The organism is Paenibacillus curdlanolyticus YK9 (assembly GCF_000179615.1).
Taxonomy (GTDB): Bacteria; Bacillota; Bacilli; order Paenibacillales; family Paenibacillaceae; genus Paenibacillus_T; species Paenibacillus_T curdlanolyticus.
The window spans coordinates 345,740-403,410 of sequence record NZ_AEDD01000002.1 but is presented as its reverse complement, the minus strand read 5'-3'; the positions used below and the strand labels follow the sequence as shown (position 1 = coordinate 403,410).

At 49.9% G+C, this 57,671-nt stretch carries 52 protein-coding genes and 1 pseudogene (2 of these 53 running past the window's edge); 34 read left to right on the top strand and 19 right to left on the bottom strand.

All coding sequences use genetic code 11. The features are described from left to right. The 7 genes in view from PAECUDRAFT_RS05090 to PAECUDRAFT_RS05060 are tightly spaced (at most 22 nt apart) and all read left to right on the top strand, a layout consistent with a single transcriptional unit that may run on beyond the window. A protein-coding gene (locus PAECUDRAFT_RS05090) for an ABC transporter ATP-binding protein (RefSeq protein ID WP_006037044.1) crosses the window boundary here: on the top strand, positions 1-595 show its 3' portion. Its footprint begins 407 nt before the window's first position; the window shows 595 of its 1,002 coding nt (coding positions 408-1,002); its start codon lies beyond the left edge, outside the window; the stop codon is at positions 593-595. Continuing rightward, positions 573-1,373: an ABC transporter permease gene (locus PAECUDRAFT_RS05085; RefSeq protein WP_006037043.1), complete on the top strand. Its 801-nt coding sequence runs from the start codon at positions 573-575 to the stop codon at positions 1,371-1,373. The genes PAECUDRAFT_RS05090 and PAECUDRAFT_RS05085 overlap by 23 nt, the downstream gene beginning before the upstream one ends. 4 nt (positions 1,374-1,377) lie before the next feature. Next, a complete protein-coding gene (locus tag PAECUDRAFT_RS05080; RefSeq protein ID WP_006037042.1) occupies positions 1,378-2,190 on the top strand; it encodes an ABC transporter permease in 813 nt (270 codons plus the stop codon). A gap of 17 nt (positions 2,191-2,207) precedes the next feature. Continuing rightward, positions 2,208-3,488, top strand: coding sequence for a diaminopimelate decarboxylase (lysA, locus tag PAECUDRAFT_RS05075; protein WP_006037041.1), 1,281 nt, complete (start codon positions 2,208-2,210; stop codon positions 3,486-3,488). Then, a complete protein-coding gene (locus PAECUDRAFT_RS05070) occupies positions 3,485-4,846 on the top strand; it encodes a preATP grasp domain-containing protein (protein WP_006037040.1) in 1,362 nt (453 codons plus the stop codon). Before lysA ends, PAECUDRAFT_RS05070 begins: the two co-directional genes overlap by 4 nt. Before the next feature lie 22 nt (positions 4,847-4,868). Then, the gene (locus tag PAECUDRAFT_RS05065) at positions 4,869-5,126 is read left to right on the top strand and encodes an acyl carrier protein (RefSeq protein WP_006037039.1); all 258 of its coding nucleotides are present in this window, start codon (positions 4,869-4,871) and stop codon (positions 5,124-5,126) included. A gap of 11 nt (positions 5,127-5,137) precedes the next feature. Further along, positions 5,138-6,166, top strand: coding sequence for a BtrH N-terminal domain-containing protein (locus tag PAECUDRAFT_RS05060; RefSeq protein WP_006037038.1), 1,029 nt, complete (start codon positions 5,138-5,140; stop codon positions 6,164-6,166). A 50-nt stretch (positions 6,167-6,216) separates the two neighbouring features. Here PAECUDRAFT_RS05060 and PAECUDRAFT_RS05055 read toward each other — a convergent pair whose 3' ends face one another. Together PAECUDRAFT_RS05055 and PAECUDRAFT_RS05050 are read right to left on the bottom strand one after the other, a co-directional pair. After that, a complete protein-coding gene (locus tag PAECUDRAFT_RS05055; RefSeq protein ID WP_006037037.1) occupies positions 6,217-6,840 on the bottom strand; it encodes an NAD(P)-dependent oxidoreductase in 624 nt (207 codons plus the stop codon). Positions 6,841-6,999: 159 nt separating this feature from the next. Beyond that, entirely contained in the window at positions 7,000-7,263 is a 264-nt protein-coding gene (locus tag PAECUDRAFT_RS05050) for a hypothetical protein (protein WP_006037036.1), read from the bottom strand. Between the two features lie 347 nt (positions 7,264-7,610). On the opposite strand from PAECUDRAFT_RS05050, the gene PAECUDRAFT_RS05045 reads away from it, so the two are divergent. The 9 genes from PAECUDRAFT_RS05045 (at position 7,611) to PAECUDRAFT_RS05005 (ending at position 21,440) form a co-directional block, all read left to right on the top strand. Continuing rightward, positions 7,611-11,396 (top strand): discoidin domain-containing protein, encoded by a 3,786-nt coding sequence (locus PAECUDRAFT_RS05045; RefSeq protein WP_006037035.1) that lies wholly within the window; start codon positions 7,611-7,613, stop codon positions 11,394-11,396. An 82-nt stretch (positions 11,397-11,478) separates the two neighbouring features. Beyond that, complete coding sequence (locus PAECUDRAFT_RS05040) at positions 11,479-11,934, top strand: hypothetical protein (protein WP_006037034.1); 456 nt, start codon at positions 11,479-11,481, stop codon at positions 11,932-11,934. 155 nt (positions 11,935-12,089) lie between these two features. Continuing rightward, positions 12,090-12,821: a hypothetical protein gene (locus tag PAECUDRAFT_RS05035; protein WP_144266439.1), complete on the top strand. Its 732-nt coding sequence runs from the start codon at positions 12,090-12,092 to the stop codon at positions 12,819-12,821. 128 nt (positions 12,822-12,949) lie between these two features. Then, entirely contained in the window at positions 12,950-14,404 is a 1,455-nt protein-coding gene (locus tag PAECUDRAFT_RS05030) for an RCC1 domain-containing protein (RefSeq protein WP_006037032.1), read from the top strand. Positions 14,405-14,555: 151 nt separating this feature from the next. Further along, complete coding sequence (gene icmF, locus PAECUDRAFT_RS05025) at positions 14,556-17,828, top strand: fused isobutyryl-CoA mutase/GTPase IcmF (protein ID WP_006037031.1); 3,273 nt, start codon at positions 14,556-14,558, stop codon at positions 17,826-17,828. Between the two features lie 23 nt (positions 17,829-17,851). Beyond that, complete coding sequence (locus PAECUDRAFT_RS05020; RefSeq protein ID WP_006037030.1) at positions 17,852-18,403, top strand: cob(I)yrinic acid a,c-diamide adenosyltransferase; 552 nt, start codon at positions 17,852-17,854, stop codon at positions 18,401-18,403. A gap of 163 nt (positions 18,404-18,566) precedes the next feature. Beyond that, positions 18,567-19,307: an oxygen-insensitive NADPH nitroreductase gene (nfsA, locus tag PAECUDRAFT_RS05015; RefSeq protein ID WP_006037029.1), complete on the top strand. Its 741-nt coding sequence runs from the start codon at positions 18,567-18,569 to the stop codon at positions 19,305-19,307. A 228-nt stretch (positions 19,308-19,535) separates the two neighbouring features. Further along, positions 19,536-19,955 carry a MarR family winged helix-turn-helix transcriptional regulator gene (locus PAECUDRAFT_RS05010; protein WP_006037028.1) on the top strand — a complete coding sequence of 140 codons (420 nt, stop codon included), beginning with the start codon at positions 19,536-19,538 and terminating at the stop codon, positions 19,953-19,955. A 114-nt stretch (positions 19,956-20,069) separates the two neighbouring features. After that, the gene (locus tag PAECUDRAFT_RS05005) at positions 20,070-21,440 is read left to right on the top strand and encodes an outer membrane protein assembly factor BamB family protein (protein ID WP_006037027.1); all 1,371 of its coding nucleotides are present in this window, start codon (positions 20,070-20,072) and stop codon (positions 21,438-21,440) included. 87 nt (positions 21,441-21,527) lie between these two features. Here PAECUDRAFT_RS05005 and PAECUDRAFT_RS05000 read toward each other — a convergent pair whose 3' ends face one another. After that, positions 21,528-22,532 (bottom strand): LLM class flavin-dependent oxidoreductase, encoded by a 1,005-nt coding sequence (locus PAECUDRAFT_RS05000; protein WP_006037026.1) that lies wholly within the window; start codon positions 22,530-22,532, stop codon positions 21,528-21,530. Positions 22,533-22,686: 154 nt separating this feature from the next. Beyond that, positions 22,687-23,766, bottom strand: a complete 1,080-nt coding sequence (gene xerS / locus PAECUDRAFT_RS04995; RefSeq protein ID WP_006037025.1) for a tyrosine recombinase XerS — start codon at positions 23,764-23,766, stop codon at positions 22,687-22,689. A 206-nt stretch (positions 23,767-23,972) separates the two neighbouring features. On the opposite strand from xerS, the gene PAECUDRAFT_RS04990 reads away from it, so the two are divergent. The 8 genes from PAECUDRAFT_RS04990 to PAECUDRAFT_RS04955 all read left to right on the top strand — a co-directional run bounded on the left by PAECUDRAFT_RS04990 (position 23,973) and on the right by PAECUDRAFT_RS04955 (position 36,356). Continuing rightward, positions 23,973-28,493 (top strand): DEAD/DEAH box helicase, encoded by a 4,521-nt coding sequence (locus PAECUDRAFT_RS04990; protein WP_006037024.1) that lies wholly within the window; start codon positions 23,973-23,975, stop codon positions 28,491-28,493. Positions 28,494-28,536: 43 nt separating this feature from the next. After that, entirely contained in the window at positions 28,537-29,505 is a 969-nt protein-coding gene (locus tag PAECUDRAFT_RS04985) for an AAA family ATPase (protein WP_006037023.1), read from the top strand. Between the two features lie 12 nt (positions 29,506-29,517). Then, positions 29,518-30,621, top strand: a complete 1,104-nt coding sequence (locus tag PAECUDRAFT_RS04980) for a DUF58 domain-containing protein (RefSeq protein WP_006037022.1) — start codon at positions 29,518-29,520, stop codon at positions 30,619-30,621. Continuing rightward, positions 30,618-31,940, top strand: coding sequence for a DUF4129 domain-containing protein (locus PAECUDRAFT_RS04975; protein ID WP_006037021.1), 1,323 nt, complete (start codon positions 30,618-30,620; stop codon positions 31,938-31,940). Before PAECUDRAFT_RS04980 ends, PAECUDRAFT_RS04975 begins: the two co-directional genes overlap by 4 nt. 202 nt (positions 31,941-32,142) lie before the next feature. Next, entirely contained in the window at positions 32,143-33,720 is a 1,578-nt protein-coding gene (locus PAECUDRAFT_RS04970; RefSeq protein ID WP_006037020.1) for a spore germination protein, read from the top strand. Between the two features lie 6 nt (positions 33,721-33,726). Next, the gene (locus PAECUDRAFT_RS04965) at positions 33,727-34,959 is read left to right on the top strand and encodes a Ger(x)C family spore germination protein (protein WP_083814077.1); all 1,233 of its coding nucleotides are present in this window, start codon (positions 33,727-33,729) and stop codon (positions 34,957-34,959) included. Further along, complete coding sequence (locus PAECUDRAFT_RS04960; protein ID WP_040711527.1) at positions 34,956-35,207, top strand: hypothetical protein; 252 nt, start codon at positions 34,956-34,958, stop codon at positions 35,205-35,207. The genes PAECUDRAFT_RS04965 and PAECUDRAFT_RS04960 overlap by 4 nt, the downstream gene beginning before the upstream one ends. Next, on the top strand, positions 35,208-36,356 hold the full coding sequence (locus PAECUDRAFT_RS04955; RefSeq protein WP_050794267.1) for a GerAB/ArcD/ProY family transporter: 1,149 nt from the start codon (positions 35,208-35,210) through the stop codon (positions 36,354-36,356). It begins immediately after the preceding gene. A 60-nt stretch (positions 36,357-36,416) separates the two neighbouring features. Here the strand turns inward: PAECUDRAFT_RS04955 and PAECUDRAFT_RS04950 are convergent, their stop codons facing one another. Continuing rightward, entirely contained in the window at positions 36,417-37,010 is a 594-nt protein-coding gene (locus PAECUDRAFT_RS04950) for an AAA family ATPase (protein WP_006037016.1), read from the bottom strand. Between the two features lie 391 nt (positions 37,011-37,401). Between PAECUDRAFT_RS04950 and PAECUDRAFT_RS04945 the strand changes: the two genes are divergently transcribed. Then, on the top strand, positions 37,402-38,358 hold the full coding sequence (locus tag PAECUDRAFT_RS04945; RefSeq protein ID WP_006037015.1) for a Gfo/Idh/MocA family protein: 957 nt from the start codon (positions 37,402-37,404) through the stop codon (positions 38,356-38,358). A 220-nt stretch (positions 38,359-38,578) separates the two neighbouring features. Then, complete coding sequence (locus PAECUDRAFT_RS04940; RefSeq protein WP_006037014.1) at positions 38,579-39,001, top strand: hypothetical protein; 423 nt, start codon at positions 38,579-38,581, stop codon at positions 38,999-39,001. A 292-nt stretch (positions 39,002-39,293) separates the two neighbouring features. Here PAECUDRAFT_RS04940 and PAECUDRAFT_RS25865 read toward each other — a convergent pair whose 3' ends face one another. Together PAECUDRAFT_RS25865 and PAECUDRAFT_RS04935 are read right to left on the bottom strand one after the other, a co-directional pair. Further along, positions 39,294-39,443 (bottom strand): hypothetical protein, encoded by a 150-nt coding sequence (locus PAECUDRAFT_RS25865; RefSeq protein WP_006037013.1) that lies wholly within the window; start codon positions 39,441-39,443, stop codon positions 39,294-39,296. 618 nt (positions 39,444-40,061) lie between these two features. Beyond that, a complete protein-coding gene (locus PAECUDRAFT_RS04935; RefSeq protein WP_006037012.1) occupies positions 40,062-40,586 on the bottom strand; it encodes an SRPBCC domain-containing protein in 525 nt (174 codons plus the stop codon). A gap of 216 nt (positions 40,587-40,802) precedes the next feature. On the opposite strand from PAECUDRAFT_RS04935, the gene PAECUDRAFT_RS04930 reads away from it, so the two are divergent. The 4 genes from PAECUDRAFT_RS04930 to PAECUDRAFT_RS04915 all read left to right on the top strand — a co-directional run bounded on the left by PAECUDRAFT_RS04930 (position 40,803) and on the right by PAECUDRAFT_RS04915 (position 44,244). Then, a complete protein-coding gene (locus tag PAECUDRAFT_RS04930) occupies positions 40,803-41,459 on the top strand; it encodes a histidine phosphatase family protein (protein WP_006037011.1) in 657 nt (218 codons plus the stop codon). Between the two features lie 397 nt (positions 41,460-41,856). After that, positions 41,857-42,252, top strand: coding sequence for a MerR family transcriptional regulator (locus tag PAECUDRAFT_RS04925; protein ID WP_006037010.1), 396 nt, complete (start codon positions 41,857-41,859; stop codon positions 42,250-42,252). A 77-nt stretch (positions 42,253-42,329) separates the two neighbouring features. Continuing rightward, positions 42,330-42,779, top strand: a complete 450-nt coding sequence (locus PAECUDRAFT_RS04920) for a MarR family winged helix-turn-helix transcriptional regulator (protein WP_006037009.1) — start codon at positions 42,330-42,332, stop codon at positions 42,777-42,779. Positions 42,780-42,849: 70 nt separating this feature from the next. Further along, positions 42,850-44,244 (top strand): NAD(P)-binding domain-containing protein, encoded by a 1,395-nt coding sequence (locus tag PAECUDRAFT_RS04915; RefSeq protein ID WP_006037008.1) that lies wholly within the window; start codon positions 42,850-42,852, stop codon positions 44,242-44,244. A 53-nt stretch (positions 44,245-44,297) separates the two neighbouring features. Here PAECUDRAFT_RS04915 and arsC read toward each other — a convergent pair whose 3' ends face one another. From arsC to PAECUDRAFT_RS04890, 5 genes are all read right to left on the bottom strand, one after another. Continuing rightward, on the bottom strand, positions 44,298-44,723 hold the full coding sequence (gene arsC, locus PAECUDRAFT_RS04910) for an arsenate reductase (thioredoxin) (protein ID WP_006037007.1): 426 nt from the start codon (positions 44,721-44,723) through the stop codon (positions 44,298-44,300). A gap of 54 nt (positions 44,724-44,777) precedes the next feature. After that, complete coding sequence (locus tag PAECUDRAFT_RS04905; RefSeq protein WP_006037006.1) at positions 44,778-46,184, bottom strand: arsenic transporter; 1,407 nt, start codon at positions 46,182-46,184, stop codon at positions 44,778-44,780. A 13-nt stretch (positions 46,185-46,197) separates the two neighbouring features. Then, positions 46,198-46,512 carry an ArsR/SmtB family transcription factor gene (locus PAECUDRAFT_RS04900; RefSeq protein WP_006037005.1) on the bottom strand — a complete coding sequence of 105 codons (315 nt, stop codon included), beginning with the start codon at positions 46,510-46,512 and terminating at the stop codon, positions 46,198-46,200. Positions 46,513-46,534: 22 nt separating this feature from the next. Further along, entirely contained in the window at positions 46,535-46,975 is a 441-nt protein-coding gene (locus tag PAECUDRAFT_RS04895) for a protein-tyrosine phosphatase family protein (protein ID WP_006037004.1), read from the bottom strand. Positions 46,976-47,377: 402 nt separating this feature from the next. Beyond that, entirely contained in the window at positions 47,378-48,658 is a 1,281-nt protein-coding gene (locus tag PAECUDRAFT_RS04890; protein ID WP_006037003.1) for a hypothetical protein, read from the bottom strand. A gap of 116 nt (positions 48,659-48,774) precedes the next feature. Between PAECUDRAFT_RS04890 and PAECUDRAFT_RS26285 the strand changes: the two are divergent. Continuing rightward, positions 48,775-48,911: pseudogene (locus PAECUDRAFT_RS26285) on the top strand (alpha/beta fold hydrolase); the annotation flags it as partial. Between the two features lie 80 nt (positions 48,912-48,991). Here the strand turns inward: PAECUDRAFT_RS26285 and PAECUDRAFT_RS04885 are convergent. Then, positions 48,992-49,918 carry a LysR family transcriptional regulator gene (locus PAECUDRAFT_RS04885; protein ID WP_006037002.1) on the bottom strand — a complete coding sequence of 309 codons (927 nt, stop codon included), beginning with the start codon at positions 49,916-49,918 and terminating at the stop codon, positions 48,992-48,994. Positions 49,919-50,025: 107 nt separating this feature from the next. Here PAECUDRAFT_RS04885 and PAECUDRAFT_RS04880 point away from each other — a divergent pair, with 107 nt between their 5' ends. Together PAECUDRAFT_RS04880 and PAECUDRAFT_RS04875 are read left to right on the top strand one after the other, a co-directional pair. Next, a complete protein-coding gene (locus tag PAECUDRAFT_RS04880) occupies positions 50,026-50,904 on the top strand; it encodes an NAD(P)-dependent oxidoreductase (RefSeq protein ID WP_006037001.1) in 879 nt (292 codons plus the stop codon). Continuing rightward, the gene (locus tag PAECUDRAFT_RS04875) at positions 50,901-51,542 is read left to right on the top strand and encodes a peroxiredoxin-like family protein (RefSeq protein WP_006037000.1); all 642 of its coding nucleotides are present in this window, start codon (positions 50,901-50,903) and stop codon (positions 51,540-51,542) included. The genes PAECUDRAFT_RS04880 and PAECUDRAFT_RS04875 overlap by 4 nt, the downstream gene beginning before the upstream one ends. 70 nt (positions 51,543-51,612) lie before the next feature. Here PAECUDRAFT_RS04875 and PAECUDRAFT_RS04870 read toward each other — a convergent pair whose 3' ends face one another. The 3 genes from PAECUDRAFT_RS04870 to PAECUDRAFT_RS04860 all read right to left on the bottom strand — a co-directional run bounded on the left by PAECUDRAFT_RS04870 (position 51,613) and on the right by PAECUDRAFT_RS04860 (position 54,281). Then, positions 51,613-52,032: a MerR family transcriptional regulator gene (locus tag PAECUDRAFT_RS04870; RefSeq protein ID WP_006036999.1), complete on the bottom strand. Its 420-nt coding sequence runs from the start codon at positions 52,030-52,032 to the stop codon at positions 51,613-51,615. Between the two features lie 21 nt (positions 52,033-52,053). Further along, positions 52,054-52,788, bottom strand: a complete 735-nt coding sequence (locus PAECUDRAFT_RS04865; RefSeq protein WP_006036998.1) for an SDR family oxidoreductase — start codon at positions 52,786-52,788, stop codon at positions 52,054-52,056. Positions 52,789-53,111: 323 nt separating this feature from the next. Beyond that, positions 53,112-54,281 carry a phage tail tip lysozyme gene (locus tag PAECUDRAFT_RS04860; protein ID WP_006036997.1) on the bottom strand — a complete coding sequence of 390 codons (1,170 nt, stop codon included), beginning with the start codon at positions 54,279-54,281 and terminating at the stop codon, positions 53,112-53,114. A 439-nt stretch (positions 54,282-54,720) separates the two neighbouring features. On the opposite strand from PAECUDRAFT_RS04860, the gene PAECUDRAFT_RS04855 reads away from it, so the two are divergent. Beyond that, the gene (locus PAECUDRAFT_RS04855; protein ID WP_006036996.1) at positions 54,721-55,482 is read left to right on the top strand and encodes a phosphatase; all 762 of its coding nucleotides are present in this window, start codon (positions 54,721-54,723) and stop codon (positions 55,480-55,482) included. Between the two features lie 65 nt (positions 55,483-55,547). Here PAECUDRAFT_RS04855 and PAECUDRAFT_RS04850 read toward each other — a convergent pair whose 3' ends face one another. The 3 genes from PAECUDRAFT_RS04850 to PAECUDRAFT_RS04840 form a co-directional block, all read right to left on the bottom strand. Further along, a complete protein-coding gene (locus tag PAECUDRAFT_RS04850) occupies positions 55,548-56,489 on the bottom strand; it encodes an endonuclease/exonuclease/phosphatase family protein (RefSeq protein ID WP_006036995.1) in 942 nt (313 codons plus the stop codon). Between the two features lie 26 nt (positions 56,490-56,515). Next, positions 56,516-57,127, bottom strand: a complete 612-nt coding sequence (locus PAECUDRAFT_RS04845) for a hypothetical protein (protein WP_006036994.1) — start codon at positions 57,125-57,127, stop codon at positions 56,516-56,518. A gap of 143 nt (positions 57,128-57,270) precedes the next feature. Beyond that, a protein-coding gene (locus PAECUDRAFT_RS04840) for an LSm family protein (protein WP_006036993.1) crosses the window boundary here: on the bottom strand, positions 57,271-57,671 show its 3' portion. It continues 97 nt past the right edge of the window; the window shows 401 of its 498 coding nt (coding positions 98-498); its start codon lies off the right edge, out of view; the stop codon is at positions 57,271-57,273.

Sequence of the window (57,671 nt, the reverse complement as noted above, 5' to 3'; positions counted from 1 at the left end):
CGATGAGCTTACCGAGCTGCTTGACGTCAAGGAGCTGCTGAACGTGCAGGTTCGACGCCTTTCACTCGGCGAACGCATGAAGTTGGAGCTGATCGCCGCGCTGCTGCACAAGCCAGAAGTGATGTTCCTCGATGAACCGACGATCGGGCTGGACATACTCTCGCAACGTAAAATTCGGGAGTTTCTTAAATATTACAACCAGCAAAGCAAAACGACGATTATGCTCACGAGCCATTACATGAACGATATTGAGGATCTATGCAAACGCAGCATTATTATCAATGGCGGCAAAGTCGCCTACGATGGCGATCTTGCACAGGTCAACAACGTCCTCGGCCAGAAGAAGCTCATTAAGCTGAAGCTGGAGCAGCCTGTTTCGGATTTGCAATTGAATCGGTTCGGCTTCGTTCGCGAGAACAATGGGCTGGAAGCCGTGCTGGAGGTTGAGAAGGCGAACCTGAAAGACTGCGCGCAAGCCGTGCTGCAGCAGCTTCCTGTGCTCGATCTCACCATTGAAGACATCTCAATCGAGGAAGGCATCGCTTTGCTCTATCAGAAGGAGAATCGTGTCCATGAGCTGGAAAAAGTACTCTAAAACCTTCACGATGGGGCTGCAGAACGCCCTGGAGTATCGCACGAATTTTCTGCTGGGCTTGCTTAGCGCTGTCTTCCCGATTCTCATTCAAATCTTCCTGTGGAAAGCCATTTTCCACAGCCAAGAAGATTCGAGCGTATTCGGTTATTCAGAAGCGCAGGTCATTGCGTACGCCGTATTGGCCCCGTTATTCGCAAAGCTGGTATCTACGGGATTCGAATACGATATCGCGAATGATGTGAAGAACGGTCAGTTGAGCAAGTTCGTCGTTCAACCGATTCGTTATTTCGTATTCCGGCTGTGCAGCTTCCTCGGAGAAAAAAGCTTGCATATGTCAATTGTTGCAATCATAACGGCGATTGCAGCTGTTTTTGTCCGAAACGCTATTCCATGGGATATCTCTCGCATTCTCGTGTGTGTGCTTTCGCTGCTGCTCGCGGTCGCTGTCAATTTTTTGATTTCCTATAACTTAAGCATGATCTCTTTCTGGATGCTAGAGGTTTGGGGCGTTTTCTTGACGTTCGGCCTCGTTGCTAACATTGCGAGCGGAGGCATTTTCCCGCTTGATATGTTTGGAGAGACGGCGCAAGCTATTCTAAATGTGCTGCCGTTCAAATACATCGTGTTCTTTCCTGTCAGCGTGCTGCTCGGTAAGCTCTCTTCTAGCGAGATGCTATTCGGCCTCCTCATCCAAGTGGTCTGGATCGTCGTCTTAACGGGCGTATCCTCATTGCTGTGGACGAAAGGCATGAAAAAGTATGAATCGGTGGGGGGCTAGCAGCGTGCAGACAGTAATGAAGGAATGCCGTCGATACGGATTGATTTATTGGCTGTTCATCAAGAACAGCGTGATGACCATGCTCGAATATCGCGCCAACTTTATGTTTGGCATTTTGGTCGAATTAGGCTTTTTATGCATCAAGCTGTCTTATGTCTATGTGATCTATCGCATCGGCGTTGACATTAATGGCGTTTCGCCTGATCAGATCATGCTGTTTACCGGTGTGTACACGATCATGGCAGGCTTGTACTCGACGTTCTTCTATACCAATTTCATTCATTTGCCCGAGCATGTCCGTACCGGTACGCTTGACGTGATGATGACAAGGCCGATTTCGCTCCAATTCATGTCGACGATGCGTACGATCGATGTGGCTTACTCAATTCCGAACGTGGTCGGCGGCATCCTGATGATCATCTACGGCTGGCAGAGATCGAATATTCCGGTAACGGCTTGGACAATGGTGGCCTTCATTGGCTTTATTCTGCTGGGCGTTATTTTAACGTACGCGATATTCCTCATTCCACAGCTGATTTCCTTCTGGACGGTGAAGACCGGCGGCGTGAATGAGCTATCGAATGCGATGTTTGATTTTAACCAGATGCCAATGGCGATCTATAACAAATACATCCAACGCGCCGGCATGTTCGTTATCCCGATTTTCTTGATTACGAATCTATCGCCGTTAATCGTCCTTAAACAGGCGAGCACAACGCAATTCGTTTGGGGGCTGCTGGCTCCATTCGTGTTCTTGGGCGTGACGAGATTGATCTGGAAATTCGCGGTTCGCAATTATACGAGTGCAAGCAGTTAGGACGTAGGAGGGAAAACGTGACGAATAGCAATCAAACAGCGCTTAGCGATAAGGGTATCCAACAAGCCGTAGAACGGTTCGGAACCCCGTTGTATCTCTATGACGCCAGTGTTGTAGAGCAGAAGGTCAATGAGCTGCGCAGCTGTTTTCCCGAGCAGGCGGAGTTGTTCTATTCGTTCAAATGCAATCCGCTCGTTGGCATGGCTCAGCTGCTGCTTCGGCAAGGCTGCCGAGTCGAGGTCGCGTCCGGAGGGGAGCTAACCGCAGCGCTCCACGCCGGGTGCGATCCCCGCAACATCGTATTCACAAGTCCCGGCAAGACGGTGGAGGAGCTGCAGCTCGCGATTCGAAAGGGCATTTATTGTATTAACGTCGAAAATATGGCGGAAATCGGTTTAGTCGATCAAATCGCTGCCGAGCAAGGCTTGACGGTCGACATCGCTATCCGGATTAATCCAGACGAGCCTCAACAGCATGCAGCGAGTATCAAGATGTCTGGTGTTCCTTCCCAGTTCGGGATGGACCCGACCTACTTGCCGGAAGCAATTGAAACCGCACAACGCATGTCGAATGTTCGGTTGATCGGCTTCCATATCTATTTGGGAACCCAAATTTTGCAAGCGGATGCGATCATCCGGCATTTCGACCAATCGATTCGAACAGCCGTTGATTTGGCGGACCGATTCGGGCTGGAATTGCAATTTCTCGATATCGGCGGCGGCTTCGGCGTACCTTATTTCCCCAAAGAGACAGCGCTCGATCTGGCGTCATTACGAGAAGGCATCATGCAGGTTTGGCAAGAATGGGAGAGCAGGCTGGCGAATACGCGTCTTGCGATCGAGAGCGGCCGGTTTCTGATGGCGGAATCCGGCGTTTTTGTTTCCAAGGTGCTGTATACAAAGGAAAGCAAAGGCAGCCGCTATGTCATAGGCGATGGGGGCTCCCATCAGCATGCATCTTCAGCGTTTCTCGGACGCTACATTCGCAGCAACTTCCCAATGCGTGTCATTGGCGAAGGAGATGGCGAGCACGAAGTTACAGTAACAGGTCCGCTTTGCACCTCGACGGATGTCATTGGGAATAAAGTCAATCTGCCTATTGCAGCTCCAGGGGACCTCGTTGTCGTCGAGAAGTCGGGCGCATATGGTTTAACGCATAGTCCGACGATGTTCTTAAGCCATCCGATGCCAGCTGAGGTGCTTTTCGATCAAGACCGCTATTGGGTTCTGCGAGAAAGAGGTCAATTCAGCGATTGTCTTCATGGCCAGCATCCATTAACCGAAGAGGTGAACATATGACGGCAGCTTTCTCCCTGCTTCGTTTGCTTACGCAAGACCGTCACGAGGGGTCAATCGTTTGGCTTTGCAATATCGGAGCTGAGCAGTATTGGCATCCGCAATCGCGGGGCATCCCGGATCGGGAAGAAGATCGAATCGTTAACCGGATCGAAGAAATGAATGTGTTGCTATGCCGTCCGCAGGACGTGCTCATTCTTCGGGAGCAGCCGGACCCTGCCTATTTGGCAGAGCTGCGGCGGATCGGTTTCGATACACCGACCATCGTAACGGTATCAGAGCCCGACTACCAGACGCCGATCTCTGAGCTCGTATTGAAGGATGAATCGCTGCTGCAGCGTCTTAGGGAGCATGCGCAGGAGCATGATCAGGTTTACTTCATGCCATATGCCGTTACGAAATTAGAAGAGGCGATTGCTCAGAGGTGCGGAATGGCCTTAATTGGCCCGTCGTCTGAAACCGCTGCCATCGTAAACGATAAGATTTTGAACCGGCGGATGGCTGAAGAGCTGCAATTTCCGGTTAGTCCGGGTATCATCAGCGATTCCTTGGAAGAATTGAAGGATCAATATCCGAAGCTTAAGGGCGCCAGCGGCAAAATGATTTTGAAAGAGCCGTATGCCGCATCGGGCAAAGGACTCTACATCATTGAATCCGACGAGCAGTGCAGCGCATTATTCGCGCGACTGACGCGTCTGGCATCGCGGCGAACGCACAAGCATCCGTGGATGCTGGAGCAGTGGGTAGAAAAGCTAGCGGATATTAATGTCCAGCTTTTCGTTCATGCCGATGGGGCTGTCGATGTATTTTCGATTAAGCGCCAGATTCTCAATGGCACCGTATATATCGGTTCGCAAATGCCGGCTGACCTGGCACCGGACGTGACCGAGAGCTTCCATACTTATGGTAAAGCGATAGGCCGCTACCTGCACAAGCTCGGCTATCATGGCGTAGCGGGAATCGATTCGATGATCAGCAACGACGGTGTTGTCATCCCAATCATCGAGGTTAACGGACGGTTTACGTTGTCGACCTATTTATCGTTCATCCCCTATGTACTAGGCGATAAAAAGATGTTCACTCGATATTTTCGCGTGTTAACGAACGAGCCTGTGTTTTACGCAGATCTATGCAAGCAGCTGGAAACCGAGCAATTGCTTTACCAGCCGGAGACAGGCAAAGGCGTCATTCTCTATACGTCTGGCACGCTGCCAAATGTATCAATTAACGAGGATAATCGTTACATGGGGCGGGTATTTGCACTCATTGCAGCGGATGAATGGGACGAAGTCGAACAGTTATCAACGAAGCTGGAGCAATCGATTCAGCAATTGACAGATCGAATGGCAACACCAATCTAATCGTAAGCGGGGGCTGAACGTTATGGCAGTGGGAGTAGAACTTGAGGACTTGGTCCAAATCGTAACCAGCGTATTGAAAACGGAAGAGATGCCAATTGACGAGCTTCATGAGGACACTGACCTGCGCAACTATAATTTGAGTTCGATCACAGCGGTGGAGCTAATTGTCGCAGTCGAGGAACGTTACGACATTATCGTACCTGAAGACGATCTAATGATCGAAAACGTTAATACAATTCATAAGCTCAGACAGCTGATCTCCAAATATATGACCGATTAGGGAGGGACTTTATGTCTATCGTTATTCCACAAATGACGGTGCAGCCAGGTTCGCATTGTTTATTCGCAAGCATACGTACGATGCTGGCAGCCGGGTATGACGTTAATCTCTCGGAAGCGGAAATTTATTTTCGCTGTGATGGCATGAATGTGGAATATCATCCAACGACAAACCCGTACTGGCTCGGGCGTTCAGGCGACGAAATGCTTCGGCACATGAATTGGGATGGGCCTGCGCGGATGCAATACAGCTTTGAAGCCGGGGCGTGGTCAGATCAGGGACAGTTCATCGCGGATATAAAGGATGAATTGGCAGCAGGCAGACCTGTCATCTTGTTTGCGCTCAGCGGCTTCCTTACTTATCACGCCATTTATCGCGACAACCCTAGCCGCCCGCATGTCGTGGTGCTATACGGAATCGATGAAGCGAACGATACGGTCGAGCTTATCGACTCTTTCTTGCTTGAATATTCCGGCGAAGCGCACACGTATCAAGGATCCGCTTCATTAAGCGATGTCATGAAAGGGCTTTACGGCGTAGGGTTTCTTTCCGGCTTAAAATCATCCTTCTCTAGCGAAGAGCATGATTTTATGAGTGTGCTGCATGAGCGCATTAATCGATTCCTAACTGCTCAATCCAGTCCAGATGGGAGTTCGCGCCATGGACTTCAAGCCTACTACGGATTTGTGGAAGGGCTGGAGAAAGCTGCTGAGCTCGATGCTGATTCGTTCACGAACGTTTGCAAAGAAGCCTATTATTGCTTGCGAATTGGCAGCGTCATGCATCAGTGGTCTTATTTCATGGAGCTTGTACAGGAGTTTCCAGATGCTTTCCGGCTTGGGCCAGATGCATGGCTGAAGCGGTTTGAAGCGGAGCATCTGGATTGGAAAAAGCATTTGCTTAACATCTATAAATTCGGGCTTCGCAGCAATCGAAGCGGCTGGCCTGCGCTGCTGAACCAAACCAGGCAGCTGCTTGATCGTCAGCAGTCTCTGCTGGTGCAGTTTGTCGACGATATGATCGTACAGGTAAAGCAGTAATAGGAAAAGGCGATACAGCCATAAGCTGTATCGCCTTTTTTCACATTCGCTCAATATGCAATCCCAACCCGGGAACCGTTGTATTCAGCGCTGAATAACTGCTTGTACGCAAAAGCTGCCGTATCTTGCACTGAAATTTGTAAGCCATCTGCCGGGAGGTAGTCTCTCAGGACACGATAAATGCCGGTATGCTCCCCATCGGGGAGATAAGTCGGGCAGACGATCGTCCAGTCTAAGCCGGAATGGGCTATTTGCTTATAAAACTGGTGATGCTCCTCTGCAGCGCGTGTCAGCGTTCGACGTGACTCATTGGATTGATAACGAAGGAGCATCGGCTCGGTTCGGCTATTGAGAATGCCTGCCGTTCCAACCGTTACTAGCCGACGAATATGGTTTTGTCGCATAGCTTCGATTAGAAGTGGAGCGCATTGGCTCAAAACGGTGCCGCCATCCGTACTTAACGCGCTCAGTATCGCATCCGTTCGTTTCGCTGCATGAATCAGATCTTGCGGGTTCGTGACATCGCCTTGCAAAACAGTCAGCCGATCGCTCACAATTGTTAGTTTTCTTGGATCGCGCACGAGAACGATCGCTTCATGGCCGTCATCCAACGCTTGCGCTACCCATTGCTGGCCGACTCGGCCGGTCGCGCCCAAAATCAATATTCGCTTCATTCGGATTCCTTCCTTCGCCTAACTGGATGATACATAGGTTACAAGATTGATAGGTGCTTTGCAAATAACCCAGCGTTTCGCCTGCCATGGAATGGAGGTCGTTGCGCCGGGTTGTTTGATTGCGGGAAGTAGGATAGGAGGAGGGAATGGACGGAGAAGTTACGCGGCTTTACGCTGCACCATGTGATCGAGGAATGGATCCGCCTCGGAAGCGTTCATCTTCGCTGCTAGTTGGCGAAGCTCGTTGAGAATCTCGTCTAATTCTTGGCGAAGCTCCGTCAATTCGCTCTTGCAGCGAGCTTGCAGGTTGTCGAGATCGGTGTTGGAGAGGTGGTTGCTGCGAACCTGATAAATGAGTTTGTTGGCCATGGTTTCGCTATCGCTGATCCGGTTTGCATATACGATCGTCGGGCTGGCGTGCATGTCATAAGCTCCTTTGGTAGCTGAAATTACTGTCAGTATACCAATGGATTATTAATTAACATGCATGGAATTGTGAACGCAATGTAATTTCTACTATCTTAGAATCGCATACATTTTCCGTAACATCGCTTCTATAGCAACAACCAAACTATCTCTATAATATGGATGTACCATGAAGAGAGGAGGACAGACATCACAGAACACGCAGCAAAGTGAAATCGAACAGTTATTACTGAAAGCGCTTTAAAGGTAGTTGAAAACGGCTTGTGGCTGCTTCCTACATCCTAGAGTTTTCGTAACCTCGTTCCTATTCGCACACACAAGCACACATTTTGAGGAGGTTTATAATGCGCAACAAGTATGTCACATGGACGCTCGCCCTGACGATGCTATTTTCGAGCTTCTTCCTTGCAGTAGGTCCCAATAAGGTCGTTCACGCAGCAGGCGGAACGAATTTAGCGCTCGGCAAAAACGTAACGGCAAGCGGCCAATCGCAAACGTATAGTCCCAACAATGTAAAAGACAGCAATCAATCGACGTACTGGGAAAGCACGAACAATGCATTCCCGCAATGGATTCAAGTAGACTTAGGCGCAACGACGAGCATTGACCAAATCGTACTGAAGCTGCCCGCTGGATGGGGCGCGCGTACGCAAACGTTAGCTGTTCAAGGAAGCACGGACGGTTCTTCGTTCACGAATATCGTGGGCTCCGCAGGCTATGTATTTAATCCTGCTGTTGCCAATAACGCCGTTACGATTAACTTCTCTGCTGCAAGCACGCGTTATGTTCGTCTGAACGTAACAGCGAACACGGCTTGGCCAGCAGCGCAGCTGTCCGAATTCGAGATTTATGGCGCTGGCGGCACGACGACGCCTCCAACAACGCCAGCAGGCACATATGAAGCTGAATCCGCATCATTGTCCGGCGGTGCGAAAGTGAACACGGACCATGCCGGCTACACGGGTACGGGCTTTGTTGACGGCTACTGGACACAAGGCGCGACAACGACGTTCACGGCTAACGTGTCCGCAGCTGGCAACTATGACGTTACATTGAAATATGCCAACGCAAGCGGCGGTGCCAAGACGTTGAGCGTATACGTCAACGGCACGAAGATTCGCCAGACGACGCTGGCAAGCCTGGCAAACTGGGACACTTGGGGCACGAAGGTTGAGACGCTGAGCTTGAATGCCGGCAATAATACGATTGCATACAAGTATGAGGCTAGCGACTCGGGCAACGTGAATATCGACTCCATTGCCGTTGCGCCATCGACTTCGACCCCGGTGGATCCAGAACCTCCGGTGACGCCTCCAACGGGCAGCAACATCGCAATCGGCAAAGCGATCAGCGCTTCTTCGAATACGCAAGCATTCGTAGCTGCCAACGCGAACGATAACGATACGAACACGTACTGGGAAGGCGGAGCTGCATCGAGCACGCTGACGCTGGATCTTGGCGCGAACCAAAATGTAACCTCGATCGTGCTGAAGCTGAACCCTTCTTCGGCATGGAGCACGCGTACGCAAACGATCCAAGTGCTTGGCCACAACCAAAGCACGACGACGTTCAGCAATCTGGTATCTTCGCAATCGTATACATTCAACCCTGCAACGGGCAACTCCGTGACGATTCCGGTTACGGCAACAGTTAAGCGCTTGCAGCTGAGCATTACGGCAAACTCGGGCTCCGGCGCTGGGCAAATTGCGGAATTCCAAGTGTATGGAACGCCGGCACCAAACCCAGATCTGACGATCACAGGCATGTCCTGGACGCCTGCTTCGCCAATTGAAACGGATGCAGTTACGCTGAATGCAACGGTTAAAAACAACGGAAATGCAGACGCTCCTGCAACGACGGTAAACTTCTACCTGAACAATGAGCTCGTAGGCTCCTCGCCAGTTGGCGCACTTGCTGCAGGCGCTTCCTCGACGGTTTCGCTGAATGTTGGTACGAAAACGGCTGCAACTTATGCAGTTAGCGCGAAAGTCGATGAGAGCAATTCGATTATCGAGCAAAATGATGCGAACAACAGCTATACGAATGCATCCTCGCTCGTCGTCGCTCCTGTCGCAAGCTCTGACTTGGTTGGCGCGACGACGTGGACGCCTAGCACGCCGGTTGCCGGCAATGCAATTGGCTTCACGGTAAATCTTAAAAACCAAGGCACGATTGCATCTGCTAGCGGCGCACATGGCATTACGATTGCTGTGAAAAATGGCGCAGGTACTACGCTCCAATCGTTCAGCGGCACCTATAGCGGAGCAATCGCAGCTGGCGCATCCGTTAACGTAACCCTGCCAGGTACGTGGACGGCTGTAAATGGCAGCTACACGGTAACGACAACGGTTGCTGTCGATGCTAACGAGCTGACGAACAAACAAGGGAACAATGTAAGCACTTCGAACCTCGTTGTTTATGCACAACGTGGCGCAAGCATGCCTTATAGCCGTTATGACACGGAAGATGCTACACGTGGCGGCGGTGCAACACTGCAAACCGCACCAACCTTCAACCAAGCACAAATCGCTTCGGAAGCATCCGGCCAAAGCTATATCGCACTGCCTTCGAACGGCTCCTCCGCACAATGGACTGTCCGTCAAGGACAAGGCGGAGCTGGCGTTACGATGCGCTTCACGATGCCGGATTCGACTGACGGTATGGGTTTGAACGGTTCACTCGACGTTTATGTCAACGGCGTTAAAGTAAAAACGGTATCGCTCACGTCCTACTACAGCTGGCAGTACTTCTCCGGCGATATGCCTGGCGATGCACCGTCCGCTGGCCGTCCGTTGTTCCGCTTTGACGAAGTACACTGGAAGCTTGACACGCCTCTTCAACCAGGCGACACGATCAAAATTCAAAAAGGCAACGGAGATAGCCTGGAATACGGCGTTGACTTCCTCGAAATCGAGCCGGTTCCAACGACAATCGCTAAACCTGCCAACTCTCTTTCCGTTACGGAGTATGGCGCTGTAGCAAACGATGGCCAAGACGACCTTGCCGCATTCAAAGCAACGGTTACCGCTGCAGTTGCTGCTGGCAAATCCGTTTACATTCCTGCTGGCACGTTCAATCTGAGCAGCATGTGGGAAATCGGATCGGCTAACAACATGATCAACAACATTACGATTACAGGCGCAGGCTACTGGCATACGAACATTCAATTCACGAATCCGAATGCAGCAGGCGGCGGCATTTCGCTCCGGATTTCCGGGCAGCTTGATTTCAGCAATGTTTACATGAACTCCAATCTGCGTTCGCGTTATGGTCAAAATGCGATTTACAAAGGCTTCATGGACAACTTCGGCACGAACTCCAAAATTCATGACGTATGGGTTGAGCACTTCGAGTGCGGCATGTGGGTAGGCGACTACGCGCATACGCCAGCGATCTATGCGACGGGTCTCGTCGTTGAAAACAGCCGGATTCGCAATAACCTTGCAGACGGCATCAACTACTCGCAAGGCACGAGCAACTCGATTGTCCGCAACAGCAGCATCCGCAACAACGGCGATGACGGCTTGGCGGTATGGACGAGTAACACCAATGGCGCGCCAGCAGGCGTGAACAACACGTTCTCGTACAACACGATCGAGAATAACTGGCGTGCAGGCGGTATCGCATTCTTCGGCGGCGGCGGCCACAAGGCTGACCACAACCTGATCGTTGATACGGTTGGCGGCTCCGGCATCCGGATGAACACGGTATTCCCAGGCTACCACTTCCAAAACAACACGGGCATTACGTTCTCCGACAACACGCTGATCAACACAGGCACAAGCCAAGATTTGTACAACGGCGAGCGCGGTGCGATCGATCTCGAAGCATCGAACGATGCAATCAAGAACGTTACGTTCACGAACATCGACATCATCAACACCCAGCGCGATGCGGTACAATTCGGCTATGGCGGCGGATTCGAGAACATCGTATTTAACAACATTAACATTAACGGTACGGGGCTTGACGGCGTTACAACCTCACGGTTTGCTGGACCGCATAAAGGTGCTGCAATCTACACGTACACAGGCAATGGCTCTGCAACGTTCAATAACCTGACGACGAGCAACGTGGCTTATCCAGGCTTGAATTTCATTCAGCCAGGATTTAATCTGACGATTAACTAGTCTTGCGTTAGGTTTGGAGTGGGAAGGGGTTCCTCGGAACTCCTTCTTTTTTCAAATCAGCGCTTAAGCAAAGGAGAAACGAATGGACGCATCCCAATTGATCGAGTGGTCGGCTGAACACCGCATCGTCGAACGGACGGAAAGCGGATTCCTCCGTTATCTCCATGAATGGAAGAAAACCAACCGAGCAGATTACATCGATACGTTCATGGGGGAGCTAGATACTCAGTTATGTACGACCAAGATGAAATCGATTCAGCTTACGCATCATTATGAGCTTTCCTATGATGTTGTTTATTGTAATCTGTTCATCTTATATATCGGGGAGCGAATCGGCGAATATCGCATGATATTTACGCTTGATGGAGAGGTGGAAGACGAGCGTCTACAATTGGACCGAACGAGTAAGGAGACGATTAGAGACGGTTCGATTAAGCTTTGGATGATCCGAAATGCGCGAACAGCAGGGTTATCGATTAACGCTATCGCGCAGGTGATGGAATTGGAAGAGAATATGATAACGTTATTGTCCGAATAGGAGTGAATATTGATGAACGAAAACCCGTCCTGCCATGGACGGGTTTTCTTGTTGGACTGAAACATTCCGGTAATCGTCAGCGTCTAGGAAGCGAGGGAGCGTGAATGAGAATGCATAGGTCATGGAAAATAATAATAGTTAACATATTAATCATTATGTTAACTTTGAACGGGTGCAGCGCTGTAGAGCACAAGAAGGGAAGCGCAGCGAATCATTCGGGCAAGGTCGAAACGGCATCGTCGCGCGACCAGAGCGACACCTGTATGGCGGAGATTGAATGGATGGATTTCCTTTTTATTAATGGCATAAACTATTTGTATAATCAAGACGGAAGCGAGGAGGTGAAAGATAGTCAGCTCGGTGAGCAGCTCGGCGAAGTGTCGTTTTTGGTGAGTAATCATGCTTGTACCAATTACACAAGAATGGACGGAGATGCCGCATTTCTTCCGATTGGTACGCCAATATACGCGCTGAAAGGATACAAGCCCGAATTCCGGGTCGTCGCCAACTATAAAGTTTATGAGGTTAATGAAAACGCGAAAGCTGCAACGATGGGGGATTTGCTCGATATTCGCGACCGCGTCGTGAAAGTAAGCCTTGATAGCGGCTTGGATGGATCGCATATCGGGGATTTCAGCCCGGAAGCTTCGACAGCGTTTATTGACCAGCTCCTGCCGCTAGCCCATATCGAATACCAAGAGATTTATAAAAACGCGAAGCCCGAAACAGGCATCTTTCTTCGTGTGCATTTGAAAGACCAAACCTCGATTCGAATGGTGTTTTACCCGAATGCAAACGCGTTTACGCTAGGTGCTTACGGCACCGAACAATTAAAGGCATTAATTATGGCGCAGCGCGCCCAAATTAAATCGGCAGCAGGGCTGTAGCGCAAATGGCGGAAGCCGTCGGCTGGTCCAAGCAGCTATGCTTCTTGGGGTTACCGGTATGCGGATCTGAGCCAGTTCACCGTAACAGGCTATAGCAAATACTAGACGAAAGGGGTTCAATCACGGATATGTTAAACAGAAACTGGTTAGTATCATCGCATCGTTATACTGTAATGGCAATCATGTCATGCCTGCTGCTCCTTGGCGTTAGCGGGCCTATTGCGGCCGCAGCCCCAAGTGCAGTCGCTCCAGCGTTCAAGCAGGTTGAAGCCGGTACGTATTACTCGGTTGCCCTGCGAAGCGACGGCTCTGTATGGACATGGGGACGCAATTTGTATGGTGAGTTAGGCATTGAGAAAAAGGTATCCATCATTCGCTTTCCTACACCGCTGCGTCTCCCTAATCTATCAAAGATTATAGGCATTTCAGTTGATGGAGACACAGGCTATCAGCTCGGCGTCCAATCGGATGGCACCGTCTGGGAATGGGGCAGAGATTTGCATGTCTATCAGACATCCATTTTGCCTCGCAAGGTCAAAGGGATCACTGGAGCGGTTGCCATCACGTCCAGCGGCGATATTGCAAGTGCGCTTCTCAAGGATGGAACCGTCGTCACATGGTTGCGACTAGGCAGCGAGGATGACTCGCAAGTAAAGGCTTTCCCGGTGTCGGGCTTGCAAAATGTTGCCTCAATCAAGCATGACGGCCGATATGGCTATGCGATAACGAAAGACGGTTCCGTTTACGCTTGGCTATCCAAAGTGGATGCCAATCAAAAGTTAGTCATGGGTAGGCCTTATAAGCTGCAAGGACTTGCGCAAATCAATCAATTAGGCGTGAGCTGGGGAATGGGCCAAGCGATCGACAGCAGCGGCAGAGCTTGCAGCTGGAAGCTAGATCCGTATGCAGCAGCTTCTTCGCCTGGCTTAAAGGTTGTTGAGAAGCCAGCGTGCGTATCCTCGCCGTTTAAACTGAAAGAGGTGAAGCAGCAAGCAGGCAATCTGCTGCTTACGGACAGCGGTATCGTCTACGCCGTGAATAATGGCAAGCTCGCCAAAGTGAATGGACTGCCCGCGATTACAGCAATCAGCACGAGCGGCTATCATCAGCTCGCAATGGATAAGCAAGGGCAAATATGGGGCTGGGGAGCGAATAAATGGTATGAAACCGGCAGCGAAGCTTCCAGTGCCGACGGCATGGTCTACAAGCCAGTAGCGCTTCAGCGCGGCGTCGACCTCTTCATTAATGGACAGCTGGTGAACACAACAGTGCCAGCTTACGCATCAGGCGCATCGGTTCAGATTCCGATTAAGCAGCTCGCGCAGCGATTAGGGATTCAATTCACCGCGATCAACGGGTTAAGCTATATTTCTACTTTTACGCTCAGTAAAGGCGATAAAACGTTAACGATTACCCGTGAGGGTCTCGTCTCGCATGCGGAGCTCAACGGGCAGCCTGTTGCGTTAACGAATGAGCTCGGCAGCTCGGCGGATACGGTCACTGTACCTTACGAGACGTTGGCCCTTCTCGGCATTACTGTCGTATGGGACGAAGCATCGCATCGGTTGAAGCTTAGCTACTAGTCCAGTTGTGTCATTGAAGATCCGCCTTGAGCGGGTCTTTTTTTCTCCCGACGTATCGCATTGATCGTATCCCTGTTCCTTTCGGTATCTCTTGCCGAAACTCGAATATTGTAATAAAGAGATGACGCACAAGGGAAGGGCGGGATCTACCGTGCAAATACCGATTTATCGCCCAAAACATCAGGTTCGCTTTGTGACGGCAGCTGCTTTATTCGATGGGCATGACGCTTCGATCAATATTATGCGACGGATTCTACAAGCTTCTGGGGTAGAGGTCATTCATCTCGGGCATAACCGCTCCGTGCATGAGGTTGCCAGCGCAGCAATTCAAGAAGATGTGCAGGGCATTGCGATCAGCTCGTATCAGGGCGGGCATCTCGAATATTTGACATACCTGTACGATCTATTGCACCAGCAAGGCTCCGGGCATATCCGGATATTCGCAGGCGGCGGAGGCGTCATTATCCCGACTGAGATCAACCGTCTGCAGCAATATGGCATCGCGCGTGTTTTTTCACCAGAAGACGGACGAGTGATGGGCTTGCAAGGCATGATCAACATGATGATACAGCAATGCGATGCGCCAACGCCGAAGCAGCCTGAACAGGACATCGCAGCCCTACAGACCTGCAACGCAGGCGCGATTGCAAGACTGATCACGCTTGCGGAACAGCGTGCAGCCAATGCCTTCCCAGATGAGCTTGAATCGGCGCTGCTCGACCCAATCCACACGAATGCTCCCCCGACGCCAGTCGTCGGCATTACCGGCACAGGCGGTGCAGGCAAAAGCTCGCTGACCGACGAGCTGGTGCGCAGGTTTCTCGACTTCTGCCCAAATCGCACAATCGCCATTCTATCCATTGATCCGACTAAGCTAAAAACAGGAGGCGCGCTGCTTGGCGATCGCATTCGAATGAATGCGATTCATGATCCGCGCGTGTATATGCGCAGCATGGCGACCAGAGGCTCGAAATCGGAAATAAGCGATGCTCTGAAGGATGCGATTGCGATCGTTAAGCAAGCCGGCTTCGATCTTATTTTGGTCGAGACAAGCGGGATTGGCCAAGGCAATTCAGCGATCGTGGATCGATGCGATATCGCGTTGTATGTCATGACAAGCGAATTCGGCGCGGCATCTCAGCTGGAAAAGATCGATATGATCGATTTGGCCGATATCATCGCTATCAATAAATTCGAACGCCGCGGCTCGGAGGATGCGCTGCGAGATGTTCGTAAGCAATTCAAACGTGCCAGACTGCAGTTCGATGTCCCCGATCAGCTGCTTCCGGTCTTCGGGACGATTGCCAGTCAATTCAACGATCCGGGCACGACGGCTCTTTTCATAAACCTGATGCAGCTCATTGGTTCCAAGACGGGCGGCGGCTGGCATGCGTCTAACCCATTGGATGAGCAACCCATTATGCAGCGTAATCCAATGATCCCGCCTGAGCGCATCGGCTACCTCGGTGACATTGTCCGAACCGTACGACAATTGAAATCACATGCTGTGAAGCAAGCCGGCATTGCGCGCGGCATCGCACACTTAAGAGAAACGATCGCTTTCATGCAAGCCGGGCACGACAGTCTCGCGGCGGCAGAAGCGGAACATATCGTATATGTGCTTGGGGCGCTGTTGAAGCAGCAAGAAGAACAATTCGACCCCGAATGCCAGCAGCTATTGGCGAGCTGGCCAGCCGTGCAGGACGCCTACAAGCAGGAACAGCTCATAACGCGAGTTAGCGCCAATCGGACCGAAACGCCTCTCACAACCGAATCGTTATCGGGAATACGCATTCCCCGGATTAGCCTGCCTCGGCTGACGGATGATGGCGATCTGCTGCGCTGGCTGCTTCTTGAAAACTTGCCTGGCTACTATCCTTATACGGCTGGCGTTTTCCCGCTCAAGCGTACCGATGAGGATCCAAGGCGGCAATTCGCAGGAGAAGGGACGCCTGAGCGGACGAATCGACGCTTTCATTTTCTCAGTCAGAACGATGAAGCCAAGCGGTTATCTACCGCCTTCGATAGCGTGACCTTGTATGGGCAAGATCCGGATATCCGGCCTGACATTTATGGCAAAATAGGCAATAGCGGCGTCAATGTCTGCACGCTGGACGACATGAAGAAGCTTTATGCAGGCTTTGATTTGTGCAGCCCGTCGGTTAGCGTGTCGATGACGATCAATGGCCCGGCGCCTATCATCCTTGCGATGTATATGAATGCGGCGATCGACCAGCAATCGGAACGGTTTATGAGCGAGCAGGGGAGAGCGCCGGATGCAGAAGAGCTTGAGTCGATAAAAGCAGCCACGCTTCGAACCGTCAGGGGCACGGTGCAAGCGGATATTTTGAAGGAGGATCAAGGTCAAAATACGTGCATTTACGCGACGGAATTTGCGCTGAAGATGATGGGGGACATCCAGCAATATTTTATAACCCATCAAGTTCGCAGCTATTATTCGGTAAGCATTAGCGGTTATCACATTGCCGAAGCGGGCGCGAATCCCGTTACTCAGCTGGCATTCACATTGGCCAATGGTTTTACTTACGTGGAATATTATTTGTCCCGCGGCATGGCGATCGACGATTTTGCGCCGAATCTATCCTTTTTCTTCAGCAACGGCTTAGATCCTGAATATAGTGTAATGGGGCGCGTCGCGAGACGCATTTGGGCAACCGTCATTAAAAATCGTTATGGCGGCAACGCGCGCAGCCAGAAGCTCAAATATCATATTCAAACGTCAGGACGCTCCTTGCATGCCCAGGAGATGAGCTTCAACGACATTCGTACGACGCTGCAGGCGCTTATCGCCATGAATGATCACTGCAATTCCCTGCATACGAATGCATATGATGAAGCTGTCACAACGCCTACGGAAAAATCCGTTCGACGCGCAATGGCGATTCAGATGATTATTAACAAGGAATTCGGCCTAGCCAAAAACGAAAACCCGCTTCAAGGCTCATTCCTCATCGAAGAGCTGACGGAGCTCGTCGAGGAGGCTGTGCTTGATGAGCTGCTTCGACTGAACAACCGTGGCGGCGTTCTCGGGGCAATGGAGACCGGCTATCAACGGAGCAAGATTCAAGAGGAATCGATTCACTACGAGCATAAAAAGCATAGCGGCGAGCTGCCTCTCATTGGCGTGAATACGTTCATCCATCCGAATCCGGAAGCAGAACGCGCTGACATGGAGCTTGCCCGCTCGACGGAGGAAGAAAAGCAAACGCAAATTACTCAGCTGCAAGCTTTTCATCTAGCGCATCAAGCTGAATGTGCACCAGCGCTCAGCCGATTAAAGCAGGTTGCGCGAAGCGGGGGGAACATTTTCGAAGTATTAATGGAGACGGTGCGCGTTGCGTCGCTTGGGCAAATCACGCGTGCTTTATATGAAGTAGGTGGGCAATATCGCCGCAACATGTAAGCGCTTATGAGAGGGGGAGCACGATGAAAATTTATACGAAATCAGGCGACAAAGGGCAAACGAGCCTCGTCTATGGGCAGCGTGTATCCAAACATGATCTTCGCGTCCAGGCCTATGGGACATGCGACGAGGCGAATTCCATGATCGGTCTTGCGCTATCCAGCCTCGGGCAGGGCAAGGAATCGATGGAAATCAAGCAGTCCTTTCATGTTATCCAGACGAAGCTATTCCATGTGGGAGCTGAGCTTGCAACGCCTTCCGGGAAAAACGTCGCTTGGCCAATAACGGATGAGGACGTCCGGTATTTGGAAGCATTCATCGATGATCTGGATAGCAAGCTGCCCCCATTAACGACATTTATTTTGCCAGGCGGACACCCCTCCGGCGCTGCCTTTCACGTGGCTCGGACGATTGTGCGACGTGCGGAGCGCATCGTCGTGGCGCTGCTGGAGCGGGAAACAGCCAATCCGGTCGTGCTTGCGTATTTGAATCGGCTATCCGATCTGCTGTTCGTTACGGCAAGGTTTGTTAATCTTCGATCAGGCTGCGCAGAAGCGATCCTACACCAGCCATAAGCGATAAAAGTCGGTGCGTTCTCGCATTGACGAGCCCTAGAAGGCATGCTATTATTTTAATCGATCTTATAAAATAACAGCCAGCTACCGGACAACCGGGGACACTCGCTTCACGTGTCTCCGGTTTTTTTGCGTTCAGCTGATCATTGGAGGAGAATTGCTAATGTCTGAAACGATTCAATTGCTGCGCGCCCATCGATCCATCCGAAAATACAAAGCTACTCCAATCCCTCAGGAGCATGTGACTGAAATCGCGCTTGCAGCGCAAGCGGCTTCGACCTCATCGAATATTCAGGCTTATAGCGTCGTTGCCGTCCGAAATCCCGAACGCAAAAAGGCGCTTGCCGAGCTGTCGGGCAACCAAATCCATATCGAACAAAGTCCGCTGTTCCTCGTCTGGTTAGCCGACTTGAACAAGGTCCGTACGGCCATTCGCTTGCATGAGGATATCGAGCTTCAGCAAAATACGGAGCTGTTCCTGCTCGCGACGATCGATGCAACGCTGGCGGCGCAAAACGCAACGATTGCAGCCGAATCGCTCGGTTACGGCACTGTCTACATCGGCGGTATCCGTAACAATCCGCAAGCGGTATCCGAGCTGCTTGAGCTGCCGCCGCTCGTCTATCCCGTGTTCGGTTTAGTCATTGGCGTGCCGGACCAAGAGCCGGATCTGCGCCCGAGGCTGCCGCTGCAAGCGTTTCTGCACGAAGAAGTCTATCAGCAGGAAGGAGTTGTTAATGGGATCAAGGCATACGATGAAACGACCCGGACCTATTATGCAACGCGAGCAGGGGGAGAAGCGGATACGCAGTGGTCTAAGGAGCTGATTCGCCGGTTTAATGGCGGCAAGCTGCGCGAGCATTTGCAGCCTTATTTGATAAGCCGCGGTTTCGACCTCAAATGACGAACGCAGGCTGCCGAGTGTCACTTGGCAGCCTGTTTTCCTATTAATAAATATTCTTGCAATCGCGTTTGGATAAAATATCTACAGGGTGTGTTAATTTATATGACATAAACCCTTTGTTCCAAGGCCTTCATTTGCGAAAATGATTTGATTTAAGTCAATAAACATGACATCATAGAAGAGGGATATGGGAAAAGGTAACCACATGGAGGTTGAGGAGGAACGAATATGACAGATGAGCGATTGCCAAAGCAAATCTATGAACAGCTCGCCTATTTTCGCTATCAGATCCGGAAGTTTATTCGGTTTAGCGAGGAAGCGGCCAGGAGCAAGGGGTTAACGCCGCAGTACCATCAGCTCATGCTGTCGATTATGGGATTTCCCGGCAGGGATTATGCAACGCCCAAAGAGCTTGCGGAACGCCTTCAGGTAACGCCGCACGCCTGTGTAGAGCTGATCAAGCGGTGCGAGGAGCTCGGTCTTGTATACCGATTCCCTAACCCGCAGGACAAGCGAAGCACCTTCATCGGGCTGACCGAATCCGCAACGGCCGTGCTAGAGGAGCTATCGGAAATTCATCGAGATGAATTAGCGCGGGCTGGCTTACTCGAGTTTGAGCCCGAATACCGCAGCGTGAAGGTCAAATAATCATTGATTTTTGTGAACGCTGCAACTTTCGAACGGTTCAACCCGTCCAATTGGTGGTATGTGGAAAGGATTATACGATTCTTACATAATCACTAGTTGATGGAGGTTGCCGTATTGACACCATTTAGGAAGCGTCACGTTATCGGTAAAAAAATAGCGCTAGGGGTTGGGGCATTCCTAGTAGTGTTATCCAGCGGTGCTGCATGGTCGCCGCAGATAAGCAAAGCGGAAACCGCAGTCGTATCAGTAGGCAGCGGCTCCTACGAGCTGACAGCGCCGTTCGTGAAGTCAAGCTGGACATTGTCGGTAGACAACTGGGATTCCCAAAATCAAGCCGTTCGGCGCACGGATGTACTGGCTGAGGAAGGCCGAGTTTATGCGATTGTGTCCGGCGGTCAGCTGACAGCGGTTGATGCTGCAACGGGCAAGAAGGTTTGGAAAACAAGCTTATCGCTCAAGCATCAGCTTGCCTACGTGCCCGGCGTCATTTACAGTGTGACTGGTGATGGACGATTAATCGCATTAAACAGCGCGAACGGGAAACCCAATTGGACTTCCAAAGCCAAAACAGACGGGGCGCTAAAGATCGTACCGGTTGGCGATACCGTGTACGTGACGAATAATTTGCAGTTTTATGCATTCGATGCGCGTACGGGCGCTCTGCGCTGGCAAGTAGAAGAAACGGATACCTCTTATCTCTGGGGAAGCGACGAGCTGCTGCTGGCGGATGGCGTGATTATACGCGGTTATCTCGTGCAGGGCGCGCTTTCAGCAAACCAGATCAACGCCTATGATGCGAAAAGCGGGGCTTTGTTATGGTCGAAATTCCGGCAAAATGTACCGATTGCAGCAAAAAGCGGCTTGCTTTACTCGGAGCCCGGCATGAATCCAATGGGGGATTTCGAGGAGAGCCAGCGACAGTTCAATCTCGATGTCATCAATGCCCGCACGGGAGAAATCAAAGGCTCGCGCGTCTACAAATGGGAGACAGCTAGCCCATCCAACGGCGGCGTATATGGAAATCCGATGCTGATTGGAAACGACTTGTACATCTATGAAGGGGATAAGCTGGCCAAATACGATTTTAACGCTTATGTGCCTAGTGGCGGCAAGCCGCTGCGCACGTGGTCGATCCCGCGTTCGGGCGAATCTACTTTGCTTGGGCTGAACCGTATCCATCGCGGACGTATCTTATTGCATGACTATCATAATAACGCGATCGTGGCGATCAAGGAAACGAACGGTCAACAAATCGGCTGGTTAACCGATAATCCGGCTGCACAGCTCGATATTTATGGCAACGGCTTATACGTTGGGCAAACCGATGGCGTATGGCATGCCTATAATTTCGACACGACGAAGGCGTTGTTCTCGTTCCGAAGCGCTTCGCGTTATTTTGGGCCGACGTTGAAGTCGAAGGACATGATCATCATTCAAAATAAAGGCTTGCTGCAGGCCGTGAAGCTGCCGCAGCAATTACAATAACAAATAATACGGCTTGCGAGATAGAGCGTATGATCGCCTCTATTTGTCGCAAGCCGTTTTTATTAAGTCGGATAGTGATAGGCTAGATTAGCCTTGTAGTTGAAATGCCTCTGCAACAAGCCGGTATGAATGAAGCCGCGCTTCAAAATTATGCGTGTTCGTCACAATCATCAGCTCGTCCGCAGCATACCGATCTGCGAGCGCAAGCAGTTTTGTTCTGACCGTGTCCGGCGTGCCGACGATGATTTGGCCGCGTCGTTGATTAATCAGCTCAATATCGATTTCATCGTAGGGATAGGCTTCCGTCGTTTCGATCGAAGGGAAGAAGCGCAAATTTCCGCCGCGGTGAAGCATGAGGAAAAACAGCGATGTGCTGGATGCCAATCGTTCGGCTTCTTCCTCCGTATCTGCACAAACGACATAGACCGCCGCCATCGCTTGCGCCTTCTCGTTTAGCGCAGACGGGCGGAAGTTAGCTTTGTAGCTGCGAATGGCATCTTCTCCGCCAGGTACGCCGAAAAACTGCGCATAGGCATACGTTAAACCAAGCTGTGCCGACAAACGAGCGCTTTCGCCGCTTGAACCAAGCAACCATAGCTCCGGTGCAGTGTCGATAACTGGGGAAGCGAACAGTCCGGGATACGTGTGCGTTGGGCCTGCCTGATCGTAGAGGTACGTGATCAGGTCAGCAACCTGCTGCGGATAGCGGTCGACAGTCGTATACTTGCCTTCTTGCAGCGCGCGTGTCGACAGCGGCATGCCGCCTGGCGCACGGCCGAGGCCGACGTCAATTCGTCCGGGATGAAGCGCTTCAAGCAGCCGGAAGTTTTCTGCAACCTTGTAGGCGCTATAATGCGGCATCATAACGCCGCCGGAGCCAAGCCGAATCCGGCTCGTGTGAGCGGCCAAATGCGCGATCAATATCTCTGGGCTGGAGTGTGCCAGCGCGCCGGAAGCATGATGCTCCGATACCCAATAACGGTCGTAGCCGAGGCGGTCGGCCTCTTGTGCCAAACGCGTCGTTTCGGCTAAAGCGTCCTTCGCTGTCCGTCCTTCTGCGATCTGTGACTGATCTAATATGCTAAGCTTCATGTATGGACTCACCTCGATAAAATGGTTGGTTTTATACTGTTACCGTAAGTGTAACAGATTAAAGCGGGCGGGTCAAAAGTCGGGCAGGAGCGACGTTATTCCATATAAAAAAGCCGGCTTTCGCCGGCTGCGCGTATTCTTCAATCGTATGAGGCTAATCATTCGTATGGTCAATGGCTTCTGCCATCGTCCGGTCCGTCAGATGCGCATAAATTTGCGTCGTTTCGGGCGATGCATGGCCGAGCTGCTCTTGCGTTTTGTAAATATCGTTGCGGAGATAGTAGTCCGTTGCGAACGAATGACGGAGCTTATGAACGGATAAGTAAGGCTTTCCGAACCGCTTGGCATATTTGATCACCATTTCCTGAATCGCCCGCTTCGTCATGCGCGAGCCTTCTTTCTTGCCATTCGCGATCGCAAGAAACAGTCCTTTTTCCCGTTTAGGCGCATGATACGCAAGGTCGCGCAGCTGCATGTATTGGCTTAAGCTCTCGACCGCTTCCTGGCGGAAGTAGACGGGCGTTTTGAACGTGTCGTCATTTTTACCCTTGCGGAACACATAGGAGAGCTTTTTTTTCAAATCAATGTCATCGACGTTCAAATTGACGACTTCAGACACCCGCAAGCCCGAGTGGAGGATGAGGCTGATGATGCATGCATCACGGACCTTGTTCAGCTGGTAGCTGTACAGGGCTTGCTTATTTTTGGCGACATCCTGCTCATAATCGCGCTCCACGTAGCTGAGAAACGCCGCAATTTCTTCTTCCTGCAGCAGCTTGCCCTCGAGCTTGGCCGCTGTATCCTTCGGTTTGGACGTTCGCTTGATCGACACTTTGGCCATCACATTACGCTTTAGCAGCGGGTAAAACTGCTCATCCTCGGCAATCTGGCTCAAATAGTGGAATAAAGAGCGAAGCGAAGACAGCTTCCGCGTAACGGAAACCCGCATGTTCGTATGCTCGGTTCTTGTCATGAGGAACATGCGGAATGAATCGATGCTGTCCATATGTAACTTCTCCAGCTCCTCGAGCTTCACATCCTTGATCGCCGGGCCGGCGGCCAGCCCCTCGGCAAGCAAATAAGAGAAGAACGTATCATAATCCCGCACATATTCGAGCAGCGAAGAAGGGGAGAGGTCAGGCAGCTTGAAGTTTACGAATTTTTCGACGTACCATGGCATGAGCGGCACTTTTTTGTCCAATTCCTGCCGGTCCTTGATTTTGATGACGTTCATGACGTGGCTTCAACTCCTTTTCTACTCATTACTTTCTATTATAAAAGGGGCGAGAAAAGAGAACAAGCATTCGACTGGGCATGTGTTGGAACAATTGGCTGAAACAGCTGCAAATCATGCAACTAGGTTTCAACTACTCGTTGCAACTGGTATAATAAGGAGAATGTTGAAAGGGCGCAGATTGGCCAATTGGAGATGATCATGTTTTGCAAAATAATGCTTTAGAATCGTTCCATCCTGTAATCGCGGATTGGTTCACATCATCGTTCGGTCAGCCGACGGATGTACAAGCCCGAGCTTGGCAATCGATTCGTCATCGCCAGCATACGCTAATCGCGGCACCTACCGGTTCTGGCAAAACGTTAGCGGCGCTGCTGCCTTGCTTGGATGCCGTCGTACGCGAGAAGCTCCAGTCGCGGAGCAAGGCCAGCGATGAACAGGCAGCCCGATTCGAACCGGGCGTACGCGTCTTATACCTCTCGCCATTGAAAGCGCTTAATAATGACGTTCACGATCATTTGCGCGCTTTTATTGAAGCGATCGATAAGCGAGCATCCGAGCGAGAGACGAGTTGGCCTGGCATTCGCTGTGCGGTACGAACCGGCGACACGCCGTCCTCGCAGCGAACCGCGATGACGAAACGCCCGCCAGAGGTGCTGCTGACAACCCCGGAGTCGCTCTTTATTTTGCTGACGTCAACAGGGGGACGGGACATGCTTCGCACCGTGCAATATGTCATCGTCGATGAGATTCATGATTTGGCAGCGGACAAACGCGGCGCTCATCTGTCGCTTTCGTTGGAGCGGCTCGTCCACTTATGCGGACGCCCTGTTCAGCGAATTGGCGTATCAGCGACGCAAAAGCCGTTATGGCGGGTTGCCCGTTTTCTCGGCGGCTGGGAAGAACGATCAGATGCAGATAGCCATCCGATGGACAGCTCGCTTCCCATTGATAATGCGGTACCCGCTGCCGTTCGCGACCAGTCTCATCCGCTAGGCTACTTGCCCCGCCCTGTATCCATCATTGAGAGTACGATGACCAAGCTGATGCAGGTCAGCGTAACGATGCCCGATATGTCCAAGCCTGCCGCTACGCGGGAAGCCGTTTGGCAGCCGATACTGGAGCGGTTGTTTGCGTTAATGGAAGGCAGCCGAACGGTGCTGTTGTTCGTGAATAGCAGGCGGATTTGCGAGCGGCTCTGCTTGCGACTGAATGATGCATCCGGGTACGAAATGGCGCGTGCGCATCATGGCAGCATGGCGAAGGAGCGCAGGCTCGAGGCGGAGCGATTATTGAAAGCAGGCGAGCTGCGATGCATCGTTGCGACCTCCTCGCTAGAGCTTGGCATTGATGTAGGGCATGTCGATCTGGTCCTGCAAATCGACCCGCCTTCCGACGCGGCAGCAGGCATCCAGCGAATCGGACGCGCCGGCCATTCCGTTGGCGATACGAGCCGAGGCGCGATTATTGTCCGCCATCGCGGCGCGCTGGCAGAAGCGGCCGTCTTGTCGAGGCTTATCGCCCTTCGCGAGATCGAGCCGATTCATTTGCCGGAGCAGCCGCTGGACGTCCTGTCCCAGCATACGGTGGCGATGGCGGCCAATGCGGATTGGACCGTTCTAGCGTTGTACCGTCTCATCGTACAAAGCGACACGTTCCGAGCTTTCCCTTATGAGCGGCTCATCGCGATGCTGCAGGTGTTGAGCGGCTTTTATCCGTTCGCGCGGCCGCTCCTCGATTGGAATCGAGATGCCGATCTTCTTACTGGACGGCGCAGCGGGGGAATCGCTGCGTTGACCGGAGCAGGCACAATACCGAGCAGCTCAGCATATCCCGTCCATCATCTGGACAGCCGCGCTCATCTTGGGGAACTAGATGAGGAATATGTACAGGAAAGCCGCGTGGGAGATGTGTTCCAGCTCGGCTCGAACAATTGGATGATTCGCCGGATTGACAAAGACCGCGTATACGTTGCGGAGGCCGCGAACAGCTTTAGCGAAATTCCGTTTTGGCGGAATGAAGCAGGCGGACGCTCAATTGCGCTTGGCATGCAGGTCGGCGCTTTTATTCGTGAACTGGCCGATCGCTTAGCGCTTTCCAACCAGCCAGAGGGTAGCGAACAGCGAGAGATTGGCGACCCTACCGAGACCGATATCGCCGTCATGCAATGGCTTCATGAGGAATACGGAATGGACAGCGTTTCCGCAGAACAGCTAATCGGCTACATTCGCTCCCAGCATGCCTTTTGCGGACTGCCTACCGATCGGCGCATCATCGTGGAGCATTATCGGGATGTATCGAACCAGACGCATATCATTATTCATAATCCATTCGGTCGCAGAGTCAATCGGACTTGGCTGCTCGCGATCGAACGGCAATTCGAGCAGCTGCTGCCTTATCGTTTATATGGCAATGCGAAGGATAACGGCATTGAATTCGTATTGCCCGAGTGGGATCCATCCTGGCTGCAGACGATTTGGCATGTGGCGCCTGGCAATCTGGAGTCGCTTCTGAAGGAAGCGATTACCGGCTCTCCGCTATTAGCGATCGCATTTCGGCATCTGGCAGAAACGTCGCTTCTGCTGTCGCGCAGCTTTACGCGTACGCCCCTATGGCAAAAGAGGCTGCGCAGCGAAGAGCTGCTGAAGGAAGCGCTCCCGTATGCGGCACAGTTTCCGTTTTTGGATGAGGCGATGCGCGAATGCTTGAACAGCTATCTTGATCTAGAGGGCCTTCGCGGCCTGCTGCAAGCGATCGGAGCAGGAGAATTCGAATTTGTTATGCGGGAAACCGCGTATCCGTCTCCGATGGCGACCCAATTTATTGCCGAGTACGTCAACATGCGCATTTATGAAGGGGACGGGCTGGACGATGCTGTTCGCATGCAGCTGCTGAACGTCAGCCGAGAGCTGGCGGGCAGCGTCTTTGGCGCCGATGCCGTACGCGGCGTTGTCACGCCGGAAGTCGTAGAATCCGAGCGAGTGAAGCTCTCCATAGCCGATCGGACAGCGGCCAATTCAACCGAGCTGATCGCACTGCTCAAGCGTTATGGCGATCGAGGGATCGATGAAATCATCCGCTGGACAGGTGCTTCCGGGCTTGCATGGGTTGAAGAGCTAAGCCAGCAAGGCGTTATTTCGCAAATCGATGTCGGCCAGCCTGGCAGCGACGGCCCGCAAAGATGGATCTGTCGGGACGAATGCGAGCTGTATGCCGCTTTCCCTGAAGATCCGGCCTCTGTCACGTTCATTATCGGACGTTTTGCCGAGCATGAGCTTTCGGTAACCGAACCGGAGCTATGTGACCGTTATCCGCAGCTATCGCTGCAATCGGCACGAGAAGCAGTCGATTTGCTCCTCTCGCAAGGCCGGCTTGAGCAAGCCCCATTCGCATCCGATGCCGCAGAACGGCTATGGACGGGGCGCAAGACAGCCGCGCGGCTAATCCGGCTATCGATCGGCGAAGCGAGGAACAGGACGCAGCCCGTCCATCCAAGCCGATGGCTCGTACAGATGGCAACAAGGCAATACGCCTTAAGCGGCATGCAAGTGCGGGGAGAAGAGGGACTGCGTGCGGTCATCAGCAAGCTGCAAGGCTTGTATCTTCCACTATCGCATTGGGAGTCTATCGTGTTCCCTTCGCGTATCGCGGATTACCGTGCAGATCAGCTCGATCTGTTGTGCGCGACCGGCGATGTTATCTGGCTTGGAAGTAAAGCTAGCGGCGATAAGGAAGGACGCGTTGCTTTTTTCCTAGCGGAGGACAAACCGCTTTACGAGCCGTATATTCACGACTTAGATAAAAGGGAGTCGGAGCAGTCGCCGCTGCTGCAACGGTTGCGTACGGGCGGCGCCGCATTTTTAACGAAGCTGGCGCGCGATGAGGGACGTACGCCGTCCGAGACCTTGCAGTCTTTATTGCTGCTCGTATGGGAAGGCCAAGCCTCCAATGATCAATTCGCGCCGCTTCGCCTTCATGCAGGCAAAAAACAGCGTGATTGGGCCAAAGCTGGCTCCGGTCTTGGCCGCTGGTATTGGACAGGCGGACTGGTGGAAACAGCTGAAAGTTCCGCTGCTGAAGTTGCGCAAACGTTACCAAGAGAGCCTTCTGCGATGCATTGGGTACGCCATTTGCTCGACAGCTACGGCATTGTGACGAAGGAGCTTGTATCCGCCGTAGCGCCGTTTCAATGGGATAGACTGCTCCCGATGCTCAAGCAGCTTGAGGCGTGGGGCACGGTGACAAGAGGCATGTTCGTCGATGGCGAGGCAACGATGCAATTTACGACACCAGCGATTGCAGAGGCTGTTCGCGCGGCCGTACCTTCTGCAGGGGATCACGGGATTACGGTCGTATCAGCCGTCGATCCAGTGAACCCTTATGGCCTGATTGCAGATTGGCCGCGTGCAGCGAACACGCAGTTTGCTCGTAAAAACGGCCATTTTCTCGTGATGCGCGGAGCGCAATGGCTGTATTGGATTGAAAATAACGGTCGGCGCATTCGGGTAATGGACGAGACTGTGCATGCTGAGAACAGCTTGCCTGATCCAGAGGCGCTGCGTATCGCACTATCGGCGATTTTGCGCAGACAGCAGCTATCGAAAGTTATTATCGAGCAATGGAACAGCGAGCCCATCATAAGCAGAGAAGCAGGTCAGCAGCTGCTGCAGATTGGCGCTGAGAAAGACGGGCAGCGGCTCGTCCTATGGCCAAGCACGCTTCGATAATGCCCAATCAACTACAACCAGTTCAGGAGAGGGGAAACAAATCATGGGGGTACAAGAACAAGCTATTCAAGCATTAGCCAATCGAATCCGGTCGAATGTCGGACAAGTGATCATAGGGAAGGATGAATTGATCGATAAGCTTACAATCGCGCTGCTGACCTCAGGGCATGTGCTGCTCGAGGACGTGCCCGGCACGGGGAAAACGCTGCTTGCCAAGTCGTTTGCGCGCTCGGTCGACTGCAGCTTCAGGCGGGTGCAGTTTACACCGGATTTGATGCCATCGGATTTGAGCGGTATTAGCTTCTTTAACCAGAAGCTAAGCGAGTTCGAGTTTCGACCAGGACCGCTATTCACGAATGTGCTGCTCGCCGATGAGATTAACCGTGCGACGCCGCGAACGCAATCAAGCCTGCTGGAGTGTATGGAGGAACGCCAAATTAGCGTCGATGGCCAGACGCATCAGCTGATGCCGCCGTTTCTCGTCATTGCAACCCAGAACCCGATCGAGCAGCAGGGTACGTTCCCGCTGCCTGAGGCGCAATTGGACCGTTTCCTGTTTAAGCTCAGCGTCGGCTACCCTTCGAGCGAGGAGAGCGTGCAGCTGCTTAACCGGTTCAAGGCTGCCCAGCCGCTCGATCAGCTAAACGCTGTTGTTGACGTTGCCGCACTAGAAGAGGCGCAGCGCCTGTCAGCTCAGGTTCAAGTGCATGACGACCTGCTTCGCTACATTGTCAATATTGCCGAGCTCACGCGCCAGCAAGAGGAAGTCGCGATCGGCGTAAGCCCCCGAGGCATGCAAGCGCTGCTTCGCGCATCGCAGGCGCACGCGGCCATGCAGGGACGCGATTTTGTGACGCCGGACGATGTGAAGCTGCTTGCGCGTCCTGTACTTGCACATCGGCTTGTCTTGAAGAGCGCTTCGCGCGCTCGCGGCGATAAAGGGGCTGCCGAGCGTTTGATTGCGCATGTACTGACAGCTGTTGAAGTGCCGGCAGAGCAGCTTCATTCTTAGGAGACAGCGATTATGGGGATTTATGTTCTATTGTTGCTTAGCGCCCTCATCGTCATTATCCAGCATCGCGTATTCCGGGCAGTAGCGCTAAAGCGCTTATCTTACAGCCGACAATTCGATCGGACCTACTGCTTTGAAGGCGATGAGGTCCACATGATCGAAACGATCGCGAATGAAAAGCGATTCCCGCTCCCGTGGCTGCGGGTGGAATCGCTCCTCCACGCTTCGCTCCAATTTGGCCCGGAGCAATCGGCTAATCTCGCGGTGAGCACGGGGCAGTTTATGCAAAATCATCGAAGCTTCTTCAGCCTTCTGCCCATGCGGCGCATTCGGCGCACGCATCGCGTGAAAATGCTGCAGCGCGGAGCCTATACGCTATCGACCGTAACGCTAACTGCCGGCGATGTGTTCGGGATGAGCGCGACGAATAAACAGTTTGCATTCACCGAGAAGCTGATCGTTTATCCGATCCCGATGCTGCCTGAGCAGAGCGATTGGCCGGCCCGCGGCTGGCAAGGCGAGCTGTCCGTACGCCGATGGGTGGTAGAGGACCCGTTCCGCCGAATTGGCGTCCGTCCTTATCGGGCAGGCGATTCCATGCGCTTCGTCAATTGGCGTGCAACTGCCCGTACCGGTGAATTGCAGGTTCATCAGCTGGATACGACCGCCGATTATCAGGTGTTAATTGTGCTTAACGTAGAGGATCATGCGCAAGTATGGCGAGACATTACCGACACTGCGCGGATTGAACGCGGGATTCGCTTGGCGGCAGGAATAGCCGAACAGCTCATTCACCATGGCATGGAAGCGGGATTTGCGGCGAACGCGCCGATGGAGGATGCGCCGCAGACTTCGATTTATGCCGCGCCTGGGAGCGGTGAGCCGCATTTGTACGTGCTGCTTGAAAGGATGGCAAGGCTGAAGATTGAACGCTTGCAGCCGTTTGCGGAATATTTGCATGCTTTGTCTGAGCTGCTGGAGCCGTCAACGGATATGGTTATCGTAACGGCTTACGTCGATGATCGGCTCTATGCTGCTGCGGAGCAGCTGGAAGCTGAGGGGCATCGGATCGTCTTCCAACTCATCGACGAAGAGAGCGAGGTGAATGCTTCTTGACGCAAGTCAACTTCTGGCAGCATCCCGCTGCTCGAACGGTTTTACGCGCGCTGCTCCTGCTGCTTCTATTCCTGCCGATTGCGGTTAGTTTGGCTAGACTGGCATTGCCCGAGGATCGGACGGTTGGTTGGCTGCTCTTCATTCCGTTCGTGCATGCAGCAGGTCAAACAATTGAACGGCTGCTAGGCAAATACGGTCGGTGGCTGACCTTAGGTTTGGTTATCGTCATCGTCCTGACGCTTTCTTATGGATGGTTTGGTTTCACGCAAGCGGGTGTGCTATCGGCGATAATCTATGGCTTTTTCGGTATTCATGGGACCGTGCTGCCTGCAGATGGCCGGGTATCGACGCTGCCGACCGCCATGTATTTGTTTGCGCTTCTGCTGGACTTCATCTGTCCGCTTCTATTGCAAAACCATGCCGGATCCGCTTCCTATGTGCCATGGGTCAATGCGGATATCGCCATCACCGTTATAGTTTCCTTATTCATATGGAATCATCGGCATCTCGAGCGAGAAGCGCATCCCGATCAGAAGAAAAGCGGCGTTGCACGTTCGATCCTTTGGCAAAATCGGCTGCTGGTCGCTGCTATGGGCGCTGTCGTCCTGTTCCTTGCCTTGCTGCCCGCATTGAGCGAGGCGTTACGACGAGCATTAACGGCTTTGCTTCATTGGATCAGCCAGTTTTTCGCTTCCTCGCCAGGTGAGCCGAAAAAGCAGCAGACGGCATCCATGCCGCCGCCGCAGTCGGCATTGCCGGGCAAGCCGGCTGAACCGAGCAATCTGCTTCTTTTACTAGAGCGAATCACGACTTACGTCGTGGTCATTGTGGTCACTTTACTGGCATTGTGGGCCATATATAAGCTCATTCGGATAACGCCGGGTCTTGCCCGAATGATGCAGCAATGGCTGCAGCGGATACGGGGAAGAGAGCGTCTGGCAGCCATCGCAGCTGGCTATGAGGATGAGCTGGAGCTCATCGAGCCAAACCGTTCAAGCAAGCGGCGCAGTTCAATCATCGGCCGTCTGCTCCGCAAGCAGAACGAAGAAGAATGGTCCGCGCTAGCAGATAATGCAGCTCGAATTCGTTACTTATATCGAACCGCGCTTCTGAATCGGCAGAATCTCGGCTACACGCCGAAGCCGCAGCTGACCCCTAGGGAAACAGCAGAAGAGCTAAGACAGAATGCGAATGAAAAACTAGTCATTTCACAGGACATCGTCAATCTCTATGAGAGCGTTAGATATGGCGAGCATCCGGTAACGGATGAGGAAACGGCAACTGCCCGGCAGCTGGAAAGAAAGCAACCGAAGCGGTGATGGTGCAACAAACAGACATAAGAGCGCTGGACGTCCTAGAGGACGGCTGGCGCTCTTTTTGGCTTATCTTGCGTTCCAAATGGCGGGCGATGGCGTGCGCAGAAGTTGGCTGTGTTTATCTGATTTTGTCGAAGGCAATACTACAGGCAATTACCAAAAACGGGAAACATGCCGCAGGAGCTCCGAGGAGGCGAATACAATCATGTCATCGACAAATGCTGGTTCCACGGTCATGCCGCGAATTTCGGACAATCTGAACGCGATTCGGCAAGCGCTCGGCAACAGCAATGATATTGTCATTCGAGAGCTGATGCTTGTCAGCGGTCAATCTGCAGCAATCATTTATACAGATGGGCTGGTCGATACGCAAAAGATTCAGCAGTTTATCATTGAATCATTGACGTTCGATTATGGCGAGCATATAACGCTAGACATGCCAGAACCGATCGCACAGGAGCCTTTCCCTGAGCTGCTGAGGCGCTCGATTCTGAAGGCAGGGGACATCCAGCAGCATTCCAGCATGAAGCTGACGCTTCGAGCTATCGTATCGGGATTCGCCGTTCTTCTATTGGATGGTTATTCCTGCGCGATTGCGCTGGACATGAAATTGTTTCCGGATCGACAAGTTAGCCCTTCCGAGACAGAGCCCGGGGTAAGAGGCCCGAAGGATGCCTTCACGGAAAATGTGAGAAAAAACACGGCACTCGTGCGTCGCCGGATCAAGGATCCGAATCTTCGAATCGAGTCATACGCAATCGGACGCGTCACGCAGACGGATGTCTTCGTTTTATATATCAAAGGCATTGCGAGAGACAGCGTTGTCGAAGAAGCGCGAAACCGGCTCAAACGGATCGATACGGATGCCATATTGGAAAGCGGATATATCGAGGAGATGATTCAAGACAGCACCTGGTCGCCATTTCCTACGGTATATAATACGGAACGCCCCGATGTCACCGCTGCCGAGCTGTTGGAAGGCAAGGTTGTCGTCATGATCGACGGCACGCCTTTTGTTTTAGTCGTCCCGGCCTTATTCGTTTCATTTTTCCACGCTTCAGAGGACTATTATCAGCGCTTTGATGTATCGAGCTTGATCCGGTTGCTTCGTTTTGTCGGCGTGTTCTTTTCGCTGCTGGGGCCATCCCTGTATATTGCGTTAACGACCTTTCATCAGGAAATGCTGCCTACGCAGTTGATTGTCAGCTTGGTCGCTCAGCGGGAAGGCGTGCCGTTTCCTGCCTTCGTCGAAGCGATGCTGATGGAGATTACGTTCGAGGTGCTTCGTGAAGCGGGCGTGCGCATGCCGCGTACATTCGGTCCTACGGTTTCGTTCGTTGGGACGCTCGTTATCGGCCAATCCGCCGTTGAAGCAGGCATCGTGTCTCCGGCCATGTTAATCGTGGTCGCATTTACCGCGATCTCAAGCTTCGTTATTCCAGCGACGAGCATGTCCATCTCGCTGCGCATGCTGCGATTTCCTTTTATGATCTTAAGCGCTACTTTTGGCTTGGTCGGGATGATGGCGGGTATCATCGTTCTCGTCCTGCATCTGTCCAGCTTGCGTTCGTTCGGCGTTCCGTATATGAGCCCTCTAGCGCCATTCACCGCGCAGGATGTATCCGATACGCTATTTCGGCTGCCGCAGTGGGCGATGAAGGCGAGACCGCGACAAGTCAGCCAGCAAAATGGCAATCGGAATTCGTTAAAGCGGCCGCAGCCCAACATGGCATCTGATAACGCATCTGATCCTGCGAACGGCGAGGAGTCCGGACAGGGGTGAATAAGCATGATTCGATGGATAAAATGGCTTGTCTGCCTCGCAGCATTATTGTCGCTTGGTGGGTGCTGGAGCAGCACGGAGTTGAATGATATTGCGATTACGATGGGCTTAGGCGTGGATGTTGCAGAGGATGGCGAGCTCTTGGTTTCAATTCAAGTCGTGGATTCCGGCGAAGTGTCGGCTAGCAAAGGAACGCTTGGGCGGTCGCCTGTCGTGCTCTATCAGTCAAAGGGAAAGACGGTGTCGGAGGCAATCCAGCGGATGTCGACAATAAGCCCGCGCATGATCTATAACTCCCATTTACGCATTTTGGTTTTAAGCGAAGCGTTAGCAAAGCGCGGCATTAATGATGTGCTGGATTATATCTCTAGGGATCGGCAATTTCGTACGGATTTCTCGGTTATCATCTCTAAAAATAGCCGGGCGGAGGATACGCTCAAAATTTTAACCCCGATCGAACAGATACCAGCCACGCAGCTATTTCGCGCTTTGGCGAATTCAGAGAAGCAATGGGCGCCGACAGTTGTCGTCAATTTCGATGATTTGATTCAAATGATGGTTAGCGGAGGCCAACAGCCCATCGTCCCCGGCATTATTGTCATCGGAGATGCGGACAAGGGAAGCCGGCGCACGAATGTGACCACCTCGGTTCCTGCCAGCAGGCTGAAATATATCGGTCTTTCGGTATTCAAGGAAGACCGTTTGGAAGGTTGGTTAAATGAAACCGAAAGCCGAGCGTATAATTTTATTCGCGGCAATGTTGTGAATTCCATTGGCAATCTTACCTGTGACGACGGGAAGTTTCTCTCGCTGGAGGTTCAACGAACGCAATCCAAACTGGTGGCAAAACTGGAGAAGGATAAGCCGAAGCTCTCCGTTACGCTCAAAGTTGAAGCGAATGTGGCGGAGGTTGCGTGCCAGATCGAGTTAACGAAGGAAGAAGTCATCCGGAAGCTGGAGAAGAAATCAGAACAAATGCTCAAAATGATCATGATGAACACGATTAAGCATGTGCAGCAAGAATACCAATCGGATATTTTCGGCTTCGGCAATGAGGTGCATCGGCATTATCCAGATTATTGGAAGAAGCTGAATGGGGATTGGAACACTCAATTCGCACAAACACCAGTCGAGGTTAGGGTGGAAACGAAAATTCGCCAGCTTGGAACCGTCAGCGAATCGATGGATCGACTGGAGCATGAGACGACATCCAAAAAAGGCAGTGAACATTACAAATGATACGAGTAAGCATGTTTACAGCCTGTGTAGCTTGCGTCATCCTCTTCATGCAATGGATGTCGTTCTTTCGTTCAAAGAAAGGCAGCGCTGGCGAGAAAGCAGTTTCGATTTCACTCATTTTTATTGCGCTTGCGCTCAATATTGCACTGAGAATCGATCTATTGACGACTTCGCCGCTTATTATCTTGCGAGTGATGTTCGAGCCGGCGGCGAAAGCGCTCGTCCAATGGGGCATGGGAGGAGGATAAATGATGGGTTTGGAGCGAATTGGGATCAGGCAGCTTTCGATTCTTGTTATCCATTTTATGCTCGGCACATCGATCCTTATCGCACCGAGCAACCTTGCACATGTAGCTAGACAGGATGGCTGGATGGCTGCATGCATAGGGATTGGTTTCGTCATTGGTTCGGTCTGGCTATATGCACGGCTCGCGAGGCGTTATCCGTCGATGACCTTTACGATGATGATTGAGCATGTGCTTGGCAAATGGGTAGGCAAAATCATCTCGTTCATGCTCTTTACGTATTTGTTTCTGCTTACGTCGTTTCTGGTGCGTGTCGCTGGCAATTTCATTACGACACAGATGATGCCGGAAACGCCAATCGAGAGCATTCACTTTATCCTGATCATTACCATTGTCATCGCGGTTTGTTATGGCATTGAGACCATCGCGCGAGCTTCGGAGATTTTGTTCTTGCCGGTCACTGCACTGCTCGTGCTGCTTCTCGTTTTCTTGATGCCAGAAATCCATTTCGCCAATCTGATGCCGGTTTTGGAGCGCGGACCTAAGCCTGTAGCGCTGAGCTCCTTCTACATGTTTACGATCCATGAGGTCGCCGTTTTTTTGATGATTTATCCGTATGTGAGCAAGCCTAATAAGATTCGCTCAGCGATGGTAACGGGCGTTGTCGTTGGAGGGGCGGCTATCATCTTTACGACTCTGTTGTGCTTGCTGGTGATGGGCCCGAATCTTACGGAACGCAACATATTCGCGAGCTATTCGCTTGCCAAGAAAATAACGGTTGCTCATTTTCTGCGCATCGACGCTGTAATGGCCATCATATGGCTCGTTGCTTTGTTTTTCAAGTCGACGATTACCTTCTATGGCGCGGTGCTTTCGCTTTCGCAGACGCTGCAGCTTCCCCGGTATCGGGTGCTGGCGATGCCCCTCGGCTTTTTGCTGCTATGGCTGTCGATCATTGTGTACAGCAACATTGTCGAGTTTCTAAATTTTACGCCAGGCGTATGGTCGCTTTATAGCTGCTGCTACGTGATCATTCTTCCGCTACTATTGCTCATAGTCGGACGGATTCGCTTCGGGAAATTCCAGCAGGCGGTGCCGCCGCCAAGCGGGCCGCAGCAGCAGAAGCAGGCAAACAACGAACAAGCCGGCTGACGGAGGACCGCCAAGCCGGCTTGTTTGTTGCTGCTGAGGTGCTCATGTTTTCGAGAAATACTATTTGCTTGCCGATGCGAATTGATGCAGCTGCTCGACTTTTTCCTGCGACAGCTCGCCGCTGTTATCAAATACCGTGATCGATGATTGCGGGATATCCCAGTTGATCTCGGGTACGAACTGAACGCGAGTAGCGAATGCATCCCAGTTATCAAGCTTCCATTGGTCGCGAACGGTTTGGCGATCGATAATGCGCGTTTTTTGTGTTTCCATATCGGACAGCGTAACGACGATCACTTTGACGTCAACCTCTGCATGCGTGCGGCCTGCGGCAGACAATACATCCTCGATCCACTGCTTGTTTTTCAGCTCTGCCGTGAAGGGGCTAATCATGAATACGTTCTGTCCAGCTGCTAAATTCTCGATGCAAATGTCCTTAGTCGTATCATATTCCAAATCACGAAGATGCTTCTTATAAAAGTCTGAGTCGCGGTCATTCGGATCAAGACCATTCGATGCGAGCATATGCTCGACGAAACGTCCGCCAACCGTGTCGCGATCGAGGAAAGCAGCTGGGATGCGTGTAGCGAGTTGGCGGGCCACCGTTGTTTTGCCAGTACCGGCAACGCCGACGAAGAAGATTAATTTTTGCACAATAAGTTCCTCCAGATGTCATAATAGATTTCATTATTGTAACACTATTCGCTAGAGAACTGAATAGCTTCGTTGCACAGCGTCGTTGCACACCTTGTCGAGGATGCTAGGGAGTCGATATAATAGGGAAAGCAGCGAAAAAGCAGCGTAAGAGAGGCTTCATTGAGAGTTAAATATGTGAATGCGAACATATGTTTGAGTCCGTGAAAAACGGCATATGAGAGGCATTGGCCCCCGAATGGCAGATTTTATTCCATAACTTATAAATAGATAACAGAAAAATCCTTTTACATGCGCAGAGAGAAAGAAACCTTGAAGTCTTTAATGGGAACAAATGTTCTGTAGTCGTAAAAAAGGCATTTTGAACGCAGTGAAAGGGGAAATGCAGCATATGAAAACGGTTAAAAAACGAATTGGCGTCATCGGTCTTGGTGATATTGCCTCTAAAGCCTACTTGCCTGTGCTTGGCACACATCCTGAGGTTGAGTTGATCGGCGTTATGAGCCGTACGAAATCGAAAGTGGACGCGATCGCGGATCAATACCGGGTAGAAGGACGGTTCACAGCGTTGGAGGCACTGCTGGACTTGAAGCCGGATGGTCTATTCGTACATAGTGCAACTGAAGCGCATGAACAAATCGTAACCGCATGCTTGGAGCGGGATATCGCGGTATATGTCGATAAACCGTTAGCTTATGAGATTGCTGCATCGGAGCGGATGACGGAGCTGGCGGCGAAGCGGGGCGTGCTGCTTGCAGTGGGATTCAACCGGCGATTCGCGCCTCGGTATCAGGAGATCAAGCAATGGGTTGAGCGTTCAGGCGGTTTTGACCTCATGCTGCTGCAGAAGCACCGGACCTCCGTTCAGCAATTGCCAGCTGCGCATACGTTATATGACGACTTGATCCACATGCTCGATCTCATGCTGTGGCTGGGCGCGTCGCCCTACGAGCTAACTTCCTATGTTCAGCAAAATGATCACGAGGGAAGATTGCAGCATGCAACGGGCTCAATAACGTATGGAAGCGGTTCAAGCGATCGTGGTCCGCAGCAGGCTGCTATTTTCAGCATGAATCGGTCTGCCGGTGCAGATCTCGAACGCGTTGAGCTGCATGGGAATGGCTGCTCGGTAGAGATCGTCAACATGGAATCAGCGACCTGGCAGCATGGCGTCTACGATTCAAAAGCGTTCGGCAGCTGGGACTCCGTTGCCAAACGGCGCGGGTTCGCAGGCATTATCCAGCATTTTCTCGATTCGATTGACAATCCGGCGCAGTGTAAAGTTAAGGCTGAGGATGTACTGGATACGCATCGACTGGTTGAGCGTTTGATTGCCCGGAGCAAGTAAAAGAGAACTGCAATAATATACCATATCGCAATTCCCCTTAAGATGTAGGACATGAGAACGGCTTGAAAGGAGCGTTCTCATGGATACTGCATCTTTTTTGTTTTATTGTCTGATCGTCACGTTTACGCCTGGATGGTGTAAGCAGATGAGGGGCATGGCATAGCGGTCGACAAAATGGGTAATGCTAATAACAATAAAACTGCGAAGGGTGCGGGTATTGATGAATAATGAAAATATAACAAACAAAATAAACATTGAGGTCGAAATCCTGGATCATGATCTAAAAAAGCATAAATATGTTTACACTATAGAAGAGGTAGTATCATCCATGGAGGATATTATCTCAGAAACACCGGAAATGACGTTTAAGGATAACACTTCATTTTTTGATGAAGATTTAGTATCTATAGTAATGCCAGGAATGGATTGTTCTTGGAGAGGGTGTAAATTCTACAGAGTTAAGCATCGCATACATGCAACTGTGAGCTATCCGAATACAATTGAAGATGCAGCTAAAAATGTAGTTAAAAATTGTTTTAACCCATTTCAAGGAACGTTTGTATATAGTATATCTGAGTCACTTGGTGAAGGTTTTCTTAATCTACTTAAATATGATGTAACTTATGACTCTCATAAAGTTTAGTTAGGTTACGGGAACAATATAACATTTACACAAAACCCGTATTTTATACATATGTCATAGAAACGCTATTTATCATCACCTTACATCCGTCAGATCTTAACGATCGCCAATCGGCCAATGTTCTTGTCACCAATCGGGAATCGTCTCAAGTTAATATTTGATAAAGTTATAATATTTGATAAGATTCCCCAACTATCCACGCGATAAAGCCGCCTTTGATGTCGGCAGCTTCGTCGCAGGGAGTATTAAGCTATCGTCTCCCGTTAGCTTAATAACAAAGTTTCATATAACCTTATTCTTTCTCCGGTTTCCGAGCATATTCATCTTGGTCGCTGCCCCAAATGTAGTCGACTCCTGATTCATTTATATCCTGAGCGTTTGTCTTCTTACCGTGGTTATCGTTTACCTCTTGTTTCGGATCCGTTATTTCGTTATTGTTCATCTGAATTCATCCCTTCTCCATTTGGTATTGATGGAAAATCCCACACTGTATCTTTTCCAGTATCGGGAAACTTATGTAACAGCCTATTTTTAAACGGAGGTATATTCATGAAACCCCGAGTTCGGAAAAGTCACTGCAAGCGAAGGCATTCATTTACTCTCAACACCTGTAATGAAGTTCCATTCATCAACACTATGATGGTTTGATCCAATGTCGCCAAACCATCTCACGAAACCGCCAAAAAATCGGTGCGATTCATATAGATGACATCCATCTCCTTCGGGAGCCCCGTCTGATCGATCCAGAAATCAGTCACCTTCATTTCTGACACGTTCCAGAACCGCATTTATTCTGCCGTCATGCATCGTATAAATACGCAGCTCGTAAAGCATGTTCATATCCTCGTCATCTGAGAATCGCAGAGTTTTTTCATCGGCTTTTCCTATGATTAAATACCATTCAACCAGTTATTACCAATCATTTAAAGGACAATTTTCGCACGGTTCCAAAGATCTGGCTTCGTTTCCATGCGCGCTGCTTGTACTGCCGTATATAGTGATTGAACTAAAGTTTCCCGATTAAAGTTTTTGGGCAGCTTAACTTTTTATCGCATGCATTTTAATTCAGGAAGGCAAGATAGTCGGCAAGCCTATTGAAAATACTCTCAAGATCTTGTAGAAGCCTTGGAGCCATACCTCTGTAGGCTTCCTGTTCCTCAGCTAAAGCGTTCACAGGGCAACCTTTCAGTTTTAACACAGTTTTACCTTCGTCATCTTCTAGCGATATGGAATTCATAATTTCAAGTGGCCAGCTCACGCTAAAAGGCGATCGGACCGTATTGCCTTGCTCATCGGAAAAGGATCGGATATAAGCCACTCTCTCAGGTTCGACAACCTCTTGATATGCAAATTGATATGCAAATTTAGTCCACATAACCTGATTTCCGTCAGGAGACGTCTGAATACCTAAAAACTCTCCACCCGATCGAGCGTCCATTTTAAAGATTTGGAGGGTAACCCCCTTTGGTCCCCACCATTGCGCGAAATGATCGAGCTCTGTCCATGCTTTAAATACCAGTTCGCGAGGGGCATTAAATACACGAGTAATTGAAATTTCGAATGATTGACTCAGATTGTTATCCATGAAAATCCTCCTTGTGAATTTAAGGAAACTATTTCATGCTGCAGCTGTTTTGATTGAAATAAATCAAGGGAGAGTAGTATTTCTAACTTATTTCATTCCAACTCTAAAACTGATTCGCCACTCAGTGGCCTTCGCATCTTGGCTCCAGAGTATATTTCCAATATACTTTTGAAAAACTACGAGAACTTAATAAACTCGGAAAGGAACATGTGAACTGTGTTTGTGTCCCTAAAAGCAATAAAAGTAATGGTCTCACTTGCTATTTGCTGGGTAGTGCTCCCTTTTGCTGCTACTGAGGTTGATGCTCGTAATATTGAAATTAGTAATGAAATGACAATACTTGATCAATTAAGATCGGGTGGGTTCATTATTTATTTTAGACATGGAGAGGCAACGGTTGGCCAAGATCAGCCTGAACTTAATCTTAATGATTGCCGAACGCAGAGAAATTTAAGTGCTCGTGGTAAAGAACAAGCTCAGGCAATTGGAGAAGTTTTTAAACAGAATCCCTTTCCCATTCACTTGCCGGTCATATCTGATCCTTATTGTCGAGCAAAGGATACGGCTGACATTATTTTTGGCAAAAAAAACGTGACCGTAAATCCTAGTTTAGCCTCCATTGAAAAATTAAAAATGGAAGGTCTTCCCGCTGCAGAGAAGCAGCAGATATTATCGGATCTAACGAAAATCTTCGAAACTCCCCCTGCTCGCGGGACAAACACAGTCATAGTTGCTCACACCTTCCCACCTAACGTAGCCCTTGGTGATATTCCAAATCTAGGAGCTATAATCATAAAACCAAAAGGATTCGGCAAAGGGTATGAAGTTGTAGGGAGAATTACGTCCGAAGAATTAATAAGGTGGTCAAATTGAAACGCCCTCTGTCCGTGAATCATCCTGAAGTCAATAAACAAAGCCCGCACGATCATTGATCGTCGGGCTTCTTTGCTCCTTTCGTTTTACAGGAATTACAGCCGCATCCTGTTGTCACGCAAGCTGACCCGGTTGCTTTTCGATTTTTATAAATCACGATGCCTGCTATCACGAATAGAAGCGCTAAACCCGAAATGACAACTGGATTTAAAAAGAAAAAGGATACCCCTAGAGCTGCTAAACCACCAATCAGTGGAAACGTGCAGCATAAAGCGCATGCGCCTAGTAGTCCAAGACCAGCGAGCCAACTCCCTTTATTCATTTACAATCACCTTCCTAAAAAGTTATACTGCAATCATAAAACTTAAAGCTAACTTTAAGTCAAGGGGGTTTTGTTATGTCTGGATTGAGTATTGGTCAGCTCGCTGCAAAGGCAGAGATTAATGCGTCGACGCTGCGTTATTATGAGTCCGTTGGACTTCTTCCTCCCCCAGAACGCAAAAATGGTCAACGCCGATACGACGAAGGACTTCTAGATCGCATCAATTTCATTAAAGTCGCACAGCAAACGGGATTTAACATTCAGGAAATTACGATTTTGCTAGAAGGCTTTGTACCAGGCGATTCATTATCGGACCGGTGGGAGCAAATGGCAAGACAAAAACGCTCCGAACTCGAAGAGCGAAAAAAACAACTGAATTCGATGATACAGATCCTAGACAGCGGATTGAGCTGCAAATGCCTTACATGGTCGGAATGCAAGGAAAAAATAGAAAACGAAGGCTCGTGCTAGATAGTTGGGCCGATTATACAATATCATTTGCAAATTGCAATTATTAATGCTATAACTAAGTCAAGGAGGTCTTAGCGATGGATAACGTGCGCAACCTGTTTCAACTTCTTTCCCGCAATTTCGGCTTATTGAATGAACAATGTTGTGAAAACTGCTGCGGGCAAGAAGTTTCTAATGTTCAGAGCCATATTTTATATGAGATCAATCGCCAACATCATCCCTCCATGCAGGAAGTAGCCGGCGCGTTAGGCATGGACATCACTACCTTTAGCAGACAAGTCAAAACCTTAGTAGACAAAGGGTTTGTGAAAAAAACTCCCCATCCTTCCGATAATCGTATGAACATCCTTTCCTTAACTTCTGAAGGACTGAGTATCGAGAACAACATCAATCTAACCGTTAATGCTCAGCTGCAACATGTGCTCTCCACGATGTCCGAATTCGAGCGCGATACCGTTATTCGTTCGATCAAACTCTTTAACGACGCCATGCAAAAATCCGTCTCATGCTGCACGCCTCCCCAATGATGGAGGTTTCTTCTAAAAGTAATACTTGCATTTTGCAAATAATATACCTATCACTAAGGAGGAATATGAAATGACAAACAAATTACCTACTGCAATCATCGGCGGAGGTCCCGTAGCGTTGGCTGCAGCGGCACAACTAGTAAAACGCAATATGGCATTCGTTCTTTTTGAGCAAGGAGATCGTATAGGCTCATCTGTTCATAGTTGGAAGCATGTTCGCATGTTCTCGCCATGGGAATTTAATATCGACTCAGCGGCCCGAGAATTGCTTCTGCAGGCAGGTTGGGTTGCACCTGAGCAAAGTCATCTCCCTACTGGTGAAGAGCTATTACAGCACTATATGGAGCCCTTGGCTAATCTGGATCAACTACAGCCTCATATTCATCTGAACGCAAAGGTCAAAGCGGTCTATCGCAAAGGATTTGACAAGATGAAGACTGCAGGCCGAGAGCTGGCTCCCTTTATTATTGAATATCAATCGGATAACCATATGAAACGGTTTGAAGCCTCGGCAGTTATTGATGCAACAGGCACTTGGTTAACGCCTAATCCCATTAGCTCAAATGGCAACGATGCAGAAGGCGAGCGTGAACATGAGAATCAAATTTTTTATGGGATTCCCGATGTACTTGGTCCAAGTCGGCTTCGTTATGCCGGCAAGAACATTGCCGTGGTCGGCAGCGGTCATTCCGCAATTCAAGTCATCTCCATGCTTCACGATTTAAAGTTACAAGTGCCCGATACGACTATCCATTGGGTTCTTCGGAAGCAGGATGTTTCAGATGCTTTTGGCGGTGGTGAGAATGATGGTCTGCCTGCACGAGGGGAACTTGGCAATCGAGCCTTCCAATATGTTCAGTTAGGGAATGTGCAGGTTCATACACCTTTTCTTATTGATCGCATCAAAGATGACGTCAACGGATCACTCTTGTTACAAGGTACGAAACGAGAGCACGCCTTCTCCATCGGTCAAATCGATGAAATAATTGTTGCGACCGGTTCACGGCCAGCGTTTTCTTTCCTGCGCGAGCTGCGATATGAGATTGATTCCGCAATTGAGTCGGCTCCTCAGTTAGCACAGCTTATCGATCCCAACATTCATAGCTGCGGCACGGTTCGGCCACATGGCGAAGCCGAGCTCCGGCAACCTGAGAAAAACTTCTACATCGTTGGCTCAAAAAGTTATGGACGGGCTCCTACGTTCCTACTTGCGACCGGTTACGAACAGGTTCGCAGTGTTGTAGCCGTATTAGCAGGCGATTATCAAGCTGCGCGAGAAGTTAAACTCCAATTACCGGAGACAGGTGTTTGTTCGACAGCTAAGCCTGCGTCAACAAGCCGTGAAGACAGCTGCTGCTCTCCCCAAAAGATCACGTTCAAACCACTGCCGGTTAAAACCACGGAATGCTGCTCGTCTGTGAAGACGGAATTGCCTTGCTGTGAGACTACTTCGACAAACAAGTAATGACTGATTTCAACCAACAAAAAAGAGGGCCTCTAGTAGAGTGCCCTCCTTCCTTACATTCCGGTGACTACAAATTGATTGATGCGATCCTTTATGGCATCACGAACTTCCCGAAACTTCGCAGTGATTTCTTCTTCCGTGCCCGTTGCCTTTGCTGGGTCTTCGAATCCCCAGTGCCATTTCACTACGCTTTTGTTGGAGATGACGGGACAATGCTCGTCCGCGTGACCGCATAGCGTGACAACAAAATCGGCGTGATTGAGAACTTCCAGGTCGATTACATCGGATGTATGCGATGTAATATCAATACCAGCCTCTTTCATCGTTGAAACCGCACGCGGGTTTAAACCATGTGCCTCGAGACCAGCACTTTTCACTTCGTATTTCTCCCCACCCAACGCCTTTAAGAAGCCGTCGGCAATTTGGCTGCGGCAGGAGTTCCCTGTACACAAAAAGTAAACAAGCGGTTTATTTGCCATGATCAATTTCTCCCTTGATTTCGATTTAGTCGCATTAAATGAAACGTAATCTTGTTACGCTCGCTGCGATTTCTTTTGTTTGTTCGTTTGCAGTGCATGAAAGATCCAAAGTGCGAGTGTCATGATCATACCGATGACAACGATAACTAACCAAGCATTGACGCTCATTACGTTTAGGGCAGATAACCATAAGTAGAGTCCAAATAGTGTGACTAGCAAAGTCGGAATGGTCAAAATGACCCCCACTTTAAAGTAATAACCCCAACTAATTCGAACGCCTTTCTTTGATAAAACATGAAGCCATAGCAAGGTTGCTAATGATCCGATCGGCGTAATTTTGGGTCCAAGATCCGATCCGATTACATTGGCGTAAATTAAAGATTCTCGAATCATACCTTCGGTTGCCGTTCCCTTGATTGCCAAAGCATCAATCATCACGGTCGGCATATTGTTCATGACCGATGACAAGATGGCAGCAATGAATCCTGCACCAATCGTCGAGATGAACAAGCCTTGATCACTCACCCATTGAAAGACTTTCCCAAGCTCATCTGTCAGGCCAACATTCCGCAAGCCATAGACGACAACATACATTCCGATCGAGAACACAACGACAGCCCATGGGGCTCCTTTTATGAGCGTCCAGGTATGAACCGCCTCGCTCTGGCGGGCAAAGAGCAAAAACACCATAGCAGCAGCCCCAGCAATGATGGAAACCGGAATTGAGAACGATTCACTAAACATATAGGCAGCGAGTAGAATGCTTAACACGATCCAAGATAAGCGAAACAAACGCTTGTCTTTAATCGCATCTTTGGGCTGCTTCAATTGCTTCATATCGTATTGAGCGGGTATTTCCTTACGGAAGAAGAGAAACAATACGACTAGACTAGCTACAATGGAGAACACTGTCGGGACGATCATCCGACTTGCATAATCAACAAATGAAATGGCGAAGAAATCCGATGAAACGATGTTCACGAGATTACTTACGATAAGCGGCAGCGAAGCCGTATCCGAAATGAATCCGCTGGCCATGATGAATGGCAATATCATGCGATCGTCAAATTTTAATGCACGAACCATCGCAAGAACGATCGGTGTTAAGATTAATGCAGCACCATCATTAGCGAAGAAGGCTGCTACTACAGCTCCTAATAAAATCACATACACATACATCAAGCGGGCATTACCACCGGCCATTCGCGCCATATGTAAGGCTGCCCATTCGAAAAAACCGATCTCATCAAGAATTAATGAGATGAGAATGACAGCAACGAAAGCTAACGTTGCATTCCAGACAATTTGGGTTACATCCCATACGTCTGCGAAATTCACAACCCCAAATGATAAAGCGATAATCGCCCCGCCTGCTGCAGACCAGCCAATGTTCAGTCCCCGAGGCTGCCAAATAACAAAAACAAGTGTAAAAACAAAAATGATTGAAGCAATCGCAAGCATAGTTCCTCCTGGATTAATTGCATGATTGATTCGTTCGATTCGCTAATTTTTCTTTCATGGATGGCAGTTGATCCATAATGCCTTGTAGATAAGGTTTGTCTGAAACATTCAAGGAATAATAGATCCATTGGCTTTTTCTCGTTTCATTAACCAGTCCGCCTAGTTTCAATTTTCGTAAATGTTGACTGATATTAGGTTGTGTCGTTTCTAGGATATCGACGATATCACATACACACAACTCCCGTTCCTTCAACAAAGCCATAATTGTTAGTCGTGTTTTGTCCGAAAGAAGCTTTAAGCTATCGGTGAGTGCTTCAATTGTATCCATATCATGCCTCCATCCTCTGAACTTACTTATCGGTAAATAGCTTCTTCAGAGCTTCACGTTGAGGTTCACGAATATTGATCACGGGACGGATCTTTTGCGCCATCTTCTCGGCTTCATCAATCGTAGATGCCTTCCCAAGTGTTAATAGAGTTCCTATTGCTACTGCCCCCGTACGGCCCTTCCCACCTCCACAGTGAAACATAACTTTCTTGCCATTACGATAAGCATTTACTACATGTTCAATGGCCTGATGGAACAAGTCTTCTTGTGGAATTTTAGCATTATCGCCAATCCCAACCTTTATCCATTTGATGGTTTGATCCTCTGAATAGGCGCACTCCGTTGCCTCTTCTCTAAGGTCTACAATGATGTCACATTTTTCTGTCGTGACTGCGTCCTTAACATCTGCCGCACCGCCCATATAGATGCGGTCGTCTACTAATGCGTGATAATCCTTGTTCATAAATAGGCCCCCTATGCAACTTTTAATCGCACTCAATTATATAATCATATGCTGATATAATCAATTGCTTATATAGAAAACGACATGCGTGCTAATATTCGAACGATTTTTCAACGGCGAGCCTTTGGACGAAATCGATAAAATCAAAGGCGCTGGTTAAGATTTACTGTAAACCTCTACGATATAAGTTTTTTGTCCCCCCGACATTTTTTGCAGGGCTTCCAATGTTTTGTGAGTCGAGATCTGTGGCTTATTGAACTAAGCATTTCGTAATCTCTCGATGAGACCACGCGTCGACCGTGTTTTAAGCGTGCTCCAGTTACCGTGCGAACCCAACAATCGACAATCGGACAATGTTCTTGTCATCCGACAAAAAAATCACTTTCTGATATAGTGTTCTTGTCATACAATTTGCCACCAGGCTGATGCATCTTTCCTAGCGATTTCATCCTTTAGTCCAAGATTGATCATTTCCTCGATCATAATTTTCTCGATATCCTCGCTATAAAAGCCTTTGCCGTTAAAATCTCGGATTAATGCCAGTTTGCCGGCATATGTTGCTCGTCCCAAATATTCCTTCAGTTCCTCTACCTCCAAATAATAATCAATGAGTAATGTTTCGTGTTGACGACCATTGTCATCTGGATGCATGTTGGTTACACCTAGTCCATCATTTGTAGCCACAACTATTTTCTTCTTCCTCTCCGCCTTTACGCGGCCCAAATATCCGTACGCCTCTTCGATTACTGGAAGGTTCAGGGCTTCAACCATTCTGTCCATAACTTGGCGGCGGTGCGCCTTTTGTTCTTCGGTTAGTGCCCACTCACTTTCCTCTTCTTGTTTTTTGTGGGCCAGATAAGCTTCTTCATTTTCAAATGAATAGTATTCGAGAGAGTTATCTATAGCAATGATACTTAAGAACTCCCTGATATTGTTGGCGATTACTACTCCAGCTTCGTCGCCGCCCATTGGCGTCACATTAACGATCGGTGCTTCATTCAAATCGATCACCGCTCCAAATTCGGTCAGGAATCCATAGTGAACACCATCTCCGCCTGTCCAGCCGAATGCAATAACGTCCCAAGGGGTATTCCCATACTCACTGTGATAGTAGCCCCCGTAAAAACCAAGTTCATCCCATAAGGATAGTCCCTCCTTCTGTAATTGATTGTCTAAAGTATAGAGGGCTTCAAAAACTGCTGGCGGTGTGTATTTACCGTAGTTGATCCTTTCGCTTTCTTCAGCACTCATAGTATTAGCGGATTCAATTATGACTTCCTCAGGCTCTAACTCCCGTTGAAGTCTCTGCTGCATACGATGTTTGATCATGACAATAGCCTCGGGATCAGTGACGACACCGGGGGTCGATGACGATGTAATCGTCATTGTATCCGTCTTGGAAGTATATTCAATTTCTGCGAATGTCCTTATTTCCAGCAGTTTCGAAGAAATATAGATGTGGTCGTTTATAAAAAGAAGACCGTCTTCCCATTCGTCATGAAGATAAGTTGTTGTCTTAAGTCCAGATGATGTGAACGAGAGTGAGATTGAGCCACCATCTTCATGGTTGTATGTCCATCCCATAGCCTCTAATACGTGGTCAAGAGGAAGATACTTTTTTCGCCCTTCCTTAATAGGTTGGACATCGAGTGAAAGTTGGGTTCCGTCAATAATGATTTTCAAGGAGATTCCTGCTTTCTATAAGTTTTCATTAACTGGTATATCACCCAAAATCCATCAGTGAGGACTACGATATGTCGAATTGTTAATGAACAACTCCATTAGCGGAGGCAACAACATTGGGATATTACGTAACGGTAGAGTCAGGTGAAAGGTCTACGTAGAGGACATTAACCCGGGAGGAAGCAAGACGATCGTGTTTCTACATGGCTGGCCGTTCAGCCATGACCAGTTCGAGTATCAGTTCGATGTACTTATTAATTCAAGTTCAGAGCGGCTGCCTTTACGTTGTTATGTGCTTCGTCAATCTTTCTTAACCGTTGCAAATAAGTGGGGTTACTTCTCCCAGGGCGAACCGTCCTCGAAGCACTCCCGGATGTACTGCACGAACGCCGTCACCTTTCGGGGGACTCGACTCCGCGCGGGATACAAAATCCATGCGGACGCTTCTTCGATCGCAGAAGTCACCGTATGCTCGGGAAACAAATCGACGAGCGTCCCTTCTCTCAACTCTTTCCCCGCTATCCACATAGCGAGCAGCGTGATCCCCATGTCTTGCATGGCGCATTGCTTCAACGCCATCGCATTGGAAGTCCGCAGTAGTTCCTTCAATTGAACCTCTATCTTACGGCCTGAAGGATCCGTAAACACCCATCGATTCCGAAGAAACCCTCCCAAATGCAAGAGCAAGCAAGGATAATGCTCCAATTCCTCGGGCGTACTCGGCCTACCGTGCTCATGGATGAACGCGGTAGATGCGCATACCCGCGTGACCATATCGGCCAACTTGTGGGTGACAATCGATTTGTTGGCATGCAGCTGCAGCGGTCCAACTCGAATTGCCAAATCGATATGCTCCGTGACCAGATCCAGCGGCGTATCCGTTAGAATCAATTCATATTGCAGATCCGGATAACGCTTCGAAAACGCTGGCAATAACGGCGTAATGTTGTGCTCGGCAAAACTGACCGGACAAGAAATCCGGAGCACGCCCTGCGGTTGGCGGTTCAACTCACTGGCCATCTGTTTCGCTTGCCGGAATTCGTGGAGCAGGGGTTCGATATTTTCATAGAATATGAAGCCCGCTTCCGTCGGCTCGATTCGGCGAGTCGTCCGATGAAACAACTGAATATTCAATTCTTCCTCCAAGCTCCTAATCGCTCTGGAGATCGTCGCGGCATCCACGTCCCGTCCGTCGGCTACGGCCGTTATGCTGCGTTTATGCATGAGATCCACGAATATTTCAATCTTTTTCGTATCCATATTTGCATTATACGCAATAATGAGTTGCTACAACAGCCGTTTATTTCATTTCCTGCATCCGATATCCTTGATCTTGTAAGAAATCCTACCCGAAGGAGGGAGATCAGTTGAGCACAATTGGATTTCTAGGCGCAGGCGCAATGGGAGCTCGTATGGCCGTCAATTTGATGCGAGCGGGTCACGCCGTCCGTGTATTTAACAGAACTGCAGAAAAAGCAGTATTTCTCCGCGACGAAGGAGCAGAGGTCGTGCCGACTCCCAAAGCTGCGGCGGAAGGCGCCGATTACGTCATCGCTATGGTACGCGACGATAGGGCGTCTAGAGAAATCTGGCTCCACCCGACCGTCGGCGCGGCCCAGGGGATGCATCAGGGCGCCATCGCGATTGAATGCAGCACGCTCAGCCCAGCCTGGGTTAAAGAGATGGCAACATACAGCCAAGGGCGTTACCGGTTTTTGGAGTCGCCGGTGTTCGGAACACTGCCGCAGGCGGAATCCCGCACGTTGATCAGTCTTGTTGGCGGCGATGAGCTGACCTTCCGACAAGCGGAAGCCATATTGTCCGTCAATGCAAAAACGATTCACTATACCGGGGAGATGGGGTCTGCCGCCGCCTGCAAACTGGTCGTCAATGCCCAGTACAGCGCGCAAGTGGCGATGTTAGCCGAGTCGCTGCAGCTGGCCGAACGCTACGGCTTGCCAGCGCACGAGATGGTCGACTTGCTTAGCACGTTGCCGACATCGAGTCCTGCCCTACTGGCCGCTGGCAGCTTGATGGCGAAGCATAGTTTCCGCCCCATGTTTCCGATCGAGCTGGTGGCGAAGGATCTAGACTATGCCCTGCAGGCTGCTCGATCCGCCGGCGTAAATGCTCCACTGATCGAAGCGGTAAGCAGACGATATCAAGAAGCTGTCGAACGCGGTCACGGGCGAGAAAACATCGTAGCCATAAGCAAATTGGTTGAGGAGGAGTCGATAAGAACATGAATTCGCTTAATGATCAACTAGCGGCTGTAACGGCCGACTTTGTGAAAGCAGCGCCGCAAGAGATTTTGGAGGTATTTGCCCGCGCTGCCGACGCCTTAGTGAATCTAGCGCCCGAAGGGCTGCAAATCGGAGCGAAGGCACCGGACTTCGTACTGCTGAATCCGTCGGGAAACGAGGTTCGCCTATACGAAGAATTAAAAAAAGGCCCTGTCATCCTTGTGTTCTACCGCGGGGCGTGGTGCCCCTACTGCAATCTGACCTTGGCCGCTTACCAGCACGCGCTCGGCGACATACACGCCACCGGCGCGCAATTAGTCGCCGTCAGTCCCCAGACGCCGGATGCTTCGCTCACGATGCAAGAAAAGCACGATCTCCAGTTCCACGTGCTGAGCGACAAGGGCAACGTTACGGCAGATGCGTACAAGCTAACCTTTTCCCTCCAGAAAGAACTGATCGATGTTCATCGGAAGCTTGGCATAGAATTGTCGCTGTTTAACGGCGACGAAGCATGGCGCTTGCCGGTTCCGGCCACGTTTGTAGTCAGCCAAGAAAGAGTTGTTACTTACGCCTATGTAAACACCGATCATACGCATCGGACGGATCCAAGGGATGTGCTTGAACATTTGAAATCGAAATAGGAACATGAAAACCCGGCTCACTCTCAGAGTGGGCCGGGTTCATAACGCGTGAGTTCAATAAGAAAAGCGCTCAATCGGCATATGGAGATTTCCATTTATTGTTTAAATCCGGATTTACAAGGACCTCTTTATAATTGTCAATTTTGTAATCAATCATCTTTTGTGTCTCCAGTAATCTGTCAATTTCGTTCTGAATTCTGTTCTTGTGTTCCATTAGAATGGAGACTCTCTCAGGGAGTGAGGCTTCACCCTTTTCGTAAAGCATACGGAATCGCTTCATTTCTTCCAGTGTCATCCCGGTTGCTTTGAGTCTTGTTAAAAAAATCATGCCTTGCAATTGATGTTTACTATACGTTCTGTGCCCGCTTGCCTTGCGGTCGGCATACGGAAGTAAGCCGATTTTCTCGTAATAGCGGATCGTATCTTCTGACAGACCCGTGAATTCAGCCGCCTGTTTAATTGAGCTTACAGTTACGGGAATGTCGCCCACTTTGCCGCACCTCCTGACGTATTACCACGGTATCACTCCGTTTTCATCAAAGAATCCGCCGCTGGGACCATGGCTCGGAAGGGTGGCGAGTTTCACGACAATGGAAGCGCCCTGCTCAACGGTTCGATAACCCGTATGCCCATTCAAATCTGTAGCTGTATACCCTGGATCAGCTGAATTTATCTTGATCGGCGTATCTTTTAATTCTTTGGCAAACAAGACGGTTTGTGCATTGACGGCTGTTTTCGAACTCATGTAGGCGAGCAAATTTATTCCGTATTTTTCGGCATCCGTTTCCGGGAGATTATACTCGGTCAAGGAAGCCAAGCCGCTTGAAAGGTTTACAATTCTGCCAGCATGCGATTTATTAATCAAAGGAAGCATTGCCTTCGTGACAGAAAAACTGCCGAAAACATTTGTCTCATAAGTATTCCTTAGAACACTTAATTCCAGTTGACTCGGAGGGAGATCTCCTTCAAAGCACACGCCAGCGTTATTAATGAGAACATCAAGTGCTCCATACTGATCATCAATTTGTGTTACTGCGGATTGTATGGTATCCAAGTCTGTTATGTCCAGGGTAATGGCCTTTGCATGGATGTTCTCAGCCGTTAGGGTAGCCGTCGCTTCCTGTCCTCTTGCCTCATCTCTTGAACCGAGCAATATTGTGAATCCTAGTTTGCCCAATTGCCTAGCTGTCTCAAGACCAATACCTTTGTTTCCGCCAGTGATCAAAACGATTTTTGATGTGCTCATCATTACGCCCCCTAAAAGTGATAGTTACTTGACTTACGATCACTATATAACTTGGAGTACGCTCCAAGTCAAGAGCAGCATTCAAGATTAGAATGGAACTTGAGCTGTAAATAAAAAAGCCCGCATTTTATGCGGGCAACTTTGGTAAGTTGGCAGATGGTAGGTTTTTCGGCATAACTCCAGCTTCAACGCGATGCAGTCCTATTTTATTAATGGCTTTTCACACCTATTGGACAGCCGCCGTCGCCGTTGCATAGCCTTTTCCGTTGTGTTTTTCATCAATAAAATAACCCAAATAAGTACTTTGGAATGGCCTCGGGAGATTATACTAAGAAATTATACCATTTTTTAGCATTATTAATCCTTGCTTGTTTAAACGTCCATGAGTCACGTGATCTTTCGAACGATCCATGGAACACCAACGCCAAATCACCTACGTTTTTGTCAGAATGAATGTACTCCTCAGGAGTCATTACATATGGGGAATTGTAATTCGTTGTTGGTATCCATTCGCGCTTATCAAGTCTTGTTTCTTTTAATTCGATTAGCAAATACTCCAATTGTTTGTCCATGAGTTTTTTAGGATCATTTCGGGCCATATGGTCAGCTTGTTCGGCACTAAGATTACCCATCCACCTCAGGATTTTATCTCTAGCAGGTGTCCATTGGACTAAACCATATCCACCACTTGTTTTTTGATTGAACTGCCAGACGCCGGGATTAAAGCCGCTTTCTTGTTCCATATTTCCAAGCAATCCCGCAATGGCATGTTTAGTCCAACCATTGGCAGTCATGTATTGATTAATATATAGAACGTTCGCTTTCATTTGAGCATCGGTCAAATCACCATGGCGACTACAAGGTTTAGCATATACCGTATGATCACCGCTTGGTGGTGTATGATGATCAGATCCCCCTACATCGGGAATCATGACCTGAGTTCCGACTTGAAGATTGGTTGGGATTAGATGTGGATTTGCTTCTTGAATTGCAACGTCGCTGACACCAAATTTTAATCCAATTGACCAGAAAGTATCACCTTTTTGAACCGTGTAGACTCTCCTTGTGGGAGTGTCATTGTCAGATCCCCCTGCATTAGGTATAACTACCTGGGTTCCGACTTGAAGATTGGTTGGGATTAGATGCGGATTTGCTTTTTGAATTGCAACGTCGCTGACATCAAATTTTAATCCAATTGACCAGAAGGTATCACCTTTTTGAACCGTATAGACTCTCCTTGTGGACGCGTCACTATCAGGTCCCCCTGCATATTTCAGTAACAATGCCCATGTGTCCTTTCCGACTACTCCATCCACCTCTAGATGATTGGCTTTTTGAAAATTCCTTACAGCTTCCTCTGTATTCGAGCCAAAATCTGAATCAACTGTCCCTGGTGGGAATCCTGCCTTATTAAGTAAGGTTTGAATTCTGGTAACTTCTTCGCCCTTTGAACCTCTTTTTATGATTGGTCGGGTGGCTACAGCAGTAGTCATGTTAACACTCCTTTGGACAAAAGAATGAACATCTATCGAGCGCTTCACACCTAAATAATTTCTGAAAAAACGTTCAAAGTTATGTGAACAAATTATTTACATTTGGTATCGAGAATTCCGCATGTCCGAGCTGCTCTTAGTCTGTCGATGCTATCCCTAGAGAAAATGTCGGAATTTAGTTCTTTAGTCGCAATTGACTTCTTTTGGGAAATGATCCTATAATTAAGACACAACTTGTTGCAGACTAACTTGGATTATAATTTGAGGGAAATGCTTTGAAACCTTCACGGTTTTGAACAACCCCGGGACTCCATTGGAGACCCGGGGTTGTTGGCGTTCAAAGGAGGGATAGGTGGCAAAAGAAGTGCCTTATTGTATTGTGCTGGAGAGGATGGACTGACGCGTTTTATAGACTATAAAAAAATAGGAGTGATGAGAAATGCAAGCTGTAAAAAAAATAGGAACCTTATTTATTGCTTTTGCCTTGTTGCTAAGTTTTGGATTTAGCGCATCATTCAGTGGTGTTGCCAATGCTTATGACCCTAACGTCCAGCTGTCGTATGCACATACGAAAACCATACAAGGAACTCCCAATAATCTTTCCCGTCTATCAGGCAGCGTGGATGTGACGAATTTGTCGCCAACCAAGCAAGTGAAGGTTGTGTACACGACAGGCAACGGTATATGGCAGGAGCAATCCGCTTCCTATACGGCCACTCTTGCCAGCGGACATGAGGCTTGGGATTTTAATATAGATGCCCCGCTCGCTACGACCTTCGAATTTGCTATTAAATATGTAGTCAACGGCCAGACTTACTGGGACAATAATAATGGCAGCAACTACAAGGTAGGCGGAGCTTCCGCGCCTGACAGAATTCTGAGCAAAGCAGCACTGAAGCTGTATGAATCCTCCTACTTCTCCAATCGTTCCGGTCTCTATGTTGGCGGCAAAATCTATCTGAAGAACCTCGCTCCGACAAAAACCGTTACGATCGTTTATTCCTATGACAACTGGGCCACAACCCAATCGGCGAGCGCAACTTATGACAGCTTTGTAGCCAATTCAGGCAATGCGTTCGAGACGTGGAATTTCAGCTTTTCTGCCACGGGACAACCTATTAAATTCGCCATTTCCTACACGGTTAATGGCGTAACCTATTGGGATAACAACAATGGCGCCAACTATGCTTTAGTATTTTAAGGCATAAGAATAGACAAGCCCCTCTTAAGCTCCTGCTTAAGAGGGGCTTGTTCCATTTTGAAGCATCAGAAAGTGATAATTGCAATCTTGTCAAATGAAGCACGCACTCCAAAGTGGTCCGATATGAACCTGCCGTTGTGCTGGAATTTAAGTACCTCGATATCGGCCAGAATGGGAACCAGTCGTATGCCGCCCCGCATCAACACATAGTCTAGGCGATGATTGCTCGATGGACGGTCGTCGGGATTGGCGTAGAAATTGTTCTCTATGACCAACGTGGGTCCGCTAGTGGCCTGATTATCAGCCAAGAACCAGCAATCGACCAGCCTCAGCCGGTCATACAGCTGCGCGTAGTGCTGTTGATTCTCTCCGGGAATGTTGAGGTCACCCATGATGATTTGGGATCCGGCTGGATCCCGACGCGTCACGATAAAATTGTTCATCGTGGTAAGTTGAGCGTAAAGCGTGCCGACACCGTTGTCGGTCTCGATGTTCTGCATATGGGAATAGAAAATGTCGAGCGGTATCGGCCAAGAAGCGGGCTGAACTCGGATGTGGATCACGCCTTTGTTTGCGAAACAGTCCCAGCCATCGCAAGCGCGAAATATCATCGCGTCGGCGGCCAATAGAGGATGCCTGCTTAGCAAGAGGAGTCCGCCGTCGGACTCCAAATCGCCCTCGTCCGGCCCCTCGCGGAAGTGTGGATACAAATCGCTGAGCGCGTCACGGATCCTTTTGCGTTCCCCATTAGCAAACACCTCGCAGAGGCCCACAACATCCGGTGCTAGCGCTCTGATCCGAGCCACTATCTCGGCAATCGCCCCGTCGCGATCGGTACCTAGATAAGGAGCGGGAGGAACAAGCAGTGCCATGTTGTGTGTCATGACTGAAAACGGCGCCTGGCGAACTTCCAGCTTTACTGGGCCAGCCGGGCGACCTAGCATTTTTCGCAAACTCTTGCCATCCTGTTGTAAGTGGCTGGCCAATCGTTTCAAGGAGATTGACATGGTATACCCCTATCTGCAACTACGCCTTATTCCCATCCCGCCGAGCAATACTCGACGACCACGGTGCTTCCTCTGCTCAGAAGGGTGCCTGGCGGCGGGATAATATGGAGCACGTCATGGTGATAATAGCCGTCGGGAACGCCTTGGAACACACGATATTCGACTATAAATCCGAGTGTTCCGGCAGATGGATAATGATCGCCTGGATTTTGATAACCATGCCCTTCGACTTCCTCGTACGCCCTCCACGGCGGCACGGCCTCCGCGTTAAGAAGCTTCGCCATGCTGGCCAGTCCGATCTCGAGGCGCTCTATGCGTCCCGGGTCCGAATTTCTGATGCTATTCTGGATTCTATCGACAACCTCCGTCAGGTTTCTCACGTTTCCGCTTGCTGAATTCCAGCGGATCTCTCCTGTAACCAACATGTCGCCGCCTACCGTCACTCCGCCCGGATAATCGCCATTGAAATTGATTGTGAGACCGTCGCCTCCATCATGGACCATTGCTCGGCGAATTCCCCCGAATCTGCGCCTGGAGGGAGCATCGAGGATAAAGTCTGATGCTGTAGTCTTCACGACCGCTCCCTCGATAACGACATGGTTTCCGTCGCCTTCATCAAGTTTAATGTCTGTTGGCATTCCCGTCGCCTCTCTTATGAATGAGTTTGATGTCTGCCGGCGTTACCGTATATTTCTTCCCGATAAACAATAAATCAATTCCTAAAGAAGTTCTGCAAAAAAACAGCCCACCAGGTATTCCTGGCAGGCTGCACAAAACGGCATTAAATTTTGAACATGCCCATTAGAGGCATAATCGACTTCACCACATTAAGTCCAAATTGGAAGGTCGGAAGCATTTGTTTAAAAGATCCAGAAAACCCGCTCTGCTGCCCTCCACCTGTAGGCCCTGAAGGTCCTTTCGAATCCTCTTGTTTTTGAACTCCCGCTCCTGTAAACCCTGATGGTCCGGATAACATCGGCTTAAATAGGCTTGCCATTGAACCAAATGACTGGAGCGCACCGAATCCCCCGATCATGGAACTGAGCAGTCCCGATATTTGGGCTTCCGGCGTTTTGGAACGATTAGACGGTTTCACTCTTCCGCAACTTCTGGTTTCGGATAAGATCAGCTGATGGTTATCAATGGCTTGAACCTTCCCGATATAACAGTTCCCGTCATTCA

What these genes read in the sequence shown, in the direction of transcription:
- PAECUDRAFT_RS05085 (WP_006037043.1), top strand. Translation starts at nt 573, where the DNA reads ATGAGCTGGAAAAAGTACTCTAAAACCTTCACGATGGGGCTGCAGAAC.
- PAECUDRAFT_RS05070 (WP_006037040.1), top strand. Translation starts at nt 3,485, where the DNA reads ATGACGGCAGCTTTCTCCCTGCTTCGTTTGCTTACGCAAGACCGTCAC.
- PAECUDRAFT_RS05065 (WP_006037039.1), top strand. Translation starts at nt 4,869, where the DNA reads ATGGCAGTGGGAGTAGAACTTGAGGACTTGGTCCAAATCGTAACCAGC.
- PAECUDRAFT_RS05060 (WP_006037038.1), top strand. Translation starts at nt 5,138, where the DNA reads ATGTCTATCGTTATTCCACAAATGACGGTGCAGCCAGGTTCGCATTGT.
- PAECUDRAFT_RS05055 (WP_006037037.1), bottom strand. Translation starts at nt 6,840, where the DNA reads ATGAAGCGAATATTGATTTTGGGCGCGACCGGCCGAGTCGGCCAGCAA.
- PAECUDRAFT_RS05050 (WP_006037036.1), bottom strand. Translation starts at nt 7,263, where the DNA reads ATGCACGCCAGCCCGACGATCGTATATGCAAACCGGATCAGCGATAGC.
- PAECUDRAFT_RS05045 (WP_006037035.1), top strand. Translation starts at nt 7,611, where the DNA reads ATGCGCAACAAGTATGTCACATGGACGCTCGCCCTGACGATGCTATTT.
- PAECUDRAFT_RS05040 (WP_006037034.1), top strand. Translation starts at nt 11,479, where the DNA reads ATGGACGCATCCCAATTGATCGAGTGGTCGGCTGAACACCGCATCGTC.
- PAECUDRAFT_RS05035 (WP_144266439.1), top strand. Translation starts at nt 12,090, where the DNA reads ATGTTAACTTTGAACGGGTGCAGCGCTGTAGAGCACAAGAAGGGAAGC.
- PAECUDRAFT_RS05030 (WP_006037032.1), top strand. Translation starts at nt 12,950, where the DNA reads ATGTTAAACAGAAACTGGTTAGTATCATCGCATCGTTATACTGTAATG.
- PAECUDRAFT_RS05020 (WP_006037030.1), top strand. Translation starts at nt 17,852, where the DNA reads ATGAAAATTTATACGAAATCAGGCGACAAAGGGCAAACGAGCCTCGTC.
- nfsA (WP_006037029.1), top strand. Translation starts at nt 18,567, where the DNA reads ATGTCTGAAACGATTCAATTGCTGCGCGCCCATCGATCCATCCGAAAA.
- PAECUDRAFT_RS05010 (WP_006037028.1), top strand. Translation starts at nt 19,536, where the DNA reads ATGACAGATGAGCGATTGCCAAAGCAAATCTATGAACAGCTCGCCTAT.
- PAECUDRAFT_RS05000 (WP_006037026.1), bottom strand. Translation starts at nt 22,532, where the DNA reads ATGAAGCTTAGCATATTAGATCAGTCACAGATCGCAGAAGGACGGACA.
- xerS (WP_006037025.1), bottom strand. Translation starts at nt 23,766, where the DNA reads ATGAACGTCATCAAAATCAAGGACCGGCAGGAATTGGACAAAAAAGTG.
- PAECUDRAFT_RS04985 (WP_006037023.1), top strand. Translation starts at nt 28,537, where the DNA reads ATGGGGGTACAAGAACAAGCTATTCAAGCATTAGCCAATCGAATCCGG.
- PAECUDRAFT_RS04980 (WP_006037022.1), top strand. Translation starts at nt 29,518, where the DNA reads ATGGGGATTTATGTTCTATTGTTGCTTAGCGCCCTCATCGTCATTATC.
- PAECUDRAFT_RS04970 (WP_006037020.1), top strand. Translation starts at nt 32,143, where the DNA reads ATGTCATCGACAAATGCTGGTTCCACGGTCATGCCGCGAATTTCGGAC.
- PAECUDRAFT_RS04965 (WP_083814077.1), top strand. Translation starts at nt 33,727, where the DNA reads ATGATTCGATGGATAAAATGGCTTGTCTGCCTCGCAGCATTATTGTCG.
- PAECUDRAFT_RS04960 (WP_040711527.1), top strand. Translation starts at nt 34,956, where the DNA reads ATGATACGAGTAAGCATGTTTACAGCCTGTGTAGCTTGCGTCATCCTC.
- PAECUDRAFT_RS04955 (WP_050794267.1), top strand. Translation starts at nt 35,208, where the DNA reads ATGATGGGTTTGGAGCGAATTGGGATCAGGCAGCTTTCGATTCTTGTT.
- PAECUDRAFT_RS04945 (WP_006037015.1), top strand. Translation starts at nt 37,402, where the DNA reads ATGAAAACGGTTAAAAAACGAATTGGCGTCATCGGTCTTGGTGATATT.
- PAECUDRAFT_RS04940 (WP_006037014.1), top strand. Translation starts at nt 38,579, where the DNA reads ATGAATAATGAAAATATAACAAACAAAATAAACATTGAGGTCGAAATC.
- PAECUDRAFT_RS25865 (WP_006037013.1), bottom strand. Translation starts at nt 39,443, where the DNA reads ATGAACAATAACGAAATAACGGATCCGAAACAAGAGGTAAACGATAAC.
- PAECUDRAFT_RS04935 (WP_006037012.1), bottom strand. Translation starts at nt 40,586, where the DNA reads ATGGATAACAATCTGAGTCAATCATTCGAAATTTCAATTACTCGTGTA.
- PAECUDRAFT_RS04925 (WP_006037010.1), top strand. Translation starts at nt 41,857, where the DNA reads ATGTCTGGATTGAGTATTGGTCAGCTCGCTGCAAAGGCAGAGATTAAT.
- PAECUDRAFT_RS04920 (WP_006037009.1), top strand. Translation starts at nt 42,330, where the DNA reads ATGGATAACGTGCGCAACCTGTTTCAACTTCTTTCCCGCAATTTCGGC.
- PAECUDRAFT_RS04915 (WP_006037008.1), top strand. Translation starts at nt 42,850, where the DNA reads ATGACAAACAAATTACCTACTGCAATCATCGGCGGAGGTCCCGTAGCG.
- arsC (WP_006037007.1), bottom strand. Translation starts at nt 44,723, where the DNA reads ATGGCAAATAAACCGCTTGTTTACTTTTTGTGTACAGGGAACTCCTGC.
- PAECUDRAFT_RS04905 (WP_006037006.1), bottom strand. Translation starts at nt 46,184, where the DNA reads ATGCTTGCGATTGCTTCAATCATTTTTGTTTTTACACTTGTTTTTGTT.
- PAECUDRAFT_RS04900 (WP_006037005.1), bottom strand. Translation starts at nt 46,512, where the DNA reads ATGGATACAATTGAAGCACTCACCGATAGCTTAAAGCTTCTTTCGGAC.
- PAECUDRAFT_RS04895 (WP_006037004.1), bottom strand. Translation starts at nt 46,975, where the DNA reads ATGAACAAGGATTATCACGCATTAGTAGACGACCGCATCTATATGGGC.
- PAECUDRAFT_RS04885 (WP_006037002.1), bottom strand. Translation starts at nt 49,918, where the DNA reads ATGGATACGAAAAAGATTGAAATATTCGTGGATCTCATGCATAAACGC.
- PAECUDRAFT_RS04875 (WP_006037000.1), top strand. Translation starts at nt 50,901, where the DNA reads ATGAATTCGCTTAATGATCAACTAGCGGCTGTAACGGCCGACTTTGTG.
- PAECUDRAFT_RS04865 (WP_006036998.1), bottom strand. Translation starts at nt 52,788, where the DNA reads ATGAGCACATCAAAAATCGTTTTGATCACTGGCGGAAACAAAGGTATT.
- PAECUDRAFT_RS04860 (WP_006036997.1), bottom strand. Translation starts at nt 54,281, where the DNA reads ATGACTACTGCTGTAGCCACCCGACCAATCATAAAAAGAGGTTCAAAG.
- PAECUDRAFT_RS04855 (WP_006036996.1), top strand. Translation starts at nt 54,721, where the DNA reads ATGCAAGCTGTAAAAAAAATAGGAACCTTATTTATTGCTTTTGCCTTG.
- PAECUDRAFT_RS04850 (WP_006036995.1), bottom strand. Translation starts at nt 56,489, where the DNA reads ATGTCAATCTCCTTGAAACGATTGGCCAGCCACTTACAACAGGATGGC.
- PAECUDRAFT_RS04845 (WP_006036994.1), bottom strand. Translation starts at nt 57,127, where the DNA reads ATGCCAACAGACATTAAACTTGATGAAGGCGACGGAAACCATGTCGTT.